Here is a 56,691-nt window from a genome sequence, read left to right on the forward strand (position 1 = left end):
ACCGTTGATCGCCAGCAGCCCCTGGTTCACCAGGGTCGGGCCGCTGTAGGTGTTGGTGCCGGTGAGCACCAAGGCGCCGATGCCCTGTTTGGTCAGGCCGCCATGCCCGCTGATGTTATTGCTCCATACATCCAGCCCACAGTGCACGTCGTTGCAGACGCGCTGGGTAGGTTTGCCGGCATCGACCACCGCGCCGATGCCCGGCAAGTCCGCAACGAACTGGCCGCTGCCATACGCGCCGTCGATACGGAATTCGGCAGGAATATCCTCTGCGGTAACGAACATTCCCGGGCCGTTGACCGCCTTGCCCAGGTTGATCATGCCCCAGCCATACAACGAGTCGATGCCCGGCGCGCCCAGATCTGTGGCGGTGGTTTTCAGCAGCGTGGAGATCTGCTCGCCATTCATATACGGGAAGCGTTCCATCAACACCGCCGCGCTACCGGCCACATGAGGCGCGGCCATGGACGTGCCGTTGAAGTTGGCGTAGTCGGAGGTGAGGTTGTCCAGGCTGGTGCCGTTGATCACCGAGCTGTAGATCTTGGTGCCCGGTGCCGACACGCAAAAACTCGCCGCGTAACCGCAGCGCGACGAGAAGGTGCTGATCACATACGGATTGGCGCTGCTGGTATCCGGGTTTTGCTGCAATGCGGCCACGGACAGCCAGTTCGGCGCGATGTCCGGCACAAAGTACGCCAGGCCCGAGATCGCGTCCGGGTTGTTGCGGTTGTAATCGTTGCCAGCGGCGAAGATGGTCAGCACCCCGCTGCGCGCGGCATTGATCGCACCGTCATAGGCCCCGCCGCCCAGGGTGCCAAGGATCGGCCGGATATTGTCGAACTGCGCCTGGACTTCGTTGACGGTGAAATTCGGATACGCCGGGTCGCGGCCTCCCTGGGCGTATTGGTCACCGATTCCGATGCCCCAACTGTTGTTGATAATGCGCGCGCCGCTGGCCACCAGAGCGTCCCAGCCGGCTTTGTAGACCGCGCCGTCGTTGCCCAGGATGATCCCGTCTTCCGGCCCAGGATCGCCGTTTTCGGCACTGATGATTTGCGCATTGAACGCCACGCCGTGCATCGGCCCGCCATCGCGGTTGCCGGCGGCAATACCGCCGACGTGGGTGCCGTGGTTGCCCAGTTTGCCGTTGGAGCCCAGGGACGGTGTGCCGTCATAGCGAAACGCGTCGCCGGCTTTGACCGGAATATACGGGTCGGTGTATTGGCGAATGCCCTCGGTGACAATCGTCACCACTTTGCCGGGGCTGGCGAACTCCGGGTGCTGGGCGTACACCGGCTGATCGAAGATCCCCAGTTTGACGCCCTTGCCGGTGTAGCCGGCGGCATAAGCGCTGTCGGCGTTGACGGCGCCCAGGCCCCAGTCGGCCTTGAATTCGTTGCTGCGCCAACTCGCCGCGTCGCCCAGCTTGCCGGTTTCCACATAAGGCGCGGCCTGGGCCGTCCCCAGGCTGGCCAGTACGGCGGTGATGACCCCTGATTTGCGTATATTCACGGTGACCTTCCTTAGTTTTCTTATTGCAGGTGTGTAGATCGCTTCAGAACTGCCAGTTCAAACTCAGGCCCACCCCCTGGGTGTTTTCACGCCCAGCCAGTTGGCCGTGGTAATCCAGGTTGACCCGCGTCGATGCACTCAGCGCCAGGCTGGCCTGCACACCTACCAGTGCGGCATCGCGCAACAGCGGCGAACTGCGCACGGCGAACGAAGGCCCGCCGGCGACAAACCCCAGGTGCTCTTCGGATTCGACGGCGGTAAGGCTGTGCTGCCAGCCCAGCGAACCGGAGAGTTCCAGCTGCTGGTGGTCATTGAGCGCGACGGTTTTCAACACGCGTGCGCCCAAGGTACTGAGTACCGCGTCGCGACGGTCGCTGCCGCGTTGCAGGGCGGCGGCGTCGCCTTTTTCGTGCAAGCCATCGCTGTCCAGGTGCACATAGGCCAGGTTGGCGAACGGTTCCAGCGCCAGCGGTTGCAGTTGAATGCGATACGCCGCTTCGGTGAACAACTGGGCCGTGCGCGCCTCCAGCTTGGCTTTCTGTTTGCCGCTGACGTCGCCGTATTGCAGGTCGCGCTTCACATCGCCGCGATGCCAGCTGTAGGCAGCGCCGCCGGTCGTGCGCCAGTTGCCCCACTCCCGCCCGATATAGGCGCCAAAGTGGTAGCTGTCGATGGAAGCCGATGAGTGCGTGCCGCTACCCAGGCTCAGGGAACTGTCGCTGTAGCCGGCGACCAAGCCGACACGGGTCTGCTTGTCCAGTGCGCCGTCCACACCGGCCAGCACGCCGCCAAGGGAGGTGGTGGCACCCGCCGTTTCGCTGCGCGCATCGGTCTTGCCCCAGGCACCCAGCGCCTTCAGCCACAGGTTGCGCTCGCCGCTGGTGGGTACATGGCGCAGCCGTTCGCCCACCGCATCACGCAATTGCAGGCTGTCGTTGATCAGCATCGCGCCGATCGCCGGGTAGATCTCCCCCGACAACTGCTGTAGCCCCTGTTGCGCGGCGACCAGAGACTCGCTGCGCACCATGCTTTCGTACACCGGGTTTCCCGCGCCCAGTTGCTCGGCGGCGGTGGCCACGTTGCGTTGGTTACGCGTGGCGCCGACGCTGGCGAAACGGGCGTCGTTGCGCACCACTTGCAACTGCACACCGCCGGCGGCGTAATCGAGGCTGCCACCGAGGAACAGGTAGTTGGGCAGCACCTGACCGAACTGGCCCTCGATACCGCCAGCGGCCTGGAGGATGCTGTACTGGCGACCGATCAGACTCTGCGCCTGTGCACCGCTGAGCAAGGTCGGACTATTTTCCAGGGCCAGGGTCAGCGTGCCGCCGTCGAGCAGCGCCTTGCCGCCCGCCACGATGCGGTCGCTGCTGCTGGGGGTCAGCTCCACGGCATAGGTGGAGCCTGCGCCCAGCGTCACATCGCCGGCCACTTGCAGGGTCCCCACGGAGTTGCCCGGCGCCACCCGGCCTCCGCGATTAACCGTCAGCGCGCCAATACGCCCCGAGCCGCCGAGGGTACCGCTGTCGTTGACGCTCACGGCCGAGGTCAATGTGCCGTTTACCGCCAGCAGGCCGCCGTTGACGGTGGTCGCGCCGCGATAGGTGCTGTCGCCGTTGAGCACCAGGCTGCCGGCGCCGGATTTGATCAGGCTGCCTTCATAGACACGCGTCGCGGCAGCCTGGTCGCGGGCGTTGCCGACCCCATAGTCGGTCTGGTCCTGCTGGCTGGCATTGGCGCTGACGCCGTTCTGCCAACCTTTATCGATCAGGGTCTGCTGCCAGGCGGCGTGCTCGGCGCGGTCCTCAGCCTGGCGCTGGATCAGCGCCTGGTCGCTGATGCCATTGCTCCACACATCGGCCTGCCCGGCCGCCAGGTTGACGTTCATTGCCCCCAGCAATTGCCCCGGCCCGTGCATCGCCCGACCGAGGTCGGGGACGCCCCAGCCAACCGTGGTGTTGGGCGCCTGGGTGATCGAGCCGTCGAGCTGGGTGGCGGTGGTCAATAGCACCTGCAACGCCTGTTCATTGGTCATGTAGGGGTAGCGTTGCATTACCAGCGCCAAAGCGCCGGTGGCATGGGGCGCCGACATCGATGTGCCGGATTTGACCCCGTAGCCACCGTCGGGAATGGTGCTGTTGATCAGCGCACCCGGCGTGGAAATACACCAGTACTTGGCGATTCCGCACTTGTTGTATTTCTGGTTATTGGCTTTATCCAGCCCTGAGACGGCCAACCAATGCCCCTCCAACTCCGGCTGAAAATACGGCAGCGCCGAGCGCACGCTGGCGTTCGCATAACCACTGTTGCCAGCGCTGAACACATTGATCACGCCGGCCTTGGCTACGTCTGCGGCTGCATCCAGCCAAGTGCTGCGGTTGTAGTGTTGGGCGTAGGCGGCCTGCAGATCGCCGAGGGTCTGGTAGCTGACATCCTTGGGCTGGCTGCCCCAGCTGTTGTTGATCGCGCGCACGCCGGAATCCACCAGAGCGCTGTACACCGCCTTGAAGTACTTGGGGTCAGGGGTCGGGCCGAACAGGAAACTGTCGTTGGCGTTGGTATTGCCAACATAAATCTGGGCGTTGTAGGCCACGCCGTGCATGCCCACGCCATCGCGCGCCGCGCCCAGAGTGCCAGTGACGTGGGTGCCATGGGAGTCGTTGTTGGGGTTCAGCGCGCCAGTGGTGTTAAACGGAGTGCCATCCACGTAAGTGCCGGTGGCGGTGACCGGATGGAATCGGGCTTTGTCAGCTTCCGGGTGGTTGGCATCGAAGCCCGAGTCCAGCGCGCCGATCTTCACCCCACTGCCGTCGATACCGGCGGCGTAGGCTTCGTTGGCGTGCAGGCGGTCCAGGCCCCAGTCGCTCAGGTACTCGGCTGAGCGCCAACTGGCCGGGTTACCGGGCTGGCCGGCCTCCAGGTACTGCGCCTGGGCCGTCATGGACAATAGCAACAGCGAACCGGCGGTGAAGGGTTTGAAACGCAAGGAGTCAGTGCTCATCAAACGGCGTCCTTATTGTTATGGGCGTGGGTTCACCGGGCCGAAGGCCTCGTCGACTTTGGCCAGGTCGGTATCACGCAAGTTGCCCGCGTAGTAATGCAATTTGGTCCAGGCCATGAGGTAGTCGTAGCGCGCCTGGGCCAGGTCGCGGCGGGTGCTGTAGAGCTGCTGCTCGGCGTTCAGCGCGTCGAGGTTGACCCGCTCGCCACCGAGGATGCTTTGCTGGGTCGACACCACCAGGGCTTCGGCCGACGCCAGGGCCTTCTGGTACGCGCGCAGCTTGCTCACCCCTGACAGGCACGCGCTGAACTGGCGCCGCAGTTCGATCAGGGTTTCGCGGGTCTTGCCTTCCAGCTCGTATTCGGCCTGTTCCATGGCGCGGCTGGCCTGGCGCGTGGACGCCGACACGCCGCCGCCGGCATACAGCGGCACGCTGACTTCCACGCCGATGGTGTTGGTGTCGTAGCGCTGGTTGTAGGTGTTGCCGCTGTCGGACTCTTGCTGGCGCGAACTGGCATAGGCCGTGATCTTGGGCAAGTGCCCGGCGCGGTTGCGCTCCACTTCGTAACGCGCCACTTCCAGGGCCTGGCGCTGGGACGCCAACACCGGGTTATTGCTGATCGCCAGCTCATGCCAGGTGTCGTAATTGGCCGGGGTCAGGGTGAAGGCGGCGAACCCTTGATTCAGCGGCGCCAGGTCATGGATGTCGACGCTCGGCACGCCGATCAACGCGCCCAGTTCGCGCAGTGAGGCGTCCTGCTCATCCAGCGCTTGGATCTCCTCGGCGGTGGCCAGCTCATAGCGCGATTCGGCTTCCAGGATATCGGTGCGGGTGCCCTCGCCTTGCTGGAACAGGTGCCGGTTCTGCTGGAATTGCTGCTCAAAGGCTTTTTTCTTGGCCCGCGCGATGTCGATCTGGTCCTGGGCGAACAGCGCCTGGGTGTAATAGGTCAGCACCCGCACCAGCAAGGCCTGGCTTTTGTCGCGAAAGCTTTCATCGGCGAACAGCGCCTGGGCCACACCTTTGCGGTAGTTGGCGTAAGACTCGTAATCGAACAATGGCTGTTGCAGGCTGAAGGTGGAGCCGTAGCTGTTGTAGTTGCGGTCGTCGTGATAATTGCCGCCACGGCCGTCAGGCAAGGTGGCCTGGGAGTTGTTGCGCCCCTTGTTGTAGTTGTACGACAGCCGTGGCAGCAGCCCGGCGCGGCCAATGGTGCGGTTTTCCAGGCCGGCGTCGCGTTCTTTGATGGCGCCGAGGAACACCGGGTCATTGCGCAGGGCCTGCTCGTACACATCGAACGGGCCCATAGCCGCCTGGGCGTTGGCGCAGGTGAGCAGCAAGGCGAAGAACAGGGTTCTCATGCTCATTCCTCGGTCAACGCCGAGCCGGCACGATCCAGCAAGGGCTTGAACAGGTAATTGAGCAATGAGCGCTCGCCGGTGCGCACAAACATCTCCGCGGGCATGCCCGGTTTGATCACCAGACCGTGGAGTTTTTCCAGCGCCGCGTCGCTCACACGCGTGCGCAGCACGTAATAAGGTGCGCCGGTTTTTTCATCGAGCATCTGGTCGGCGGAGATCAGGCTGACCTCCCCCGGCACCCGGGGTGTACGGCTCTGATTGAAGGCGGTGAACAGAATATCGACCGGTAAATGGGTGCCGACCTTATCCACCAGGTGCACCGGCAGATGCCCTTCCACTTCCAGGCGCGTGCCCTGGGGCACGATTTCCAGCAGGGTTTCGCCGGCGCGCACCACGGCGCCTTCGGTATGCACGCCCAGGTTGACCGCGATGCCATCGGCCGGCGCGGTGATTTCGCTGTGTTGCAGGTCGAAACCGGCGGAGGTCAGTTGCTGTTCCAGGGTGAGGCTGCGCAACTGCGCATCGGCCAGTTGGCTACGCACTTCCTTCTGATATTCCTCGCGGTGCTGTTGCAGCTTGAGGCGCGACTCGACAATGCCCTGCTCCACCCGGCCGCTTTCGCCGCTGTTCTGCGCCAGATCCTGTTGCACTTGGGACAGCTGACGCTGGTACTCCATCAAGCGGTTGCGCGGGATGTAGCCGTTGTCGGCCAGGGGTTGCAGGTTGCTCAGTTGTTCGCGCAGGGACTGAGCCTGGGCGGTCAGGTCGCTGCGCGCGCGGCGCATGCCACCCAGTTGCGCCACGGCACCGTCGATATTGGCGCGGATGCCGGCCTGTTCGCGGGCAAACGCCTCGCGACGGCTGCTGAACAGTTGGCGCTGACCTTCCAGCACCAGCGCCAGGGCCGGGTCGGGGTTGGCGCTCAGTTCGGCGGGGAATGTCACGCCGCTCTGGTTATCCCGCTCGCTCTGCCAACGCGCCACACTGGCCCAGGCCATGCGGTATTGGGCTTGCAGCGAGTGCACATCCGCCTGGCTTTGGGTTTGGTCGAGGCGGAACAGCGGCTGGCCTTGTTTGACCACCTCGCCTTCGCGCACCAGGATGCGGCTGACCACACCAGGGCTGAGGGTTTGCACGGCTTTGCGCTTGCCGGACACCACTACCGTACCCTGCACCGGAATGCCCTGATCCAGCGGCGCCAGGCTGGCCCACAGGAAGAAACCGCCCGCGCCGACCACCGTGAGCAGCCAGCCCATACGCACAAAGAAACCGGCGTCGCGTTGTTCAAGAGTGATACTGCTCATGCGCCTGGATTCCTTCCGGCCTGGTACTGACGACTGAAACTCACGCCGGGTTTTTCCTTCGGCGCTTCCTGTTGGCCGGACAATGCGCGCAGCACGTCCTGGCTCGGCCCAAAGGCTTGCAAGCGCCCTTCGTTAAGCACCAGCAATTTGTCGGCCTGGGCCAGCACCGATGAGCGATGGGTGACCAGCACCACGCTGCTGCCCTGGGCCTTCATCTGCACGATGGCACTGGCCAGTGCCGCTTCGCCGACGGTGTCGAGGTTGGAGTTGGGTTCGTCCAGCACGATCAAGCGCGGTGCGCCGTACAAGGCACGGGCCAGGGCCACACGTTGCTTTTGCCCACCGGACAGACCGCCACCGTTGTCCCCCAGTACCGTGTCATAGCCCTGGGGCAAGCGCAGGATCAATTCATGCACACCGGCCTGCTGCGCGGCGTGCACCACTTGCTCGGGGTCGGCCTCGCGAAAGCGCGCGATGTTGTCGGCGATGCTGCCGCTGAACAATTCGATGTCCTGGGGCAAGTAGCCGATATACGGGCCGAGGTCGTCGCGGTCCCAGCGGTGGATATCCGCACCGTCCAGGCGTACCGTGCCGGCCAGGGTCGGCCATACGCCCACCAGCACACGGGCCAGGGTCGATTTGCCGGAGCCCGACGCACCCAGCACCCCCAGCACTTCGCCGGCACCGAGGGTGAAACTGACGTGATGCAAGGTTGCATTGCGCTGACCCGGCGGGCCGGCGCTGACCTGCTCGAAACTCACCTGGCCCTTGGGCGCCGGCAAGGCCATCTGCTCGACCTCAGGGGGGAATTCGCGCAGCAATGCGTCCAGGCGCTGATACGCCAGCTTGGCCGAACTCCATTGCTTCCATACCGCAATCAACTGGTCGATGGGGCTGAGCACCCGGCCCATGAGGATGGAACCGGCAATCATCATGCCGGCGGTCATGTCGCCACGGATTACCAGTAACGCACCCAAGCCCAGCACCAAGGATTGCAGGCACAGACGCAGGGATTTACTCAGGGAGGTGATTACCGAACCGGTGTCGCTGGCGCTGTTTTGCAGGCCCAGGAATTGCGAGTGCACGGCAAACCAGCGTTGGCGTAGCGCGCCGAGCATGCCCATGGCCTGGATGGTTTCGGCGTTGTGCAAATGGCTGGTCGCCAGTTGGGTCGACTGCTGCGAGTAACCGCTGGCCTCACCCAAAGGTTTTTTGGTCAGGTATTCGTTCAGGCACGCCAGGCCGATCAGCAGCAGCGCGCCGGCACTGGCCAGCACGCCCAGCCACACGCTGAACAGGAAAATCACACACAGGTAGATGGGAAACCACGGTGCATCGAAAAACGCGAACAGCGCCGGCCCGGTGATGAACTGGCGGATATGGGTCAAATCCCCCAGGGATTGCCCGGCATGCCCCTGGCCACGTTGCAGGTTGCGTTCGAACGCAGCTTTATACACGCGTAAGTTGAAACGCCGCTCTAACTGGCTGCCGATGCGGATCACGATAAAACTGCGGATGACTTCCAGGGTGCCAATAAACGCGAAGAAGCCGACGACCATCAGCGTCAACATCACCAGAGTGGTTTCATTCTGGGAGGACAGCACCCGGTCATACACTTGCAGCATATAAATCGACGGCACCAGCATCAGCAGATTAATCAACGCGGTAAAACAGCCGATGCTGATCAGAATGCTCTTGTATTCACCCAGCGCTTTGAATAACGGCGCGACGGCATGGGGCTTTGCCATATCTTCTGCTCTTCCTTGAACCAAACGACACGCAATAGTTGCCCCAACCCCTTATATAAGGAGCGGCCAACTAATAAGTACAGGTTATAGCGTTATAACTGCAACTAAGGTTTACGGTGCAGTCTCACTACAGCACCAGTTGCTGTTTTAGCCTGATACTCGCCTTCTTTCTGCCGGTTCAGGTGGGTGATGCCCGTGCCTTCGGCGTTCATCAGCCAGATCCCGTCGGGGGTCGGCGACCAGCTCAAGGGCTTATCGCCCAACCATTGCGCCACACAGTCAACGTCGCCGCTCAAGGCGTTGGCCTGTTCGATCAGGTCCAGGGCGCATACCTGATCCTGTTGCTGCATCTGCCAATGCCCGGCCAGCTGGGCGCTGGAAGGTAAAACAAGACTGCTCGCCATGGCGTGGGCTCCTGCCGATACGCACGTCGCCTGCACCACGCAGGCGACTAAAAATAGGGAAAAACGCTGCATCTTTATGCTCCATCCTGGAGGCGCGGCGCTGGAACGCCGCGCCCGTGCATCACGCCACGATGTCGCTGACCGCTGCCTGGCCAACGGTGGTGACGAGGAAATCCGCCACGCCGTGCCCGGAGAAGTCGACCGCCAGAGTACCCAGGTTGGTGCCTGAGGCGTAGCTCAACACGGCGTCGCCGGCATGCCCAGTGAACGCATTGACGAAGGTCAGGCCCGCGCCTTTGGTGATGCCGCTGAGGTCGATCTTGTCCGCACCGGAGGTGAAGTCAAAGATTTTGTCCGCCGCACCGGGCTTGGAATCGGAACTGGCACCGAACACAAAGGTGTCGCTGCCCGCACCGCCCCACAGCTGATCCGCCCCGCCACCACCGTAGATCAGGTCGTTGCCGGCCCCGCCTTTGATGGTATTGGCCGCGTTATTGCCGATGATCAGGTCGTTACCCGCGCCACCGAACGCGTTTTCCACGGTCACGCCCTTGGCGATGGACACGTTGCCCACCAGGCCACCCACGTCGGAGAACGAGGTTTCATTGAGGTTGATTTTCTGGTTCTGGGTAAAACCGGAGAAGTCCAGGGTGTCGTTGCCGCCACCGTCCCATACCGAGAACACCAGTTTGTCGGCGTTGGAGGTGGCGCTGAGGAAATCACGCCCGGTGTTGGAGTTGAACCCGTAGGTGGTGTCGCCGGCACGGGTGCTGTAGTTGGCGCCGTAGAGCTTCTGGATCGCGGCGATGTCGTCGATCAGCGGGCCGGAGGCGTAGGCTTCCACGCCGCCTTTGCTGAAGTTCTGGTTGGTGTTGCTTTCGCTCCAGTAACTCATGACGCTGTAGCCACGCGTGTCCTGTCCATAGGACGCGTCGTTGTAGGTCGGGTTGCCATTCCCGGCGTTGTAGTCGCCAGGGTGAGCCAGGCCCAGGGTGTGGCCGATTTCGTGGGTCAGGGTCTGCCGGCCATAGTTGTTCAGGTCCGGGGTTTTGTTCGGCGTGTAGCTGCTGTTGGTCAGGTACCACGAGGTGCCGTCGTAACCTGCGCCGGTGCCGGGCAGGTAGGCGAAGGCCGCCGCGCCGTCCTGGCCACCGCTGTAGTTGCCGAAGGTCATGTGGGCATCACCGCCGCTGGCTTTCTCGGTGAAGGTGACATTGGCCACATCCGCCCAGGATTGCATGGCCAGTACGGCCTGTGCTTTCTGCTGCGCGTTGAACTGGCTGAACCCCGAGATGCCATGTTTGTTCATGGTGCTCGAAGAGGCCGAGGTCAGGAAGGTGTAGGTCAGATCGATCTTGCCGTTACCGTCGAAGTCCCGATACGCGGCACCGTCGCGCAGCAGCTGGGTGGCTGCCTGATCGACGGTGTAGGACGGTTTGCCATTGACCGTGAGGTTGCCGCCACGGTCATACAGATGGCTGAAGCTATCGATTTGCGAGTAAGCGGTGCTGGCTTGCGCCAGTGACACGATAGCTTTGTCTTTTACTTTTGACATAAACGTACTTCCTTGTTTGCAAGTGCATCAGTCTTTGGTCGATAGGAACCCCGCTGGCGAGATCGTCCTATCACTCGCCTCTTTTGAAGGCGTAAGAAAACTGACACAACTTGAAATCTTCCGTCTACATCTATTTGCCGGCTGAATAAGTGCAACGCAAACAACACTTGGAAGTCTCAGGCCGTATTCATTGGGCGTGGTGGTTGTCGTCCGACAAAAAACACAGCGCTCCTATTTAAATATTAAATAACCTTAACGCTGCTCAATTTGAACAGCGTCACACAAGAGGCGGGCGATTATATTGTCACGGTGTCATTGGCAACATTAAACCGCCACTACTTAAATGAATTAACCCTCTTGTCCCCCAATACCGGGACATAAGCAAAAGGGTACTTGTGGTGAGCGGGATTTCCCGCTCCACAGTGGCTCAGCGCCCGGTGCGAATGGTGTTCCACACCCGCGTACGAACACGGTCGATATTCAGCGGCATCGCTTCAAGGGCGAACAACTTGCCCATCATGTCCGAGCTTGGGTATACCTTGGTATCGGCCTTGATGGCCGGGTCCACCAGGCTATCCGCTGCCTGATTGCCGTTGGCGTAGTGCACGTAGTTGGTGATGCTGGCCATCACCTCCGGGCGTAGCAGGTAGTTCATAAATGCGTAGCCGGCGGTTTCGTTGGGGGCGTCGGCGGGCATGGCGACCATGTCGAACCAGATCGCGGCGCCTTCCTTGGGGATGTTGTAGCCGATATTCACCCCGTTCTTGGCTTCTTTGGCGCGGCTTTCGGCCTGCAGGATGTCGCCGGAGAAACCGACGGCCACGCAGATATCGCCATTGGCCAGGTCGGCGGTGTATTTCGAGGAGTGAAAGTAAGCCACGTAAGGGCGCACTTTCATCAGGAGGGCTTCGGCCTTTTTGTAGTCCTCAGGCTTTTTACTGTGGTGCGGCAAGCCCAGGTAGTTGAGCGCCGCCGGCAGCAGTTCCGGGCCGTTGTCGAGGATCGCCACGCCGCATTTCTGCAATTTGGCCATGTTTTCGGCTTTGAAGATCAAGTCCCAGGAATCCACCGGGGCATTGTCTCCCAACACGGCTTTGACCTTGTCGATGTTGTAACCGATACCGGTACTGCCCCACAGGTACGGGAAGCCATGGGCATTGCCGGGGTCGTTGTTTTCCAGGGCCTTGAGCAGCACCGGGTTGAGGTTTTTCCAGTTGGGCAACTGGCTCTTATCGAGTTTTTTCAGCGCACCGCCCTGGATCTGCCGGGCCATAAAGTGGTTGGAGGGAAACACCACGTCATACCCGGATTTACCGGTCATCAACTTGCCATCCAGGGTTTCGTTGCTGTCGTAGACGTCGTAGGTAAAACCGATGCCGGTCTCTTTCTGGAAGTTTTTGGTGGTGTCCGGCGCGATGTAGTCCGACCAGTTGTAGATTTTCACCGTTTCGGCGGCCTGGCTGACGCAGGCCACCCACATCAAGGGCAACAGGGCAATGGCTTTCATGGTTCGATTTCCTGGCGGTTTTAGGGCTGTTGTTATGGCAGGCGATCAAGGATCAAAGCGTTACAGCATCAAGACGTAGGTCTTGCGCACCGTTTCCTGGATGTCCCAGATTCCGGTGCTGTTGGCCGGCAACATCAGTGCATCGCCGGCTTGGATGTGCAGGGTTTCACCGTTGTCGGGGGTGAAGGTGCAGCGGCCCTGTATAAAGTGGCAAAACTCCTGGGCGCGGATCTGGCGCCGCCAGCGGCCTGGGGTGCATTGCCAGATGCCTGTCTCGACGCCGTCGTTGCGCTCGACGCTCAAGGTGGACGCCACCGCGATCGGCTCGCCCAAGGGCACGGCGACCGGGGACGAATCCGGCAAATGCGCATTCAGCGCGTCTCTGAACTGAGTGATGCTCATGGGGGCTCCCGTGTGTATGAAACGACTTAGCGCATAAAACCTTCCATGAACCCCGCCACGCCCATGGCGAGCTTGCGCCGCCAGGGCGCGGTGTTGGGGTTGGCCAACACCTGGTCTTCATGGACAAAACTGCGGATGATCGCGTTGTAACCCAGCCAGCGACACGGCTCGGGCTCCCAGGCCTTGAGGGCGTCCAGACCACCGTCGCGGATCACCCAGGGTTGGTGAGTCAGTGGCGTGTCACGGCCCAGAATCAGGTCGGCCAAGGTGCGCCCGCCCAGGTTGGTGGCACCGACGCCCTCCCCGCCGTAGCCGCCGGACAACGCGACACCGGTGCGCTGATCGCACAGCATGTGCGGTCGGAAATGTCGCGACATGCCCAGGTTGCCGCCCCAGGAATGGGTAATCCGTACGGTCTTGAGCTGTGGGAAGAGTTCGCCAAACAGGTAGCGACGCAGTTGCACTTCGCTGTCGGTCAAATCGAAGTCATGGCGCAGCTTCCCGGCGAACTGGTAGCCGCCCCGTGCACCGAACACCAAGCGGTTGTCGGCCGAGCGCTGGCCGTAGGTGACTTGGCGGCTGCTCTCACCGAACGCTTGGCCTTGGCTGAGGCCGATCTCATCCCAAGTGCTGTTCGGCAGCGGCTCGGTGGCGACGATCAAACTTTGCACCGGCAGTTGGTAACGGCCCAGGGGTGGCAAGGTGTTGGCATAGCCCTCCACAGCCGGCACCACCCAGGTGGCGCGTACGCTGGCCTTATCAGTGCGCAGGCTGCCGGACTGCCAATGGGTGACGGGGCTGTTTTCATAGAGGGTGACCCCCATGCCTTCGACCACCCGCGCCAGGCCGCGCACTAGCTTGGCCGGTTGGATGGTCGCCACATGGGGGGCGTAGATCGCGCCATAGGGTTTGGCGATGCGAAGTTGCTCGGCCAGTTGCTGCGGGCTCAGCCAGCGATAATTGGCTTCGGTCAGGCCCTGGGCGTAGAGTTTGTCCAGATAGCGGCGCAGGCTGGTTTCCTGCTCGGGGTAACGCGCGGCGCAATACAGCGCGCCGCCCTTGCGGTAGTCGCAGTCGATGCCTTCGCGGGCCAGTACCTGGGCCACCTCGTCGGGGATGCCGTGCAGCAAATCAAAGGAAGCACGGCGCTGCTCAGCAGACAGCCCGGCCAGCAGACGGTCTTCGCCCAACAGGTTGCCCATCAACCAGCCACCATTGCGGCCCGATGCGCCGAAGCCGGCGGTTTGCGCCTCGATAATTGCGATGTTCAGCTGCGGCGCCTGGCGCTTGAGGTAATAGGCCGTCCACAACCCGGTGTAACCGGCGCCGATAATGGCCACGTCGACATCCAGGTCGTGCGTCAGGGATGGCCGCGCCACCAGCGGCTCGCCCACCTGATCCATCCATAAACTGATATTGCGCCATGCCGACATGCCCTTCCCTCTACCGCGGTTCGATAGACGGGATCCTAGAGGGCGGTGTCAGGGGCTGTCTTGCGCGCGTGCACGCAGAGAAATTTGTTTGACGTAGGCCTTGGGCGACTGGCCGGTGTGCTGCCGAAAGGCATTGTAGAACGCTGAGAGAGAATTGAAGCCCGCGGCAAAGGCCAGTTCGTCGACCTTGATCGGCGCCTGGGCGGTGTTCAGCGCGGCCAGCAAATGCTGGAGGCGTGCCTGGTTGACGTAGCGGTAGAAGCTCTGCCCCAGCACCTGATTGAGCAAGTAGGAAATCTGGTTGCGGCTGTAGCCACATTCCTTTGCCACCCGCTGCAAGTCCAGTTCCGGGTCGAGATAGGGTTGCTTGCTGTCGAAATACTGCTGCAAGTCGTTGGCCATATGCCCCAGTTGTTGGGGCGACAGGCCCAGGCGGCTGACCGTGGGCCGCAGGGCTTGGGCCGGTTGCTCATGCACCAGCGAGGCGTATTCATTGACGCGCCAGATCAGCCCATCACGCACGGTAATCGCCTCGCTGGTGCGGAAGGACACCAGCCCCTGACCCCCACGCAGCGTGATGCGGTACTGGATAAACGCCGTGTCGCCATCGGCACGGATGCGGTCGGTGTGCTCGATCGCCTCGTCCGCCGCACGCGGCATGCTCGCCTGTAGGTATTCGCGTAGCTCTGCGTAACCGATCACACGGTTCTGGAAAAAGTCGTGGTATTGGATATCCGGATGGTAGTAGGCCATTACTCCGTCCAGGTCGCGATGACGCCAGCAAAGGTGATGACGCAGCACCAGTTCGCCCGTGGCGTGGGTGAGCTGGCTGTCGGCGTCGGGGGCGATGTCGGGCATAAAGGGCTCTGGGGGTGGATAAAGCGTGGAGATTGCCGAAATTCCGCCCTGCCTTCAATGTGCAGGCACTGCAGGCGAATAATGGCCTTTAGCCAACTTTTGGACAGGGCATGATCCATGTCAAGGGAAAGGTAAACAACCGCCGAACGGGGCGAAAAAAGTCACATTGGCGTTGCGAACGAATGCTATTTTTAAGTCCTACACGCCTCGACCAGTGACGGTCCTGGCCCCCTGCCGCGAGCTAAAGGAAGCGCTCAATGAACAAGGTGGGCAACATGAACAAAGTGACGTTCCCCAACGCCTGCCAGCTGATGCGCTGGCATTTTCATCCGATGGGTTTTGAAGGCAGCATGGATGCGCCGGGCAGCATGGTCGCCCGCCTGTTCGACCGCGCCAGCGGCGAAACCCTGATCGCCATCGCCGGTATCCCCTGCGCCACGGTGATGAACGCCGCCGATGTCGAGCGGATTATCGAGGCGGTGGAGGATGAGTTGGAATCCTTTGTGCCGCCGCTCTCGTTGCAAGCCTGAACCGATTCACAGCACCGGGAGGGCATGCACCCTCCCGCAGGGCCACTGCATCAGGCCTTCAGTGACGGTGATCGTCGAAAAACGCCTTTTTGCCATCCACCCGCTCCGAGGCCCTGGGCATATTCGCCGCCTGGCCTTCGGGCTTCTCCACGTACCAATAGCAATGGCTGACCGCCCGCGTGATGCCGACGTACGCCAAGCGCAGCACCTCGTCCTTCTGCGCCGTGTCATAGGGTTCGTTGTCGCCATCCTTACCCAAGCCTGCCATGCGATACACCTGGTTTTTATACGGCGAGCGGGTGACGTGCTGACAATCCCCCAACAGGAAAACCGTGTCCGCTTGTAGGCCCTTGGCACTGTGAAAGGTCAGTTGCTTGAGCCGACGCGAGTTAGCGGGCAAGCTAGAATCCAGATTAACTACAGACTGAATATGCTCTTTAATCAATAACTTATCGCTAGTTTTTCGATACAGCATCAACACTGTTTCGCCACGCTGATAATGCTCCAGCAAGCGTCGCCCCAATGCTGCATCGTCACGCTCAAGCACATTGACCGGCACCAGAGCCTTGGGCGCACCGCTGGCCTTGGCCTTCTTACCTGGGATCGACGGCGCGGCACGCACGATGTGCTCTGCCGCGTCGATGATGTGCTGGTGGCTGCGGTAATTCTCGCTCAGCATCACCCGGGTGGTGCTCGGTGACGGGAATTCCTGGTCGAAGGCCATAAAGTACTTGGGCGAACTGCCCCGCCAGCCGTAGATCGATTGCCAGTCATCACCCACACACAGCAAGGAGGAGTATTGCGCGCCGCGCCCCACGTGCATGGCCGGGCCGCGACTGCGAATCTCCCGCAGGCTAGCGCGAATCCATCCAACGATCTGCGGTGAGACGTCTTGAAATTCGTCGATCATCAAGTGGGACAACGGTCTTAACAGCGGGTCGCTGAGCAGCTTGAGGTTTTCCGGGGTGTTTTCGCCGAACAGCGAGAACATGCGGTTGTAGGTCATTATCGGTGGCTTCTGGTCGAGCAAATGGTCTTCCAACGCCTTCCAGAAAATACTCAACGCTTCGAAGAACAAGCGGTCCGGGTCATCTTTGGCGAAGCTCATGCGACCTACGGCGCTGGGCACGTCCAGTCCGAGGTTCTCGATAAAGCCTGCGGCCGTGACAAAACAGTCCAGCAGCGGCGCCGATGTCAGCTCACCCTTGACCTTGTAATCAAACCCTGGCCCGGCACTGGCATCGTCGGCCAGGCAACTGAGCATGCGTTTGGACGATTCATAACTATCTAGCCATATCAATGGTTTACGACAGAAAGCTTGAAACAGGGTGCGCTTTACCGCCCACTCTGCGCGCACTGACAGCTTGGCATTGGGGCGGCTGACCTGGGGGTTTTCCCGTGGGTCGAAGCCCAGTACTACCCACGCGTCCAATTCGGCAATGTAGCCATGGCAGTGGAAATGCGCGTCATTGATTTCAACAGTTTGGCGATTCGGCTCAATGCCCTTGATCGGCCAGGCCCCGGCGCGAAACCACAGGTCCTCAATGAAATCGCACAATTCTTCGTCACGCTGGGCGGCCAGCTCAGTCACTGCCATGCGCTTCTGCACGTCCGGATGGTCGCGCTCCAGTTCTTTGAGTTGTAACCCGTGGCGCGCCAGCGGCGCGATCAACTCGCGAAAACGCGGATGCTGGCGATGTAGACGCTGGTAGCAGGCGTTCAGGTGCTGGCGCTGGGCATCGTTGATACGCAGATCGAACGGGTTGCTGTCGGCATCGTCGAAGCCCGCATTGAGGTTTTCGAACGCCTGCAAACGCTCGAAGCCCGGCAGGCTGCGCACCATCGGCAGGATGCGCGAGTGGAAGGTGCGCACCACCGCCTGTGCCTCTTTGGGATCAAGGGGTTGGCCCCACAGGCTCATAATTTCCATAAGCTTGCGAATGAAATCCTGGCGTGACTCGCGGGTAAACGTCACCACGGTCATCGAGCTGAGCTCGAAGCCTAGGTAATGGGTCAGCAGCAGGATACGCAACACCAAAGACGTGGATTTGCCCGCGCCGGCCCCGGCGATCACCGAGGTTGAGGGGGTCTCGCTGAAAATCATCTTCCACTGCGCCGTACTTGGTTGAGCGTGGGGCGGTAAGAGACGGGCGACGTCGGCCTTGATACGCTTCTTGATGTCGGCGGTCAGCGGCAGACGCCAGTCATCGAACAGGCTGTCGTCTATCCCGGGAGCTGTGTGCTCGTCCGGGCGGAAATCGCGGATCAGCAATACTTGTCGCCCCTCCTCGATGCCATCGGCCTTGCCCTCGCGATAACCGTATTCCACGCCTGCTTCATGCCCACTGCGAAAACCATCGGCTTGCCCGTGCAGCCAGGAAAACCGGTGCTGGGCGCGCAGACGGGTCAGGCCATGACCAAACAGGCGCGCCGCCAGGCGTTTGAACAAGGGCATCTGAGCCAGGGGTAGCAGTTCTGGGGGCAGATCAGGCTTTTGTTGCGACACGCGGACTCCTGCAATGGGCTGGGCTGTGAGCAGTGCCCCATGGTCGCCGGAATCGCCGCGCAGTACCAGCCAATTGCTGTGCCATCAGGCAGTTAGGCGATGAAGTGAAAGTTGAAACGCGGCAATCCAATCGAATCAGTCGATAAGAATGGAGCGTTTTTTACGCTTTTTCTCGATCAAGCGCTGCTGGATGATAGGCACCATCCATAGGAGACGATCATGCTTGAACTGCGACCTTTCAGCGCCCTGGGCGGCGCCCACCACGGTTGGCTCGACGCCCATCACCACTTTTCCTTCGCCGACTACTACGACCCCAAGCGCATGCACTGGGGCAACCTGCGGGTATGGAACGACGACATTATTGCCCCGGGCACGGGCTTCCCCCAGCACTCGCATCGCGATATGGAAATCATCACTTATGTCCGCGAAGGCGCCATCAGCCACGCCGATAACCTGGGCAATAAAGGCCGCACCGAGGCTGGCGATGTGCAGGTCATGAGCGCTGGCACGGGGATCGCCCACAGTGAATACAACCTGGAAGCCACACCGACCAAGATTTTCCAGATCTGGATTATCCCCAATGAAGCAGGCCTGCCCCCATCCTGGGGCGCCAAGCCGTTTCCACAGGGTGAGCGCGAAGGCTTCGTCACCTTGGCCAGTGGCAAGGCCGGCGATAGCGAGAGCCTGCGCATTCGTGCGGATGCGCGCCTAGTGGCGGCGAACCTGAAAGCCGGTGAAGTTGCTGAGTACCGCCTGGAGGGCGGGCGCCGAGCGTATCTGGTGCCAGCCACCGGGGTGATTGAGGTCAATGGTGTACGGGCCCAAGCGCGTGATGGCGTAGCGATTGAGGATGAACAGCTGCTACGGGTTACGGCCATTGAGGACAGTGAGATCGTGCTGGTCGATCTCGCTTGACCTGACGCCTCACAGCCAAATCGGCGGCGACGCCTGCCCCGATGGCGGTATTTCAGTCCCTGGACCAGTGGACTGAAATACCGCCATCGGGGGCAAGCCCCCTCCTACAAAGCGTTTCAGTGTTATTCGGCGATGGCGCCGTCTACCAACACCTGCGCCTCTTGCACCAAGCGCTTGAGGTGTTCTTCACCCACAAAGCTCTCGGCATAGATCTTGTAGATGTCCTCGGTGCCCGATGGGCGTGCGGCGAACCAGCCGTTTTCGGTCATCACTTTCAGGCCGCCAATGGCCTGGTTGTTGCCCGGCGCATGGCTGAGGATCTGCTGGATGCGCTCGCCGGCCAGTTCGGTGGAGGTCACCTGTTCCGGCGACAGTTTGCCCAGTAGGGCTTTTTGCGCTGGGGTGGCCTTGGCGTCGACACGAATGGCGAACGGTTCGCCCAGGGCATCGGTCAGGCCACGGTACAGCTGGCTGGGGTCCTGGCCTTTGCGCGAGGTCATTTCCGCCGCCAGCAACGCCGGGATCAGACCGTCTTTGTCGGTGCTCCACACCGTGCCGTCTTTGCGCAGGAACGATGCACCGGCGCTTTCTTCACCGCCGAAGCCCAGGGAGCCTTCGAACAGGCCGTCGGCAAACCACTTGAAGCCCACCGGCACTTCGTACAAACGCCGGCCGATGCGCGCGGCCACGCGATCGATCAGGCCACTGCTAACCACGGTCTTGCCCACGGCCGCATCGGCGCGCCAGTCAGGACGGTTCTGGAACAGGTAATCGATGGACACGGCCAGGTAGTTGTTCGGCGCCAAGAGGCCGCCGGACGGGGTGACGATGCCGTGGCGATCGTGGTCCGGATCGCACGCGAAGGCCACGTCGAAACGCTCCTTGAGGCCGATCAAGCCTTGCATGGCGTAGCTGGAGGACGGGTCCATGCGGATCTGGCCATCCCAGTCGACGCTCATGAAGCGGAAGGTGGCGTCGACTTCGGTGTTCACCACCTCCAGGTTCAGACGGTAGTGCTCGGCAATCGCCGACCAATAGCGCACCCCTGCTCCGCCCAACGGATCGACGCCCAGGCGCAGGTCGGCGCTGCGGATGGCGTCCATATCGATCACGTTGATCAGGTCGGCCACGTAGCTATTGAGGTAGTCATGGCGATGGGTGGTGTCGGCTTTGAGCGCCTGGGCGTGAGTGATGCGTTTGACTCCAGCGAGCCGGTTGGCCAATAGCTCATTGGCCTTGGCTTCGATCCACTTGGTGACGTGGGTGTCCGCCGGACCACCGTTAGGCGGGTTGTACTTGTAGCCGCCACTTTGCGGCGGGTTATGGGACGGCGTGATCACAATGCCGTCAGCCAAGCCGCTGGTCCGCCCGCGGTTATAGCAAATGATCGCGTGGGAAATGGCCGGGGTCGGTGTGTATTCGTCGCCTTCGGCCAGCATGACGTGGACGCCGTTGGCGGCCAGTACTTCCAGTGCGCTGGCACCCGCGGGCGTGGACAACGCATGGGTATCCAGGCCGACGAACAGCGGGCCGTTGATGCCCTGGGCTTCGCGGTACAGGCAGATGGCCTGGCTGATGGCCAGAACATGCCATTCGTTGAAGCTCAGCTCGAACGAATTGCCACGGTGCCCGGAGGTCCCAAACGCCACGCGCTGGGTGGAGATCGCTGCATCAGGCTGGCCGGTGTAGTAAGCCGTGACCAGTCGCGGGATATCCACCAGCAATTGGGCCGGCGCCGGTTTGCCCGCAAAAGGACTGATAGTCATGCATAAACCTCGGAAAGGAAGAATTCGGAAAAAATGCCAGTTTACTGAGAGTTGGACTACTGCGCGACGGTATCGATCCTACACACTCAACAGAATTTTCAACCCGTTTGCGCCTGGCGCAATGCGTCACTCAATGCCGCCAGCGCACTCTCCAGGCTCGGCTGTCCGTGAAAGGTATGGTTCAGGCGCAGATTTTGATGATGCAACCCGCTGACACTGAACAGCTCCCCCGGGGCGATCACCACCTGCCGCGCCAACAGATATTGGAATACCTTGCGCATGTCCACCGCGCGGGTCGAACCCAGCCAAAACGTGGCCCCGGCCGCAGGCACGCGGTACGTCACTTGTTCCCCCAGGTGCAGCGTCAGACGCTGCCCCATGTGCGCGGCTTGCTCGCGCAATTGCTGACGCAAAGCACACAGGTGCTGGTCGATGCGAGTGCTCTGATATAGACGGGCGATGGCGCGCTGCCGGATCGACGATAAACGGAAAGATCGCAACAGGAACTGGCGCTGTAACTCTCGGCTCATGCGTCGACTCAATAAGTAGCCGTAGGGCGCTTCCGATCCAAGGATTTTCTCGAACGACGAAAACACGATCAGCCGTTCCGGGTTGACCAGGTCGCGCAATGGCGTATGCGGCACCTCCAGGCTCAACTCGCCGAGACTGTCGTTTTCCAGCAGCCAGCATCCGTAGTGGTCCAAGCGTCGCGCCACGGCCAGGCGATCCTCGGCCGACATCGCCACGCCTGAAGGCAGGCTGACCGCCGACGAGAGTAATACCAGGTGCACCGGCTCATCACGCAACAGTCGCTCCAGGTTTTCGCTGTCCAAGCGCGCTTGCGCGGTCCAGGGCAGCTCGATAACGCGCACACCGGCGTCCTGCAGCAGCCGCAGAATCAGCCAATCACAGGGCGACTCGACGATCACCGTGGTGCCTTTGAGCCCCAGCACTTCGATCAGAATATCCAGCACGCCACGCAAGTCGGCACCGATGTATACGTCGTCGGCATGCCAGCACCGTGTGGGTGACGAGGTATAACGCGCGGCCAGCGCCGCCCGCAGCTCCCACACCCCGCACGGTTGGGACCAGGGTTGCAGCTGGCCGGGATACTGGCGCACCAGTTCGCGCTCCAGGCGCAGCAAAGTGGCATTCAACGAAGCCTCTAGCGCAGGCTCATCGCCGCTGAGCACTAGCATTCCAGGGCGCCGGGCAGCGGCATAGAGCCGGTCGAGCAAGTCTCCACCCAGCCAGGCTGTCGGATTGGCCGACATCGGCCACGCGTAATAACCGGACTTGGCTACCGAATACACTCGCCCCTCCTTCTCCAGCAACGAGTAGGCGTATTGGATCGTTGAGATCGACACGTTCAGGCGAGCGGCCAACTGGCGCAGCGACGGTAACTTGACTCGGGTGTCCGTGCTGACTTCGTTGATCAGGTTGATCATGTAGCGATACACCGCCTGATACGCGAAATCCGCCTGGCGCTCGCCGCGAAGGGTCATCGCCCGGACAATTGAAAGGCCGGTGTCGCGCCATGAGACACGGCACGGGCACTGCGCAGCTGACCATTGGCGCAGGTCAAGGGGCGTTTGCGATACAGATGTTGCAACAATGGCAGGGGTAAACCGCTGGTGTCGGTGAACCATTGTTGCAGCATTTCGGCCGATGGTTTGCCCTGCAACGCTTTGTGCAGTTCAGGCAGTGCTACCAGCATGCCGGGATGACATTGGCGCAAATAACCTTCCAGCCGCTGACCGTGATGAATGAACGGTGAAAACAACAGACAGATCAATTGAGTTTCATCCAGGCCGAAGAATTGCTGAGCGAAGGTACTGGCCAATAAACGACCTTCACGGGAACTGGCCTCGGCGAACAGCTCCTCAGGCATGTGCAGGCGTCGCATGTACTGGGCCGACTGTTGGATGAAGCCGTCGACGCCATCTTCATAATCGAGATCGCGCAGACATTCGGCCTGCAGGCCGCGCAGGTGGGCCATCAGCAACGGGTTGGAATAGCTTGGATGGCTGAAGTGAAAACCCAGCGGGTCGGGCGTATAGGCCATGAAATCGGACAACAGCGTCGCGGATTGCAGGTCGACGTCCTTGAGCAGATCGTCAATGCCGATGTAAGCCAGATGGCGGTGTCCCGAAGGGCTAGGGTTCTCATGGGCCACGTAGTGTTCGCCATAAACATCGCGGTAGTAACCGGTGCTCCACTCGTCCATGCGTGCGAACAATTCGGTGAGCGACCGCGCCCGCCCCTTGGCGGGGGGGACGCCAGCGCCTTCGGCGGTTCTTTTCAGCCAGGCGAGAAACTGGCTTTGCTTGCGTGGGGAGTCACCGCTGACCAACGCGTGAACGCCGCCGTTCCAAGTCGTGACGCGCTGGTAGAAATCGCCGAGGGCCAGGTAGGTTTCATTGCACAATGTCGCGCGACAATCACCGGAGCTCAGATGGCCCACCATCAACATATTGCGCTGGCTGTTCGCACGCCCGAGCGCAGATGCGGGGCGCAGGTGATTGAAGGGATGCACCTCTTGGTTTTCCACCATGAGCAATTCGACACGCGGATCATCATGGAGAAACAGGCGGCTGTAACCCTGATTGAGCGTTTCGAGCTGCCCCTCGGTCATACCGGCATGACGCAGCGTCGCCACGCGCAAATCGAAAGTCCGGGGTGCGCGGCCGGCGATGGTCAACTGCGCGGCGCGCAACAGCGCCAGGGTGTAACTGCTGACCTCGCCTGCGCCGTGAGCCACCAGCACTTTGTAATCCCCGACCTGCTCCATGCCTCCTGCGGCCACCACAATACGTTGGACCAACAACTGGAGTGCCGTCCTGCCCGAACGAGTAAAGTGCCCGATCAAACGTTGCAGAACTTGCTGATAAACATGATTCATAGCCTGTTCGTGAATAGTGCTCATAGTTGTACTACCTGAGTTGAAATATCAGTTTCAAGCTACTGCTAAGAGTGTCTGCTTGATCCATTGCGCGTGTAGGAAATTCGCGCTTCGCACCGTGCGCCAATAAATAGACACTAGCACCGAGTCACGGGATGGCTGGGATTACCCACTGCACAACACGGCCAATGAAACACACGCAAGCCAATGATATAGATGGGTAAAACGCTTCTATCGACCACCCCTAGGAAGCCTCTGACAATGTCCTACACACTTCTAACCAATTATTTAAAGAAGCATCCGACAAATACACTCAAACAACTTTCCAGGTCCTGGCGCTGTGACTTTCCCTCAAAGCGTCTTACACCAAAAGTCCAGTTGATTGACGCACCCATAGTTCGGGTGACCATCGGTAGCCGCATCATGAATTCAATCATTGCTCAATCCTTGAGATGAATGTGAAGTCGCAATTATCAGTGCTGGATTAATGATTAATAGATACAGAAGTTGGTCGAAAACCAGTGCAGATGAACAGCCGAGGAGGTATCGAAGGGGCATACACGACGACGCCGCACTGGGTTTCAGTGCGGCGTCAGGGGACCAGGGCAGGATTCAGGGGCTGAAGGGCGTGATCGGCACCTCATGGGGGGCGAGGCTTAAGCCCTGTCAAATGGCGCATTTGCCCCATGCGCCATTGGATCGAACCAGCTGATTACGAATCTTCCTACGCGCTAAACAGCTTCAACCTGCAACGCTACACGTTCCCGGCACGGGCATTCGTCCATGTAGCGGTGCGCTTCCACGAACTGATTGAACGGAAACACCGTGGTTTTCAGCGGCACCAGCACGCGGTCGGCGGTCAGCTGGTTGATGTCACGCAAGGCCCGTTGCAAAGCGACCTGATCCTGGACAATGCCCAGTTCCGGCTTGCCGGTGAAATTGCCGATGCAGTGCACAAAGAACTGAATGTTTTTCTGGAATGCCGCACACGCAGGGAACGGCGTCTGGTTGCCGCCTTGCAGCCCGTACAGAACCAGACTGCCGCGCGGCGCCAGCACATCGCCTAGCAACGACATCTGCGGGCCACCTAAACCATCGAACACCACGTCGACGCCGCGATTGTCGGTGAACTTGTTGATCTGCATAAGCAGGTCCTGCTCCTCGGTGGCGATCACCTTCTCGGCCCCGAGGGACAGTAGGTACTCACGCTCGGCGCTGTCCTTGGTCGCAGCGATCACTCGCACACCCAGCGCCTTGCCCAGTTGCACAAAGGACGGACCGGCACAGTGGCTAGCATCCGTGACTAACGCAAACTGCCCGGGTTTGACCCGTGCCAGATCCACGTAAGCAAAATAGGCAATCAACAGCGGCGTGTAATGCACGCTCGCTTCGATGGGGGTCAAGACGTCCGGGTAGCGCGTCAGGGCCGAACGAGGCAGGACGATCTGCTCGCCATACACCGGATAGTCATTGGGGCTCTCGGCCGGAAAACTGGCCACTTTATCGCCCACGGCCAAATCCTCCACGCCATCGCCCAAAGCGACGACCACCCCTGCCATCTCATGGCCCAGGCCAGAGGGAAGACGTGCATGGGAAGACGCCAGGTTCTGGCGCCACAAAATGTCATACCAACTGATGCCAATCGCTTCGACACGCACCTGCACTTCGCCCGGTGCGGGCAGCGCGGCTGCATGCTCTTCGCATTTGAGCACCTCGGCCGGACCAAACTTGTGAAAACGGATCGTGCGGGACATCGCAAACCTCGCCAAATTAACCTCTAATGCCATGAACTTTATCTGGGCTTTCCTGGCAAGACCATCGGTCACCATTAATAGTCGACATGCCTGTCATTGATTCCGCGTCTGATGAATAGACCCTAAGTATCGTAGGAAAACTCAATTAGCCGGTGCAGAGTACCAGTCTTTCCCCGTAAGATTCATGCCGGTCATGCTTCAGAGGGAACCCAAGGGCTCCCTGTGACTGCTCTCGTCAAGTTTGCTGACTCTTCCAGGACACAAGATGAACCGTAACGACCTGCGTCGTGTCGACCTGAACCTCTTGATCGTATTCGAAACCTTGATGCACGAGCGCAGTGTGACCCGCGCCGCCGAGAAATTGTTCCTCGGCCAGCCGGCCATCAGCGCCGCGTTGTCGCGCCTGCGCGGTTTGTTCGACGACCCGTTGTTCGTACGCACCGGCCGCAGCATGGAACCTTCGGCCCGCGCAGTAGAAATCTTCGCCCTGCTCTCCCCGGCCCTGGACTCGATTTCCACCGCGGTCAGCCGCGCCGCCGAATTCGACCCGGCGACCAGCAATGCGGTATTCCGCATCGGCCTGTCCGACGACGTTGAATTCGCCCTGCTACCCCAGTTACTCAAGCGCCTGCGCGCCGAAGCCCCCGGCATCGTGCTGGTGGTGCGCCGCGTCAATTACATCCTGATGCCGAGCCTGCTGGCCTCCGGCGAAATCTCCATCGGCGTCAGCTACACCGCCGACCTGCCGGCCAACGCCAAGCGCAAAGTGCTGCGCCGCAGCCTACCCAAACTCCTGCGTGCCGACAGCGTGCCCGGTTCCTTGAGCCTGGACGACTTCTGCGCCCGCCCCCATGCCCTGGTGTCGTTCGCTGGCGACCTGAGCGGTTTTATCGATGAAGAGCTGGAAAAACTCGGGCGCAAGCGCCACGTCGTACTCGCCGTGCCGCAATTCAACGGCCTGGGCACCTTGCTGGCCGGCACCGACATCCTCGCCACCGTGCCGGACTACGCGGCCGAAGCATTGACCTCGGCCGGCGGCTTGCGCGCAGAAGACCCGCCGCTGCCGGTGCGCAGTTTTGAACTGCACATGGCGTGGCGCGGTTCACAGGATAACGATCCGGGGGAGCGCTGGTTGCGGTCGCGTATTCAGATGTTCTTCGGCGACCCCGAGAGTTTGTAATAGAGTTCTACTAGATTCTATAAAGGCTTATAAAACATCAGCTTACAGCATCTGTAATCCATGGACGTCCGTCCAATTCCAAGGGGTTCTGACGCTTTTGAGGGGCATAATTGGGGGCATATTTTCATTTTTTAAATAATGATGCCCCCACTTATACACGCCCGAGAAGGCGCTCTGTTCAAGCGTAAACTGACCGACGCTTTCGTACGCGCACCAACTTTTATAGCATGTCTTCGTTGCTCTTCACTGACTGCCTTAAGTTTTTCTACAAGGCTTTTCACAACCTTTTCTAAACGCATAATTATTATTTAGCCTCTGGCAGTGATTTTAATGGCGCGGACACATCCTGTGCGCTCTTTAAACTACTACTGCCAGAATGTCAGACAGACACCATATTCATCGAGAAGGCCGTCAGCAATCTCAAACTGAAATACCTTCTCTGGAAAGGCATCGGATAACGCGCGTTTCCAATATCTAGTGATCTGTTCAGCAAATAAATGACAAAGACGATAATCTTCTTCAGACAGGCCCACTTTAAATACGGGTCGCCCCGGTGCATCCTCCCACTTTGAAAAGAACTGATTTATTGAAAAAATATTTCTGTATCGTTCAACGTCTCTACGCGATGTACTTAGTTCCAATACACTAGATTCGGTCTCAACCAGCCCGTTCAAATAAAATTTTTGCGGATCGTATTGCTGAGCGTTAGGCAGCCAGAAAACATGACCACTGACCTCAATAAAATCAGGAGAGAGCAAACCCAGAACAGAAATTGCCTATTCTAATGAAACCAAGTGCCCTACATATGAAAAAAAATTTCCGGAGCCTATATCTGAAACAAACAAACTCAACGACTCTTTAGAAATATTACCCTGATAAACTTTCATCATTTCAACCCCAAGCTATCAAGAACCGACTAAGGGACATTTCCCTCAAAAACTTTTGTATCACTTCCCTTCTTGGGGAAATATGTTTCATTCGGAGCTTGGTTCCATTCGACCACCTTAATCCGAGAGCTAGACACGTCATATAGTGCACGCCCCTCAGGACCGTAGACAACAACATGCCGATTTCCAAGATTCGCTTAAGAATCGGGAGTTTGCCCTTGCAACGGATACTGAACACCACCACGCGTTCCCGTGACGGTCACATTCGTTCCCCTGAGCCCCTTGATATAATCTAAACCAATAGTATTACCGGCAGAGTCCGTAATGAACCTGGTGTATTTGGAGCATTAGTAGTTGCTTTTGCACCGCTTCAACCCGGCAATAGGACGTTGCCTCTTATTAAATCACAGACTAGAAAGCTTCCACAGTATCGCGTAAGGCAGCTCATCATCCACAATATCATGCAAGCGAAAATAATAAACAGCCAATGAACTTTCTAAGCCCTTATGAACAAATGCACCATCAGACATAACACGATAAGAGGCGTATTCCATAAACTTGTCAGAACCAAGAGAGCTAAGAGCATTTTTAATCTGACTATAGGTCGCCCCCGTCCCAACCGGAAGCAATTCAGGCGGCGGCCGGCATACGGCCATGTCATCATTTTCAACATCCCTGTAGTAGGCTCTTCTAAATGCAGGCTCACTGCAGGCCCAATAGAGGGACAGCAAACGAAATTTTTCCTCTCCCTCATCAGAAAAAGCGTCAGCTAAAAAATACTGATCGTCTGAAATTTTGTATGCACCGTCGTCCATAGCGATAACGCATTGCTCCCGTACATCAACGGCGTCCCCAACCTTTGACTTGCACAGCGATGACCATTCCTTCATCTTAAACACCTCAATCCTATTGTGGCCATTTGAATATTCGGCCTTCGACCCTGTCAGCCTTAAGCGCACTCTCTGCGGCTGCTTTGGCCGATCCCTCCGGCATATTTTTAACAGAGTTTATGATCTCTTATTGCCAGGTCTGTAACTTTGAATCTGGCAAGGACGTCGGATAGCTTGCGCCAGGAGCACGATACTTGGCGTCCCAGACGATCACAGATCGCGATGATGGATCATACGTAATGTAATCTGCACCAGGGAGTGACGCTTTCCCAGGTCCGGAAATTGGTGTTTGCCCCGACTCAAGACGGAGAAACATTCCACGCCGCTGCAATACGTGAACTGCGTGAGGAGACCGGTATTCAGGTCAACACAGTTGTAGGGCCTGTGGCAGATCGGAGGTTTTCAATGCTCCTGCCCAGCGGCGAGACGGTATTCGCAGTTGAGCAGTATTTCATTGTGCACGCGGAAAGCCAGATCCTTTCTAGCTCCGAATGGACCTTATACGAGACTCAGGTCATGGCAGATCATCACCGGTGGTCCGCCCCCAAGCTGAGATCTACTGGAGAAACGGTATGGCCAGAGGCGTTAGTTGAGATGCTCGTGGATGCAGGTGTCTTCGAACCGGATGCGTAACCGTCACCGCGAGTCCATATGCGTTTTTACACACTCTGGGCCAGAAGCAGACGCTCGAAGGTATCCACGTAAATTCGGGTGAATCAGCTTTTGTTGACTGACGCGCGATCTTAATAAGGCCGCATGCAACACGCCCTGGCGTTCGCCAAGGCTTCTGCATTTCCGCGAGTAAGGTCAGGTCACTACCTTGGGGCTGGGATACTCGTCCCGTCCCGCACCTGCATCAGCGCAAACCCCAACAGATTCAAACCTTTCCACAGATTTGGATTGTTGGCATCCGCGCTGTCCTGTGCGAGCCCTATACCCCAGACGTTATCAACGGGGTTGGCTTCGACAATAACGCGCGAACCGGTTTGTAGAAGATATTCGTTTAACTGCGGATTCTGAGAGAACTTGGCCTGGTTCGCTCGAACAACAATGTCGTATCGGTGTTGCAGCCAAACCTTATCATTAAATCCGCGAACCTTTCGACCAAGTGCTTTGGCAGCATTAGGAGTAGGAGCGCGGAGCACCTGCGCACGATTTTCCTGATCGTCGAACAAGGCCGCTTTCTCGGCCATCATGAAGTGTTCGGCCGTCGGGTAATATTGCCCCTCGATAATGAACCCGGCCTCGAACCATTGGCTGAAGCACGAAGCCGTGACGACAGTTTTGCTGCGCTGGTGCCCCCAGAAAAACGTAAACCTCAGATGCTCTCCAGAGTTGAAACGGGAGCACAGTCTTTTCAGATGTTCAGAGTCGTTCAAAAATATATCCTCGCTGACGAAGATCAAAGTTACAGCTACTGTGCTGACCAAGGCAATCAGGAGGTTTGGTAGGTCTTCGGCTCAAAAATTCAGTCTCGGTGTTTCGGATGTAAACTAAACGGTAACGTCCGGTAGACACGTCTTGACGGAATCATCTTAGGCCGATGGCGCGAGCAAGGCGCCCTTGTTGACAGTTGCGGTGGAGCATTTACGGGCTTTTGGTGTCCGGGAGAGGACCTTTGGCCCAGTGGTCAGATGCTTGGCCGCGCAGGTAAGGTTGAACCTCGCGGGCCGTATCTGCGAACCGAGTAGCACTGTTGCCTTTATTGTCATATCTGAACCAGTGATCACCTCCCATAACCGCCCCTAAACGAATACGCTTATTCGGATGCAGGTGTGCCGCGACCACCTTTGCCGGCGGGATCTGTTCACCCCAAGACATAGTCACTCCCTCTGCGGGGCTAACAGCTACCTCAATGACGAATCCCCCTCCATGCCTATCAAATTGAAACGTGATCAGATCAATTTGTTGTCCTGTATTGCGGCGAAAATGGGGAGGCGATCCCTTGAACCCCATGCTACGAAGGATCGGGATGACATGTTCCTTTAATGCGGCATCGATTTTTTCGCGTTCCATTGCATTACTCTACTTGGCAAAAGAAGAAGATGTTCAGTAATACGTTTAGCAATTAGATGGACGTCCACTTATGCGGCAGAAGCTCAGTAATCTCGCTCGCCCGCTGCGTAGGCAGGCGTGTAAGAACATCCTTCAAGTAAGCATACGGATCATGCCCATTGAGCCGCGCAGACTGGATCAAACTCATGATCGCTGCGGCACGTTTACCACTGCGTAGCGAACCTGCGAACAACCAATTCGAGCGCCCAAGAGCCCACGGCCGAATTTGATTCTCGCACCAATTGTATCGATGGGCACAGCACCGTCATCGAGATAGCGCCTTAGCGCTATCCAGCGTTTGAGGCTATACGACGCGCTTGGATCAGTTGTGGCGGGTGAGATGTTAGTGTTGGTTGGGTGCTGCTTCCAACATTATCACCGCCGGTATCGTGCAGACAGCCGTCGATACCCAGCGCCATTTGATCGTTGCTCATGAGGTGACCAATATCGGTTCCGACCGCGATCAGCTCAATGGCTAAGCAGGCACGCGAGGCCATCGCATCGGTTACTTGGTCGGTGGTGGCTGACCGAGGCTATTTTAAAGGTGAGGAAATCCTGGCCGGGCACACGAGGCTTCATGAAGGAAGCGCCTCAACGAGCGCCGCAAGCAGCAAGCAGACGCTCGCCACGAGGGTAAGCCGTAATCGCATCGGCATGTACCAAGCGGGCAAGCTTATAACCCGCAAGAGCTTCTTGTCCTGCCGAAGGTGGACGACTAAGCCTATGACCAACAGCAAGCAGCCCAAGGGCATTGGCAGTAACGTGGCGATCCAAGCGATAAGTGCAGGTATAACACTCCAGATGAACCGGTCGCTGCGCTGCTTGGCACTCATATCTCGCACGGTCATGGCGAAGCCCCAGTGCAAGGCTCCGACGAAGCTCAGGATGACTGCTCCATAGTTAACAAGCGCAATCGCAAACAGCGTCCGATAGTCGAGAGAGAACGGAATCAGCAGTGCCAGAACAATAAACGGCAACAGACCGCCATAACCCAGCAGGGTGACGTGCTTTGGCGCAGGGGTTGAAGGGAACCCATTCATTTGTATTCCTTGCAGTGAGCGACACTCAAGACTGTAGGCCCAAAAGCCCTGTCTGGGCGAGATATTGATGGCGAGGTGGGTTACATGACTGCAGCCCTGACCTGTTTCAAACTTAGTGAATCTGTTACGCAAGCGTGTACGCCTTCGCATAGCTTGCCGCCACCAAACTTGATATCGAAATCGAAAGCACGGGGCGATTTACTCACGAAAGCAAACATGACCGTCCATAGCAGAGCGGAAAATAGTGCCCATTGTCAGCCTGTTGCTTTCAGCATATCTTGCACAAAGGTTATACAAGAGTGTCCACCATGTACAAGAAAATGAATTGGCCACTGACGCTGTACTTTGACGGTGAATGCCCTCTATGTGCGCGCGAAATCAAGCTCCTGCGCGGGCATGCCGTAAAGGATCATCTGCTTTTCGTGGACATCAGCAACAGTGAATTCGACGCAAATGCACTCGGGTTCACGTTCGAGCAGATGCAGTCCTCGCTGCACGCCCGCTTCGCTGATGGACGCTGGATAACCGGCCTGGATGCCACCCTGTGGAGCTGGCGAGCCGCCGGCTTGGGCTTTTGGGCAACGCCACTGACTTGGAATGTACTCCGCCCGCTGCTTGAATTCGGCTATCGCCTTTTTTGCCGTATACGCCCCCATTTGGCGTGGTTACCTCACCCAGATAGCGGCAGCCGCTGTGTCGATAACCGTTGCGTAGTGCCGGCGTCAAAACCCGCATCAGACGAGCAGTCCACTTTGAAAAATAAGCAGACCTAGACAGCTTCGCCTTGTCATGTCGCAGACGCATAAGCTGGGTCATAGCTGATCCGGCGAAGCCTGTGGCATCTGCGTCAGATAGTGCGCAGTAGATACTCTCCTACCACCAAGGTTTGCCGACTCATAAAGCGCAGCGTCGCTGATGGGATTCAAGATGAACCCATCATCAGTCGAACATTATTGTGAAATTCTCCTCGGCGTAGATGGGAACCCTGAGCGTGAAGGACTGCTGGATACCCCCATAGCGCGAAGCCAAAGCGATGCAGTACCTGTGCAATGGCTACACACTGAGTCTGGAGGAATTGATCAATGGCGCATTGTTCGAATCGCAAAATGATGAAATGGTCATCGTGCGCGACATCGAACAGTGTTCATTGTGTGAGCATCACATGCAGCCCTTCATCGGCAAGGCTCATGGAGCGTACATCCCCACTCGAAGGGTACTGGGCCTGTCGAAGATAGCCCGAGTGGTAGATGGCGTGCGAGTTATCATTGACTTCACCTCGCTGCAAGCAATCGGAAGGCAGTGTGAGTGAGAGCTATGCCGAAGATTCGAAGAGCACCGCAGCCGCTTCCCTCAGAAAAATTTCAATAGTTTTTGGCCCTATCCCTTCGAATTCAGACAAGCGTTTTTCGAACGCGCGACGATCGGCGCTAGCCGCAACAATGTTGCTGACCTTGCCATCGTATTCAGTATTCACTTTGTTAGCTAATGCGAGTAACCGCGACGACGTAGTCTCGTCGTAACGCACGTAGTGAGCCTCTCCAAGCATCGTGACCAACTGGCGGTGAGTGCAGCTCGCCAGTTTGTGCGGCGTATCCCGATGGTGTTTCTCGACGATCACCCGGTACGCGTTAGCCGCAATCTGCCCCTGGATTCTTTTGCCCATCAGGAAACTGGCAAGCAGCCATTTGAACAACCCGGCTTCGTTCGCACCTCGAAGGTCGATTTGTAAGTCATGTGCGCTGATGATTTTGCTCACTGGTTCACCCTTTAAGCGACGATCTCTATATAGACCACCTTACTCTCAGATACAGGCGAGCCTGGTCTGAAGCAACCAATGCTGAGTCATCAGTTTTTCGTAAGCGCCTGAACAACCCACCTTGTGAAGTGCGCGCTGAGGAGTAAGCGTCTGACCAACACATCTTGCTCAATGTTCAGCGCCTGTCTGGAAGTAGGAAATCTACCTCGTAGATTCCCCGTGCCGCACGGATGGCCACAGGGTGTGTGACTGGCCTTACGTCACTCAACTCCCATGCGAGCCAGCCATCCTCAAAATAGCTTGCACAGGCCGCTTGCATGTCAGCGAGGATGAAGGGGCGCACGGTTTTCACGCGCACAATTGCGACGGCAGTACCGTTATTGTCTTCGTCCCCGTCGTTATGGAGAAAACGCCCGTTTTCCACAATCAGGAGATCCTCAGAAGGATCTAAGTCTGGATGCCAACGACGGACTTCGAGGATTTTCTCGCCAGAAGCGATTCGGCGTAATAGATCGCGGTCGAGAAAAAAATCAGCGTCGCCAGGCACGCCCCGGTGCTGCCGAACAACAGTCGTGAAAACAACGCCACCGACAAACCGCTGCGAATCGCAAAGCGGCTGAGAATGCTGTTGACCAGTCCATAACAGATCACCGACAGGACCATGCCGATCAGCGCATTGCGCGCACCGAACGACAATGCCAATGAAGCACCCACTACGATGTAAAACATCGCACTGCACACCGCCCACCACGCCATGGTCAGAGACAGTCGCCCCATGCGCGCTTCGGTGGGAACAGGATAATGCGCCGGGTCTTGCCCGGTTTGACTCGATTGCGATAAAGCAGCCATATGCGTGAACTCCAAAACCAGTCAATGGTTGAAGCGCGGGCAGCCATCACCGCACCGAAGTGCGGCGTTGGCGTACCGTTTGGCATGGCCCGCGCTAGACGGCGGGCAGAATCAGGAAGGGAACAGCTTGCTCAGGCAGCTGAGTTTTTTCTTATAGGAACGTCGCGCTTCCAGCGCCTCTTCGAGGGTTACCGCAACAAAGCGGGCCTTCTGGTTGGGTTGCATCTGGCCGATCAAATCGAGGTCGGCGCTGATCACCGTGCCAATCATCGCGTAGCCGCCACCGGACACCGCATCTCGGTGCAGCACGATGGGTTCGAGCCCGGCGGGCACTTGGATCGAGCCGATCGGGTAGCAACTGTCGACGATATTCGACGGATCGGAACCGGCGCCGAACGGCTGCTCTCGGGGCTGAAAGCTCAGCGCGCTGCCGCCCTTGAAGCGATAGCCGATGCGATCGGCTTCCGAACCGACCGTCCACGGCTCGGCGAAAAAGCTTTTCGCCGCCGATTCGGTCAAGCGGTGGTAGTACAAACCGGGCACCACTCGCAGGGTGATTTCGCCACCCAATGATTGCCGTAACGTCATGGGCAAACTGGCCCCGGCGCGGCTCTTGCCACTGGCGATGCCCACCGGCAACTCGTCGCCTGCAATCAGGCGTCGCCCCTGAAAACCGCCGAGCGCGCCGAGCGCATAGGTGGAACGACTGTTGAGCACCACCGGCACATCAATGCCGCCGGCCACCGCCACATAAGCGCGGGCACCAGCCTTGGGAAAATCAAAGCGCAACACTTGCCCGGCCTTCACGGTGAACGCGGTGTCGTGGTGCATTTCCACGCCATCGACCCGAGGCGTCATGTGCGCGCCGCTGACCGCCACCAATGCATCCTGCTGAAACTCCAACTCAGGCCCGAGCAGCGTGCATTCCAACGCCGCCAAACCTGCCGGGTTGCCGACCAATTGATTGGCCGTGCTCAAGGCATATTGATCGAGCGCGCCGGACGGCGGAATGCCCAAGTGGTAATAGCCTTCGCGGCCCAGGTCTTGTACCGAAGTGGCGAGGCCGGGTTTGAGGACCTTAATCATGCCAACACCTCCTGCAACGACTTGGGATAGCCAATGGGATCGGCGAGGAACGCGTCCAGCGAAAACTCCACCGGCCGAATCCGCAGATCAAAGCAACCGGCGTCCACTTCGGCTACCGCGTGGTCGTAAGCCTCACGGTCCATCGGTTTGAACTGCACGATGTCGCCTGGACGGAAAAACACCATGTGTTCTTTCAGGTACGCGAGGTTCTGTTGCGGGTCGTAGATCGGCGCGGGGGTCACGCCAAACATCTGATAACCGCCGGCGCCGCGCACCGAGTAAATGCAACCAAAGCAACCGCCATGGCCCAAGGTCAATTTCGGCGTATCGGTGCGTGGACGCAGGTACTTGGGCACCTGCAACTGACGCTCGCGCTCAACCATCTGGAACATGAACGGCAACCCCGCAACGAAGCCGACCATCGAGACAAACCACGGCGCGCCACTGTGGGCCGCGATGAACGCATCGACGTCGGCCAAACCATTGATGCGTGCAGCGTATTCCAGGTCTGTGGAGCTCGGGTCTTGGTGGCGGTCGCGAAAACGCATCAGGGTCTCGTGAGTCCAGGGATCGTTGTAGAGCACCGGAATTTCGATAATCCGCGTCTGTAAGGTGCGCTCGGCGACAGCTCCGGCCTCGGCGGTTTTTACCGCTTCAAGCAAGGTGTGCGGAGCGATGCGATCCGGGTCGAAACGAATCTGGAACGACGCGTTGGCCAGGCAGATATCGAGCACGCCATCCAGCGCCAGCCGCTCCACGGCGCGGGTGACTGCCAGTCCTTTGAAAAACGCGTCCAGGGACATGCTGTCGCTGACTTCGGCAAATAAATGCTCATCGGCGCCAAAGCTGTAGCGGATGGGCGTACTCATGCTTCACCTCCGCTGCGGCGCTCGGCCAGCCAGGTTTCCAGGGTGCCAGTGTGAAAGTCTGCGCTGTGCAGCCACGGTTGTTCCAGCAATTCACCGTGCAACGCCAAGGTGTTGGCCATACCGGTGAGCGTGGTGTCCGCCACGGCACCACGTGCGCGAGCCAAAGCCTCGGTACGATCGTGACCATGAACAATCAACTTGGCCAGCAGCGAGTCGTAGTATGGCGGCACGCGGTAACCTGGGTAGAGATGGGTATCGACACGAATACCCTCCCCTTGCGGCCAGATCAGCGATTCGACCAGGCCGGGGCTGGGGAAAAAATCCCGCGCAGGGTCTTCAGCATTCAGGCGCATTTGCAGGGCGGCGCCGTTGAGTCGAATGTCGCTTTGCTTGAAGCCCAGCGGCTCGCCGCCAGCGATGCGCAACATGGCCTGGACCAGGTCGATGCCCGTGATCAGTTCGCTGACCGGGTGCTCCACCTGAATCCGCGTGTTCATCTCGATAAAGAAAAACTCACCGGTAGTATCGTCATACAGGTATTCCAGGGTGCCGGCGCCCTTGTAACCCAGGGATTCAGTCAGGCGTACCGCGCTGGCGCACAGCGTTTCCCGTTGCTGCTGGCTGAGGACTGGCGATGGCGCTTCTTCGAAGATTTTCTGCCGGCGCCGTTGCAGCGAACACTCGCGCTCAAACAAATGCACGGCGTGCTGACCGTCGCCCAGCACTTGCACTTCAATATGCCGGGCCCGGCTGATAAACCGCTCCAGGTACACCGCGCCATTGCCAAACGCCGCTTGGGCTTCGCGCTGGGAACGGGGGAATTCTTCGCTCAGCTGCTCGGCGTTTTCCGCCAGCCGAATACCGCGCCCGCCGCCACCGGCCGAAGCTTTGATCAACAGCGGGAAGCCAACGGATTCGGCAGCCTTGAGCGCCGATTCAACGTCGAACAATTCATCCGGCGAACCCGGCACCACCGGCACGCCAGCGGCTTGCGCCGTGCGCCGCGCCTCGGCTTTATCGCCCATGCGCCGGATCGTCTCCGCGCTCGGGCCGACAAAAATGGCGCCGGCAGCCACCACTGCTTCGGCGAAATCGGCGTTCTCCGACAGAAAGCCGTAACCGGGATGCACCGCGTTGGCGCCCGTGGCGTTCAAGGCGCCGAGCAAGGCCTCGACATTCAGGTAACTTTTGTCGGCGCGGGCCGGGCCGAGAATATGCACCTCATCGGCCATGCGCGCAGCCTGGGAGTCGACGTCCGCCTCGCTGCACGCAGCAACGGTAGGAATGCCCAGTTCCTTAGCCGCGCGGATGATCCGCACGGCGATCTCGCCACGGTTGGCAATCAGCAATTTATGAATGGCGTGAGTCATGATCCTGCCCTCACTCGCCGTCGAGTGTTGCGACGACTTGACCCGGTTCCACCGGATCACCGTCTTCTACCAAAAAGGCATTGAGGCGACCGGCCGTCCCGGCGGTCAGTTCGGAGAACTGCTTCATGACCTCGATCAGGCCGATCACCGTGTCGGCGCTGACCTGCGCGCCGACCTCGACGAAGTTCGCCGATTCCGGGGTAGCTTTGCGGTAGAAGGTCCCCGGCAACGGGGTGATTACAGTGTGTTCGGCCATGTCTGTTCCTCTTGGAATAGTTGTAGAAAGGCAGGCAAAAAGGAAATCGGTGAGTCAACCCTGGCGTCTGTGTGCCAGGTGTTTTCATTCGGTCTCAGCGCGGTGCTCGGACCTTTATGCCCGCGCCATCAAGTGCACGACGCGTGGCTTCGACCAACGCCAGGGCACCCGGCGTGTCGCTGTGTAAACAGATGGAATCGAACTCAATCGTCAGGTCCTCGCCCTCGACGGTGCGCACCACGCCTTGTTGGCAAGCACGCAGCACTCGCTCGGCGACGAAGGCCGGGTCATAAGCTCGCACGTTGCGGGTGAAGACGATGGAGCCGCTGAGGTCGTATTCGCGGTCGGCGTAGAACTCGCGGATCACCGGTTGCCCCAGTTCCGTGGCAACCCGCCAGATCACCGACTCGGGCATGCAATACAGCAGCAACTCCGGTTCCAGACGTTGGAGGTTCTCCACCAGCAAACGGGCAGCCTCTTCGTCCCGGGCCAGATGCATGTACAGCGCGCCGTGGGGTTTGATGTGTTGCAGGGCCACGCCTTGAGCCCGGGCGAGTTCACGCAAGGCGCCCAACTGATAGAGCATGTCGTCGACCAGTTCTTGAGCCGGTGCATTGATGTGCCGACGGCCAAACCCCACCAAGTCGCGAAACCCCGGATGCGCGCCGATGGCCACGCCCAGGCGCTTGGCCTGCTCGACGGTGCGGCGCATGGTGCCGGGATCACCGGCATGAAAACCGGTGGCAATGTTGGCCGAACTGATAAAGCCCATCAGCTCATTGTCGACACCATCGCCGATGGTCCAGGGGCCAAAGCCTTCACCCATGTCCGAGTTGAAATCTACTGCCTGCATGACGCTTGCTCCCGACGCTTGTGACTTCATACAGGCCAAGTTAAATTCCTGCCTACCCCTTGGGAAGATCTATTATCAGATAGGCCATCTTCTGAAAAACAGATACCTCATCGTCCGGAGTGCTGATGTCCCTGACCCTGCGCCAAGTACGCTATTTCGTCGCTACCGCCGAGATCGGGCAAATCTCTCAAGCCGCAATTCATCTGAATATTTCCCAATCCGCAGTGACCACGGCGATCAAGGAACTGGAAAGCATCCTGGGGACGCTGTTGTTCCAGCGCTCGGCCCAGGGCATGAGCCTGACCGACGCCGGGCGGCACTTTTTGAACCGGGCCTACGTGATTTTGCGCAGCGTCGATGATGCATTGAACAGCCCGTTGCCGGATATTCGCGCCAGTGGCGTGTTGCGCTTAGCGGCAAGCTACACGGTGATCGGCTATTTCCTGCCGCACCATTTGCAGCGCCTGGAACACTGGCATCCGGACGTGGCCATTGAAGTCCATGAACAGGAACGGCAAGCGATTGAACAAGGCTTGTTGGAAAGTCGTTTTGATATGGCCGTGGTGCTCACCGCCAACCTCACGCACCCGGACATCGTTTCAGAGATTCTCTTCAACTCCGAACGGCGGTTATGGCTGCCCAGCCACCATCCGCTGTGCGAGCGCTCGGCGGTCAGTCTCGCCGACGTTGCGAAAGAACCCTACATCCTGCTGACCGTCGACGAAGCCGAACAAAGCGCCATGCGCTACTGGGAACATGCGCATCAGCAGCCAAACGTGCGGGTGCGTACCAGCTCAGTCGAAGCGGTGCGCAGCATGGTCGCCAATGGCAGCGGCGTGGCAATCCTCTCAGACTTGGTGCACCGCCCCTGGTCACTGGAAGGAAAACGCATCGAAACCCTGACAGTCACCGACAAGGTGACGCCGATGAGTGTGGGATTGGCGTGGCATCGCGAGCGCGAATTCAGCCCGGCAATGCAGGCTTTTCGTAACTATTTCCACGATGCATTTTTAGCACCGCAACAGCTGTCTGCGCGCCGCTGAAACGGCAAACTCACCCTGAGCATGGCCCGAGCGCCTTGCGGCGTCGGGCCAAGGTTCACTCAATCAGAACGGTTTGGTAGGCAGGTACTTACCGTCCAGCGTGATGACGGCACGCGAACCGCCGTCTGGATCTTCCACTTTTTTGACATCCAGTTTGAAGTTGATCGCGCTGATAATGCCGTCGCCAAACTTCTCGTGGACCAGCGCCTTAAGCGTGGTGCCATACACCTGAATCATCTCGTAGAAGCGGTAGATGGTTGGATCGGTCGGCACGCCGTTACCGATGCTGCCGCGTACCGGGATGGTTTGCAGCAGCAGCACGGCATCCGCATCGAGGCCCAGGGTGTCGGCGACGACTTGGGCGGCGTTAGCCGGCAGCGGGTGCTGGCCAAGCAAGGCGGCGGTGACGAAGGCTTCGTGCAGGCCGGTGCCTTCGGCGATCTGGGCGAACGATAGGTCTTTACGAGCTTTGGCCAAGAGGATGACGTCGGTCAGGGCAAGGCGAGTGGTTTGGCTGATTTGCGACTGGATCATGGGGATTTCTCCGTGGGTAAAAAAGGGGCATAGGCTTACCTGCGATACAGGTACCTGGGAACTTCAGTTGGAGCGAGGTGTTGCCGGGATGTCGGCGCTCACTGGGTAGTCGGCCAAGGCCACGAACGTGCCGGTACGGCTGTCGAAAGCCTGGATGCAGCCGCTTTCGATGTCGTAGACCCAGCCATGCAGCGTCACGCGTTTTTCTTCAAGGGCCAGGCGCACAGACGGGTGCGTCTGGAGATTGGCCAATTGTGCGATCACGTTTTCGCGCACCATGGACGCGACTTTGGCGGGCTGATCGACGTGCTGGCGGGCTTCGTTGACCACTCGGCCGGAATCGGCGTAGCGCAACCAGCCGGCCACCGCAGGCATATGGTCCAGGCAGGTGCAGGTGGCGATGGCCGTCATGGCGCCGCAATCGGAGTGGCCGCAGATCACGATGTCGCTGACTTGCAAGGCGGCGACGGCGTATTCCACCGAGGCCGACACGCCGCCCGGCTCAGGGCCATAGGACGGCACGATATTGCCGGCATTACGGATCACAAACAGGTCGCCCGGCTCACGCTGGGTGACCAGCTCCGGCACCAGGCGGCTGTCGGAGCAGGAGATGAACAACGCACGGGGGTTTTGCTGATTGGCCAGGTCTTTGAACAGACCGGCCCGCTTGGGAAAGGCATTGCGCTGAAACTTCAGAAAACTGTCGATGATGTCTTGCATGGGGTAACTCCTTTGGCTCGCATTGCGATGAACCAAGGTTACGGCGCCCTTAAAATAAGGTAAAAGTCTTATATATGATCAACTACATCAGATAATCTTATGGAAACAAACAAGCTCGCGCGCCACCTTCAATACTTTCTCGCCGTCGCGGAACATCAAGGTTTCACTAAGGCGGCAGCGGCCCTGCATGTCTCGCAACCGGCGCTGTCACAGCAAGTTCGACAACTGGAAGAAAGTCTGGGCGCTCAGTTATTTGATCGTTCAGGGCGCAAAACCCGCCTCACCGACGCCGGTGAGGTCTACTTGCGTCATGCATTGCGGGCGGCGCAGGAGCTACAGCAAGGCAAACGAGCCATCCACGATGTGGGCGATTTGAGCCGGGGCACTTTGCGCATCGCCGTCACACCCACCTTCACCACGTACCTCGTTGGGCCGTTGGTGGACGCCTTTCACAGTCGCTATCCCAACATCACGTTGACCGTGCGTGAAGTTGCCCAGGAACAAATGGAGAACCAACTGCTGGCTGACGAGCTGGATGTAGGCATCGCCTTTGACGAGGTACACGCGCCCGACATCGACGCTTACCCCTTGCTGGTGGAAACCCTGGCGCTCGTGGTGGGCAGCCAACACCCGTTGGCAGGCCGGTCGTCCATCGGGCTGGAAGCGCTGAACAGCGAATCACTGATTGTGCTGAGCAAAGAGTTCGCCACCCGCGACCAGATCGACCGCTATTGCAACCAGCACGGTATCCGCCCGCGTGTAGTCATGGAGGCCAATGTGATCGGCGCCTTGATTGAGGTGGTGCGCCGGACTGCCTTATCGACACTCTTGCCGGCTGCGATTGCACGGGCCCATCCCGAGTTGGCGGCGATTGAGCTGGCCCCGCAGCGCTTGCAGCGCACGGCGGTGTTGATGCAGCGCAAAGGGGTGTATCCCTCGGCGGCGGCGCGGGCGTTTATCGACGTGGCCAAAGCCGTGGCCGTAGCCCTGAATAATCATGAACGGGCAAACGCAGCCGATTGAGGGCGCGTGGGCTGGCCTGCGAGCGCGCTGCGGGCTCCTCACTCCTCGTCCATGGCCATACCCGTACCTTGCAATCACCCCCATAACACGATGACTCGCCTTGTCACTTATGCTCATCCGCCTTGCCTTCTTGCATCTGCACAGAAGATTTGGTCGTACTGCTATTGCCTTTAGTGGCGTTGTCCGAGCTGTCGAAGCAGCCATGCAGCAGGAACAGGCTGCACACACTCAAACACAGATATAACTTCTTCATGATCGTTTACCGGATTAATAAAGCGACGTGTGATGGCGGGCGCTTCGCATGCGCCAGCCCCTTTTGGTCTGGCCGGCCGCTCGCAGTTTATGTTCAACAAATGTGCTCTGGGCCTGATGAACGGTTGACCTCGCGCGTTGTATGACTCGGCCTAAGAAACTTTCCCGGAGTACGGGTTATCCATAGGAATGCACTCGACTCAACGGAAAGGACTCAAACATGGCGGGCATTCAAACAATCCCTACACTCAAAATGGCCTGTGCAAGCGCAATGGCCCTGCTGCTCGGCGCCTGCGCGGCTGGCAATTCGGCATCCAACGTGGTCGCACCTGGCGATGCCTCTTCGACCACCACGCGCTCCCTGGACGCTGGCGCAGCGCTGTTGCAATCGCGTCCCCCGATTGAGGCGTTGAACGCCTACCTCGACGGTTTCCATTTCTACAACGGTCAGATGGACGTGCAAATGGAGGCGCATCATTACTGCGCGATCCTCAACGAAGAGGTGATCCAGTGTGTGATCTACGATGGCAACCGCAAGGACGCTAAGTTGATGGGCGTGGAATACATCATCAGTGAGCGCTTGTTCACCGGCCTGCCCAAGGCCGAGCAGGCGCTGTGGCACAGCCATATGCATGAGGTGAAGTCCGGCCAACTGGTGGCGCCTGGCATTCCTGAGGTGGCCGAGCATGCACTGATGGAAAAGCTCGTTCACACCTATGGCAAGACCTGGCATACCTGGCATACGGACCTGCATAAAGACCTGCCCTTGGGTGTTCCCCAGCTGATGATGGGCTTCACCGCCGACGGCCAGGCCGACCCACAGAAAGTCGCCGAGCGCGACCGTCGGTTCGGCATCGACAGTGAGCAAAAGCGCAGAACCCGCGCCGACATACCGACGCCTACTGTGGCACCGGGCGCGGATGCGTGGCGCGAGGGGCAGGTATTTCAGATAGCTGACCCTACCCACACGCCCCATCAGCACTGACGTCACCGGTTGAGGAGCCTGGCCATGCACCCTCTCAAGATCGCTACATTCAATGTCAATGGCATCAGCGCGCGGCTGCCAAACCTGTTGCGGTGGCTGGAGCGGGAACGTCCGGACATCGTCTGCCTGCAGGAGTTGAAAGCGCAGGACAACGCCTTTCCTGCCGAGGCGCTGGAGCACGTCGGATACGGCTCCGTGCACCATGGGCAAGCTGCATGGAACGGGGTGGCTATCCTGGCGCGCGACGCCGAGCCGCTGCTGATTCATCGAGGTTTGCCAGGGGCCGATAACGATCCCCAGGCCCGCTACCTGGAAGCGGCGGTGCTGGGCGTGGTCGTCGGCTGCCTGTACTTGCCCAACGGCAACCCTCAGCCTGGGCCGAAATTCGACTACAAACTGCACTGGTTCGAACAGTTGATCCAACACGCCCAAACCTTACAAAGCAGCGAGCACCCGGTGGTGCTGGCCGGGGATTACAACGTGGTGCCCACCGATCTGGATATCTACAACACTCGCTCATGGCTCAAAGATGCGCTCCTTCAGCCGGAAACCCGCGCGTGCTACCAGAAGCTGCTGGATCAAGGTTGGGTCGACTCGTTACGGCACCTGTATCCCGATGAGCGCGTATACACGTTCTGGGATTACTTCCGTCAGCATTGGCAGACGAATTCCGGCTTGCGCATCGATCATCTCTTGCTCAACCCAGTGCTGGCCTCGCGCCTTAAAAACGCAGGCGTCGATGCCTGGGTGCGCAACGAAGAACATGCCAGTGACCATGCGCCTGTGTGGATTGAAATCAGTGCCAAGCCGCGGACGCACAAACGTACCCGCCGCACCAGCACAAGGTGACCTATATCTCTTTAGCTCGGTGATGCAACGGGCGTCGCCAGACGGTTGCAGCCATACAACATAACCCCAAGCAGCATCAGCGCACCGCCCCGCAGCCAGGTGTCGAGGCTTTGCTGGCTGAGCAGAACCAGGCACGACATGATCGCTAGCACCGGCACCCAGATCGGCACGCGGAAGTGATCCCTGTCGACACGGTCCCGACGTAGCACCAGCACGGCCAGATTAGTGCTGAGGAACACAAACAACAGCAGCAGCACCACCGTTTCGGCCAGGGCCGCGAGCGTGCCGGTGGCGGTCAGCGCCATGGCCACGCCGCTGGTGGCCAAGATCGCCACCAGCGGCGTACGGCGTTTGGGCAGAACCCGCGACAATGGCGCCGGCAGCAACCCCATGCGAGCCATTCCGTACGCCAGGCGGCTGGCCATGATCATCGTCAGCAGTGCGCCGTTGGCAACCGCCACCAGGGCAATGAAGGCGAATAGTTGGGGCGGAATGTTCAGGCCCGAAGCCCGCACCACTTCCAGCAGCGGCGCTGAGGTAGCCATCAGTCGGTCCGTCGGCAGCACCACGGAGGCAGCGACTCCGACCGCCATGTACACGATACCGGCGGTGATCAATGCGGCGAACAGCGCGCGCGGATACACGGTGCGCACGTTACGGATTTCTTCCGCCAGGTTGGCCGAGGTCTCAAAGCCGACAAACGAATAGAACGCCAACAATGCCGCCCCCAATACCGCGAGCATTGGGTTCACGCCAGGCTTGAATTCTACGGCGCGCCCCAGGTTCGCCTCACCGGCCTGGAAACACCAGGCCGCCGCTATCACCACCAGCAACAACCCAGACAACTCAATACAGGTCATGACCATATTGGCGCCCAGGGACTCTTTGATACCACGCGCATTGAGCAATGCGATCACCGCCAGGAACACCAAGGCCGCCAAGGTCGGTGGCACCTCAAAAAACGCCGCCAGATAGTCGCCGGTAAACGCCAGGGACAGCCCCGCCGCACTGGTGACCGCGGCCGCGAGCATACTGAAGCCCACCAGAAACGAAACCAGCGGCGACTTGAACGCCTTCTCGGCAAACACCGACGCGGCGCCGGCGTGGGGGTATTTGGTTACCAGTTCCGCGTACGAGCCGGCGGTGAGCATGGCGAAGAACAACGCCACCAGCAGCGGCACCCAGATCGCCCCGCCCACTTGGCCGGCAATGGTGCCAGCCAACGCATAGACACCGGCGCCCAGCACATCGCCAAGGATGAACAAAAACAGCATCGGTCCGGTGACGGCGCGGCGCAGTGACGGCTTGGAAGGCGAAGCGTTGCTGAGGCTGGAATCAGTCATGGGCGGCTCTACGGGCGGGTTGCACTGTGGATTCAGCCGGCGTGAGCCGGCAATAGCAAAGTTGTTTAAACATGGAAACGCGTTACGCTGCCATAGTTCATTTATTTGCTAATTCCAACGCCGTAAGAGCCATGAAAAAGAGTGATCTGCCAGTCAAAACCTGCGTGACATGTGGCCTGCCTTTCACCTGGAGAAAGAAGTGGGCGCGTTGCTGGGACGAGGTACGTTATTGCTCGGAGCGCTGCCGACGCAACAAACCCTGAGCATGGCCTTGGTCAACGCTGGACGATCAACTGCAGGGCTTACGGCCGCATAGCCAATTCCGGTAAGGCTTGTGCTGCGGGTCCTGCACCGTGAAAAGCAGCGGCGCCTTGATTTCCAGCTCCCCCGAGCTGTCCGTCAAGGGCGCGGATTCGCCCATGGTCACCCGCGCGGCGGCCCTCATGACCCACTGATCCACATTGGCATCCCCCGAGGGCTCGACCATTGTCACCTGAGGGGCGCCACTGTCTGACTTGAAGCGGTAGGACAGCGTGACGCGCTTGGCCTCGCCTGTGGCGTCAACGGCCTCGAACACTTCACCCACTGCCATCCGCCGCTTTTGTAAATTGACGAAGCTGCTCAGCCACATCTGCTGATAACGTTTGGCCTGAACCTCAGTGAGCGGCTGGCCGGCTTTACGCAAACGGTTCATCGCCAGCCAGGCCTCATCGCCACAGCGTTCGGAGGCCTCCAGATATAAGGCCAGGGCGCCAGGCAGGTCCTGCGGCCCTCCTTTGCCCTCCTCCATCAAACGCCCCAACGGCAGCGCAGCGTTCTTACCGGAAAGACGGTAGAACGTACGCGCCCTGGCGTAATCCACTGGCTCACCTTCGCCGCGCTCGGCCATCTGCCCGAGCAGCACATTGACAGCCGGGTCTAACTTGGCGGCTTCGACAAACAAGGCGTGGGCCTCGCGAAAGTCTTGATCGACCCCATAGCCACCCTCCTGATACAGCTTGCCCAAGATCGCCATGCACGTAGCATTGCCATACTCGGCATAGCGCTCGATATAGCGCAGATTGTCGCGCTCAAACGGTTTCTGGCCGGCAATCCACATGCAGCGAAAGCCAGTCATCGATGAGTCGTAATCGGCGGGTCGGGTCAGGCTTTTACAGCCCATGATGGTGCTCAACAGCACCAGAAGCGTCAGGGTCTTTAACATAGCGTCCATGCATCCGGTTGAACGGGAAAACGGCATTATGCCAGTAATGACTGGATTGGCTTTAACCCTAGAAGCCGCGAGTCAGGGTTGCTTGCGCCTGGATCGGTAATGGAGTATCAGCCCCACAGCCACCACCACGCCGACGACGCCTAGTGCAATGGGCAGTCGATAAGGTTTCAAGTCGCCCAGGACGCGTTGCAAAAACTCCCCAGCCCAATACCCTGCACTGGCAAACAGCGTGGCCCAGACCAGCGCGCCCACCGCATTGATGCAGGCAAACTTGAGCGGTGAAATCCTGCTCGCGCCAATCACCATCGGCCCCAACAAACGCATGCCATAGAGAAAGCGCACCGAAAAAATCGACACCGTGGGGTACCGATGGATCAACGTTGTGATCTTGTCGATGGCCGCTTGTTTTTTATGTAAGCGCGGCAACAAACGGTCGCCGAAATAGCGCCCCGCCCAGAACAGCAATTGGTCCCCCAACATGCCGGCGAGACTGGCGTAGGCGATCACGGGAAGCAACTTGAGCACCTGCTGATGCGCCGCCACGCCTCCCAGTATCAGAATGGTTTCGCCTTCCAGTAGGCAGCCGACAAAAACGGCCAAGTAACCATAGGTGGCCAGCAGGTGATTAAGGTCGAGGTGTTCAAACATGCGCGCGCATTTGCTCCATAACGGCTAGATATCTCGGGGCCAGTGCTGACAGGTGGCGACAGCACATGGACACAGCCGTGAGCGAGACGGTTCCTTCAACAGGTGATGAGCAGCCGCTTATGGGACATTCGCGCCAGCGCCGCCCCCTGCTTTATTTACCCCCGGTCACATCGAGAAAGGTGCCGGTTACGAACGACGCCTCCGCGCCCGCCAGCCATAGAATCGCCCGTGCCACCTCTTCCGGCTGGCCACCCCGCCCCATGGGGATTGAGTCCTTGACGCGATCGACCCGCCCAGGCTCACCGCCACTGGCGTGCATCTCGGTGTAGATATGCCCGGGGCGAATACCGTTGACGCGTATGCCTTCCCGCGCCACCTCTTTAGCCAACCCGATGGTGAACGTTTCGAGGGCGCCCTTGGAGGCCGCGTAGTCCACGTATTCATTGGGGCTGCCAAGTCGGGCCGATGCCGAAGAGACATTAATGACCACCCCACCAGGGCCATTATGCCGATAGGACATGCGCCGTACCGCCTGTTGGGCACAGAGTATCGGCCCGATGGCGTTGACAGCGAAGATGCGCTGCATCCGCTCGAAGTCGAGAGCCTCCACCCGTGATTGCAGCGCCAGTACCCCGGCGTTATTGACCAGGACGTCGATGCGCCCGAACTCACGGTCGATGGCTTCGAATAGATCGGCCACCTGGCGCGGATCCGCACTGTCGGCGCGCGTGGCCAAGGCCTTGCGTCCCAATAACTGCACATCCGCAACCACCGTCTGCGCTGCGGACTCGTTGCTGACGTAGCTGATGGTCACGTCATACCCTCGTTGGGCCGCCAGCCGGGCGGTGGCGGCACCCACCCCGCGACTGCCGCCGGTTATCAGGATCAAAGGGGCCTGCGAAACAGTGGTCATGGTGAATCCCTCTCTAGGTGATTGGCCGAGTCAGCCGATGATGATGGCGCCGCAGGCGATCACCACGCACGCCAGAATGCGGCGCGCAGTCAGCGCCTCGCCGAGGAACCCGTAGCCAATCAATGCTGCGAACAACACGCTGGTTTCGCGCAATGCGGATACTGCGCCCAAGGGCGCTTCGTTCATGGCGTAGATGACCATGGCATAGGCAAGCAAAGAGACTAGCCCGCCGAGCACCGCCGTCAGGGTGCCGGGCCGCGCGCGGAACAGGCTGCGGGTATCGCGCAGAGCGATGTAAACCATGGGCATCAGCACACCCCAGAGAGCGCTCATCCATACGGTGTAGGCCAGCGGCGCGCCGGAGAGCCTGGCGCCGATGCCATCGACAACACTGTAGGCGGCGATAAAGCAGCCTGTGCCCAGGGCATAGGGCAGGCTGGGGACCGAAAGCCGGCGCCCTTTGAACGCCAGCGAAATAATCCCACCCGAGACCAACGCAATACCGAGCAACTGGCCAGGAGCGATGGTTTCCCCGGCAAAAACGGCGGCCCCGAGGGCGATCAGCACCGGCGAAGAACCACGGGAAATCGGATAGATCTGCCCCAGGTCGCCGACCCGGTAACTGCGCACCAGGAACAAGTTGTAGCCCACATGCAGTAGCCCCGACAGCAGCGCATAGCGCCAACTTTCCACCGCAGGCGGCACCATTAAGACGGCAGCGACCGCGCAGGTGATGGCGATGGCCATGCACATCACCGTCATTGACCACAGCCGATCGGCACCGCTGCGCAGCAGTGCATTCCAGCTGGCATGCAAGAGCGCGGCGAAAAGGACGAGGCAGACCAGATGAATAGGCATGCCTCATTCTATTTACGCCGATGTCGGGACTACAGCGAAGTCTCCTCATCGAGGCATGAATGGACACTCATCATGGGCGCCTTCACGTCCCGCACTTTCAGCGCCTCACTCAGTAACCATTGGCGAAAGCTGACGATGTGCGGCAACGTTTCGACGCCTTTGGGGCACACGAAGTAATAAGCCAGCGGTGATGGAAAATGCACGTCGAATAGCCGCACCAGACGGCCGTCGCTGATTTCCTTCTCGACATGCCCGCTGCGCACCAATGCCACGCCTTGGCCAAGCAATGCCGCCTCGACCGTCATGTTGGTATCGCCGAATCTGACACTTTCCCTAAGCGGCAGATACACCAGCCCCAGCGCCTCGAACCACGCCTCCCATTTGGGCGCCAGTTCTGCGCCATCACGGGCCAACAGCGGAAAATGCAACAACTCGCCGGGGCCCAGCGGTGTCCCGACGCGGCGCAGCAATTCGGGACTGGCCACGGGAAATACCTGTTCCCCGAACAAGAACTCCGAATACAGGCCAGGGTAACTGCCCTTGCCCAGCCTGATCGCGACGTCTGCCTGGGCGTTGGAGAAATGAATAATGGCATCCGTGGTGTCCAACGACACCAGCAGCTCGGGGTGCAGGCGAGAGAGGTTCGGCAGGCGTGGCAGCAGCCATTTCAGCGCAAAGGAATAGGTGGTGCTGACGCTGAACCGAACCCTGCCCTTCTGCTCGCGCAGGTCGCTGAGCGTCGCCTCCAGGCTCAAAAAAAACTCGCGCACGATAGGCGCCAGGGTAGCGCCCGCCGCGGTCAGGCGTAGCGCCTTGCCACGCTCGAACAACTGCACGCCCCACAGCGCCTCAAGATGCTTGAGCTGGTGACTGACGGCGCTTTGAGTCACATGCAGTTCCTGCGCGGCGGCAGTAAAGGTCGGGTGGCGGGTAGCGACTTCAAAAGCGCGGAGTGTCGCGGTGGGTGGCAGGTCTCTCATCAGGGCGTATCCAGCGAGTCATCAGAGGGCATTGCATGAACGTTAGCTCATCATAAAGCCAAGCTCATTGAATAATCTCGCCATTGAAGCCGCCCAAATACCTCACTCTAGGCTACAGTTCATAATAGTGGCATTTAGACATAACCGTCCGTCACCTGCTGGTCATAAACCAGACGGAAGGCACACTGCCGAGTCTAAAGTTGCGGCACATAGGGCAGATAACCCCTATGTTGTTTATATCCGCAGTACTGTTCAAGGATCGAACTATGACCCCGCCTCCTTCCAGCCGCACTTCCCTCACCGGTCATCCGCGTTTTCGTTGGTTCGCTTTCATTCCCGTGGTGCCTGCGGTGATCTGGATCCTCATCCAGTCAACCTCCCCGGCCAACCTCGTCGCGTGTGCAGCGTTGGCGCTGATCGGTCTTGGGGCCTGCGCCTGGAGCGCGAAATCTCAGCGCGATGCCCTATGGCGCGCGACATCGAGCACGTTGGCCAATCAGGCCGATGCCGACGCAGCGCACAATAGCCAGGCGGCGCGGGCGCAACTCGATGAGGTGTTGCTGGGCGCCATGCCGATCTGGGCCAAACAGGTAGAAAGCTCACGCCAGCAGACCGAGGAAGCCATTGTCAGCCTGGCGAATCGTTTCACTGGGATCGCCGCACGCTTGCAGGAAACTGTCCAGGCTTCACAGCACGCAGCCGGTGAATTGGATGGGCAAGCCGCCGACGGCGCGCTCAAGGTGCTGGCACGCAGTGACAGCGAATTGAGCCAGGTGATCGACTCACTTAAGGCCACCCAATCCAGCCGCGACCAGACCCTGGCGCAAGTACGCGGCCTTACCGCCTACACCGGCGAATTACGCACCATGGCCGCCGACGTCGCCGCGATTGCCGCGCAGACCAACCTGCTGGCGCTGAATGCCGCGATCGAAGCGGCCCGTGCCGGTGAAGCCGGGCGCGGTTTTGCGGTGGTGGCCGATGCGGTGCGCAGCCTGTCGAGCAAGTCCAGCGAGACCGGCCAGCAAATGTCGGCCAAGGTCGACATTATCAACAACGCCATTACTCAACTGGTGCAGGCCGCCTCCACCAGCGCCGATCAGGACAGCAACTCCGTCGGCGCGTCCGAGCAAAGCATCCAACTGGTGCTTGAGCGCTTCCAGAACATCACCGGGCGCCTGGCCGAGTCCGCCGACCTGCTCAAGCAGGAAAGCTACGGCATCCGCGACGAAATGACCGACGTGCTGGTCAACCTGCAGTTCCAGGACCGGGTCAGCCAGATTCTCAGCCATGTGCGCGACAACATGAACGCCTTGCACGATCACTTGCGTCAGGCCAGACAAGCGCCGGACCAGGCCGTGAGCATCGACGCCCGACAATGGCTGGCCAGTATGGAGTCCACCTACGCCACCGACGAGCAGCGGCGCACGCACCATGGCAACGACGCCGCGCAGCAGAATTCCCAAGACATCACTTTCTTTTAGGAGCCCATCATGGCGAAAAGTGTATTAGTGGTCGACGACTCCAGTAGCGTGCGGCAAGTGGTCGGTATTGCCTTGAAAAGCGCCGGTTACGACGTGATCGAGGCCAGCGATGGCAAGGACGCCCTGGGCAAACTCAACGGGCAGAAAGTGCACCTGATCATCAGCGACGTGAATATGCCCAATATGGACGGCATCACCTTTGTCAAAGAGGTGAAGAAGCTGGCCAACTACAAGTTCACGCCGATCATCATGCTGACCACCGAGTCCCAGGAATCGAAAAAAGCCGAAGGCCAGGCCGCGGGCGCCAAGGCCTGGGTGGTCAAGCCGTTCCAGCCGGCGCAGATGCTCGCGGCGGTGTCCAAGCTGATTCTGCCGTGATCCGGGGAGGCTGGCATGTCCATCACCCACGAAACCACTGACGACACGGCCCGCGTGGGCATTGAAGGCGAGCTGACGATCTACACCGTCGCCGAGCTGGCCGCCGCGCTGCTGCCGCAGGTTGGCGCCGCGGCCCGCCTTGAGCTAGACCTGTCACAGGTCACTGAGATGGATGGCGCCGGCCTGCAACTGCTCGCGGTGATCGAGCGCGAAGCCGGCATCAACGGCACGGCCCTGAGCCTGACTGGCCAGAGCCAGGCCGTCACGCAAACACTGCAACTCTGTCGCGGCGCCGCGTTGTAGGCGGCGCCACCGTTCATTGATCGACAAGGAAAGTCCAGGTGAGCATCAATCTCGATCAGGCACAGCAGACCTTCATCGTGGAGGCCCGCGAACTGTTGCAGGCCATGGAGCAATCCCTGCTGCAACTGGAGAACGAACCCGACGATCAAGACGCCATCGGTGCGATATTCCGCGCCGCGCATACCATCAAAGGCTCAGCCGGGCTGTTCGGCCTGGCGCCGATCGTGGGGTTCACGCATATCGTCGAAGATGTGCTGGATCGCCTGCGCGACGGCGATATCGCGGTGGATGCCGACTTGATCGCCCTGCTGCTCAAGTGCGGCGACCACATGCTCGAACTGATTGACGTGGTTGCCAGTCGTGGTGAAGCCCTTACACCCGCCGCCTTGCAGCGCGGTGAGGCTTTGCGCGAGGCGCTGGGTGTCTACCACCCGCTTCACGCCACCACCGCCGACGCCGTAACCGCTAAGGCGGCCGACGGCGAGTCAGCCGAAGTGCTGTGGCATATTTCTCTGCGCTTCGGCGCGGACGTGTACCGCAATGGCATGGACCCGCTGTCGTTCCTGCGCTACCTCCAAACCCTGGGGCAAATGGTGCAGGTCGACACCCTCACCGACAGCATCCCGGCGCTGGAAAGCTTTGACCCGGAAAGCTGCTACCTGGGCTTCGAGATCGACCTGCGTTCCACTGCCAGCCACGCCACCCTCAACGAAGTGTTCGACTTTGTGCGCGACGAGTGTGAAGTGCAAATCACGGCCGTCGATGAAGCGCCCATCAACCTGGCGAGCACCGGCACCGAGCTGGTTACCCAGGCCGAACCCAATCACCGGAGCACCGCGCCCCAGCGCGTGGCGACGGCCAGCGAGGCCAAACCCCGAGATGGCAACTATGTACGGGTCAATGCCGACAAGCTCGATGAGTTGATCAACCTGGTCGGTGAGTTAGTGATCGCCAGCGCCGGCGCGAGCCTGTTGGCGCGCTCCTGCAACCACGACCCACTGCATGAAGCCACGTCAACGGTGTCGGGGCTGGTGGAAGAAATCCTCGATGGCGCCCTGCATCTGCGCATGATCCCCATCGGCGACACCTTCAACCGTTTCCGCCGCGTGGTGCGCGACGTCAGCCAGGAGTTGGGCAAGGACATCGACCTGCTGATCAGCGGTGCGGAAACCGAGCTGGACAAGACCGTGGTGGAGAAGATCGGCGATCCGCTGATGCATCTGCTGCGCAACGCCATGGACCACGGTATCGAAAGCGCCGAGGCGCGGCGTGCGGCGGGCAAGTCGAGCAAGGGCCATCTGAGCCTCAATGCCTATCACGACTCCGGCAGCATCGTCATCGAAATCGCCGACGACGGCGCCGGGCTCAACCGCGAACGCATTCTGGAAAAAGCCCAGGAACGCGGGTTGGTGGCCAGCGGTGCGGTGCTGTCCGATCAGGAAATTTACAACCTGATTTTCGAAGCGGGCTTCTCCACGGCCGAGGCGGTGACCAACCTGTCCGGGCGCGGCGTTGGCATGGACGTGGTCAAGCGCAACATCACGCTGCTGCGCGGCACTGTAGATCTGGACAGCCGCCCCGGCCAGGGCACGGTGGTGCGCATTCGGCTGCCGCTGACCCTGGCAATCATCAATGGCTTCCTGGTCGGCATCGACCAGGCCACTTATGTGATTCCCCTGGACATGGTTCAGGAATGCATCGAACTGGACGAACCACAGCGCGACTCCAGCCGCGAACAAGGCTATCTGGACCTGCGCGGCGAGGTGCTGCCATTGGTACACCTGCGCGACCACTTCAACCACGAAGGCCCCGCCGCCCGGCGCCAGAACGTGGTGGTGGTGCGTTATGCCGAGCACAAGGCCGGGCTAGTGGTGGACGACCTGCTCGGTGAGTTCCAGACCGTGATCAAACCCTTGGGCAAGCTGTTTGGCGCACTGCGCGGCATCAGCGGCTCGACCATTCTGGGCAGCGGGGCCGTGGCCTTGATCCTGGATGTGCCGGCCCTGCTCAACCAACTCGTACAAATGGAAGCTCGCACAGCCCAGGCGCCACAGTCGCCACTGGTCGTCGCTCGCTGACGTATTTGCAATTCCATGGAGGTTCCGCGATGAAATGGTTTTACGATCTAAAAATTTCCACCAAGCTGATCAGCTCGTTCCTGGTGGTCCTGGCGCTCACAGCGGCCATGGGTGCCTTCGCTATCCTCCAATTGGGGGGCGTCAACCAGGCCGCGCAGGACATCCGCGGCAATTGGATGCCGTCAATGCGCGCGGCGGCCGGTATGCGCTTCTTTGCGGCCAACTACCGCTTGAAAGAGAACCGTCATATCTCCACCGAGGTCGCCGAGGAAAAGGCCCTGGCCGAACGCGAAGCCGCCGAGGCGCGCCAGCAGTTCGAGACGCGCATGGGCACCTATGAACAACTGCTATCGAATGACGAAGACCGGCAGTTGCTGGACAGCGTGAAAACCGGATGGGCTGCGTACCTGGCCACCAGTAAACAGTTGCTTGAGCTGTCCCGGGAGAACCAGGAAACCCAAGCGCGCGGGCTGCTCAGGGGCGAATCCAAGACGCACTTCGATGAAGTGACCGCGCGCCTGCAAAAAATGGTCGAGCTCAATGATGCTGGCGCCACTGCTGCCGGTGACAAGGGTTCTGCGCTGTATGAAAGCTCGCGTCTGTCGATCATCGCGGCCTTGGTCGCCGCCCTTTTGATCGGCTTGGGCCTGGCAATGTTTATCGCACGGATCATTTCTCGCCCCCTAAGGCAGGCCGCCAACGCCGCCGAGCAATTGGCCGAAGGTAACCTCAGTGCACAGATCGAACCGGGCGCCAAAGATGAAACCGGTATGGTGCTCAACGCCATGCGCAATATGGTCGGCAAACTGGCGCATATCATCGGCGAAGTGCGCAATGCCGCAGACAACCTGGCCAGCGCCTCCGAGCAAGTCAGCGCCACGGCGCAATCGATGAGCCAGGCCACCAGCGAACAAGCGGCCAGCGTCGAGGAAACCAGTGCCTCTATCGAACAAATGAGCGCCAGCATCAACCAGAACACTGAGAACGCCAAGGTCACCGATGGCATGGCCAGCAAGGCCGCCAAGGAAGCCACCGACGGCGGTGAGTCAGTGCAGCAGACCGTGGTGGCGATGAAGAAGATCGCGCAGCGCATCAGCATCATCGATGACATTGCCTACCAGACCAATTTGCTCGCGCTCAATGCCGCCATCGAGGCCGCGCGGGCCGGCGAGCACGGCAAAGGTTTCGCCGTGGTCGCCGCCGAGGTGCGCAAGCTGGCCGAACGCAGCCAGGTTGCCGCTCAGGAAATCGGCGAACTGTCTTCCAGCAGCGTCGACATGGCCGAGAAAGCCGGCAAGTTGCTTGATGAGATGGTGCCGTCGATCAACAAAACGTCCGACCTGGTGCAGGAAATCAGCGCGGCGTCCGAAGAGCAGGCCGCCGGTGTGGCGCAGATCAACACGGCGATGACCCAGCTTAACCAGGTCACCCAGCAGAACGCCTCCAGCAGCGAAGAACTGGCCGCCACCGCCGAAGAGATGAGCAGCCAGGCCGAACAATTGCAGCAGGCCATGAGTTTCTTCGTGCTCGACACGACGTCCAGGGCCGCCACCCAAAGCAGTGTCGACAGCGCCGGCAGCAAGCCGACTCGCCAGCCGCCGCGCGCCGCGCAACCGCCAGCGCGCAAGGCCTTTGCCTACAACATGGCCACTGCCCCGGACGAATCGGAATTCACCCGTTTCTGATCGTACGCATCAATCCGGGCTCACAGGGAGTAATGAGATGGGCGCAGTGATGACTACCCGCCAGGCCGCCGTAGCGGTCGACGAGGATGCGCAATACCTGACCTTTATGCTCGGCGGCGAGATGTTCGCCATCGGCATTCTGGGAATCAAGGAAATAATCGAATACGGCAGCCTGACCGTGATGCCGATGATGCCCGCGTTCGTGCGCGGGGTGATCAACCTGCGCGGCGCGGTGGTGCCGGTGGTGGACCTGTCGGCGCGTTTTGGCCGGGCCAATTCGCAGATCACCCGCCGTTCATGCGTGATCATTATCGAAGCCAGCACCGAGGACGGCCTGCCCCAGGATATCGGGTTGCTGGTGGACACCGTGTCCGCCGTGCAGGAAATCCCGGCCACCCAGATTGAGCCGCCGCCCAGCTTCGGCGCGCGGATTCGTGCAGACTTCATCAGCGGCATGGCCAAGGTCGAGGGCAAGTTTGTGATTGTGCTGGAGGTGGACAAGGTGCTGTCCATCGATGAAATGTCCAGCCTTGCCGAAGCCGGCCAGGCGCCGGCCCTCGACTTCGACCCGCGGTGAGGTGCGATCATGCCTGATACCACCCCGCTGGATGACCGCGAGTTCGGCCAGTTTCAGTCCTGGCTGCATCGCGCGGCGGGTATCAACCTGTCACCGGCCAAAAAGGCCCTGGTGGCCGGCCGGCTGTTCAAGCGGCTCAAGCACTATGAACTCAAGAGCTACGGCGAGTACTTCAAACTAATCATGAGCGACCAGCGCAAAGGCGAGCTGCAAGTGGCGCTGGACCTGCTGACCACCAACGAGACCTACTTTTTCCGCGAGCCCAAGCACTTTGATTT

Annotated in this window: 53 protein-coding genes and 5 pseudogenes (2 of these 58 only partly in view); 19 read left to right on the top strand and 39 right to left on the bottom strand. The window is 59.7% G+C overall.

The features are described from left to right. The 11 genes from ACFZPT_RS06420 to ACFZPT_RS06470 all read right to left on the bottom strand — a co-directional run. Nucleotides 1–1,512 carry the beginning of an autotransporter serine protease gene (locus ACFZPT_RS06420; protein ID WP_034113667.1) on the bottom strand. The gene continues 1,533 nt to the left of window position 1, outside the view, so 1,512 of the gene's 3,045 nt are visible here — the first part of the coding sequence; it begins with the start codon at nt 1,510–1,512; its stop codon lies beyond the left edge, outside the window. Between the two features lie 43 nt (nt 1,513–1,555). Next, entirely contained in the window at nt 1,556–4,513 is a 2,958-nt protein-coding gene (locus ACFZPT_RS06425) for an autotransporter serine protease (protein WP_034113665.1), read from the bottom strand. Nucleotides 4,514–4,531: 18 nt separating this feature from the next. Then, the gene (locus tag ACFZPT_RS06430) at nt 4,532–5,875 is read right to left on the bottom strand and encodes a TolC family outer membrane protein (protein WP_379555052.1); all 1,344 of its coding nucleotides are present in this window, start codon (nt 5,873–5,875) and stop codon (nt 4,532–4,534) included. Nucleotides 5,876–5,877: 2 nt separating this feature from the next. Next, nucleotides 5,878–7,179 (bottom strand): HlyD family type I secretion periplasmic adaptor subunit, encoded by a 1,302-nt coding sequence (locus ACFZPT_RS06435; RefSeq protein ID WP_034113661.1) that lies wholly within the window; start codon nt 7,177–7,179, stop codon nt 5,878–5,880. After that, nucleotides 7,176–8,927, bottom strand: coding sequence for a type I secretion system permease/ATPase (locus tag ACFZPT_RS06440; RefSeq protein ID WP_034113659.1), 1,752 nt, complete (start codon nt 8,925–8,927; stop codon nt 7,176–7,178). Before ACFZPT_RS06440 ends, ACFZPT_RS06435 begins: the two co-directional genes overlap by 4 nt. A 104-nt stretch (nt 8,928–9,031) precedes the next feature. Continuing rightward, nucleotides 9,032–9,403: an AprI/Inh family metalloprotease inhibitor gene (locus ACFZPT_RS06445; RefSeq protein ID WP_034113656.1), complete on the bottom strand. Its 372-nt coding sequence runs from the start codon at nt 9,401–9,403 to the stop codon at nt 9,032–9,034. A 49-nt stretch (nt 9,404–9,452) separates the two neighbouring features. Then, entirely contained in the window at nt 9,453–10,886 is a 1,434-nt protein-coding gene (locus tag ACFZPT_RS06450; protein ID WP_034097789.1) for a serralysin family metalloprotease, read from the bottom strand. Between the two features lie 427 nt (nt 10,887–11,313). Next, a complete protein-coding gene (locus tag ACFZPT_RS06455; protein ID WP_047882388.1) occupies nt 11,314–12,393 on the bottom strand; it encodes a polyamine ABC transporter substrate-binding protein in 1,080 nt (359 codons plus the stop codon). A 60-nt stretch (nt 12,394–12,453) separates the two neighbouring features. After that, complete coding sequence (locus ACFZPT_RS06460; RefSeq protein WP_034097785.1) at nt 12,454–12,795, bottom strand: cupin domain-containing protein; 342 nt, start codon at nt 12,793–12,795, stop codon at nt 12,454–12,456. A 26-nt stretch (nt 12,796–12,821) separates the two neighbouring features. Next, the gene (locus ACFZPT_RS06465) at nt 12,822–14,228 is read right to left on the bottom strand and encodes an FAD-binding oxidoreductase (protein WP_034113652.1); all 1,407 of its coding nucleotides are present in this window, start codon (nt 14,226–14,228) and stop codon (nt 12,822–12,824) included. Between the two features lie 48 nt (nt 14,229–14,276). After that, entirely contained in the window at nt 14,277–15,086 is an 810-nt protein-coding gene (locus ACFZPT_RS06470) for an AraC family transcriptional regulator (protein WP_034097782.1), read from the bottom strand. 257 nt (nt 15,087–15,343) lie between these two features. Here ACFZPT_RS06470 and ACFZPT_RS06475 point away from each other — a divergent pair, with 257 nt between their 5' ends. Continuing rightward, nucleotides 15,344–15,616 carry a DUF1652 domain-containing protein gene (locus tag ACFZPT_RS06475; RefSeq protein ID WP_034097780.1) on the top strand — a complete coding sequence of 91 codons (273 nt, stop codon included), beginning with the start codon at nt 15,344–15,346 and terminating at the stop codon, nt 15,614–15,616. A gap of 58 nt (nt 15,617–15,674) precedes the next feature. On the opposite strand, the gene ACFZPT_RS06480 is transcribed toward ACFZPT_RS06475, so the two are convergent. Further along, the gene (locus ACFZPT_RS06480; RefSeq protein ID WP_034113650.1) at nt 15,675–18,122 is read right to left on the bottom strand and encodes a UvrD-helicase domain-containing protein; all 2,448 of its coding nucleotides are present in this window, start codon (nt 18,120–18,122) and stop codon (nt 15,675–15,677) included. 219 nt (nt 18,123–18,341) lie between these two features. On the opposite strand from ACFZPT_RS06480, the gene ACFZPT_RS06485 reads away from it, so the two are divergent. Next, nucleotides 18,342–19,037: a pirin family protein gene (locus ACFZPT_RS06485; RefSeq protein WP_034113648.1), complete on the top strand. Its 696-nt coding sequence runs from the start codon at nt 18,342–18,344 to the stop codon at nt 19,035–19,037. 122 nt (nt 19,038–19,159) lie between these two features. On the opposite strand, the gene pgm is transcribed toward ACFZPT_RS06485, so the two are convergent. The 4 genes from pgm to ACFZPT_RS06505 all read right to left on the bottom strand — a co-directional run bounded on the left by pgm (nt 19,160) and on the right by ACFZPT_RS06505 (nt 25,459). After that, complete coding sequence (pgm, locus tag ACFZPT_RS06490; RefSeq protein WP_034113645.1) at nt 19,160–20,803, bottom strand: phosphoglucomutase (alpha-D-glucose-1,6-bisphosphate-dependent); 1,644 nt, start codon at nt 20,801–20,803, stop codon at nt 19,160–19,162. Between the two features lie 98 nt (nt 20,804–20,901). Further along, entirely contained in the window at nt 20,902–22,308 is a 1,407-nt protein-coding gene (locus ACFZPT_RS06495; protein WP_034113644.1) for a PLP-dependent aminotransferase family protein, read from the bottom strand. Next, a complete protein-coding gene (locus ACFZPT_RS06500) occupies nt 22,305–23,729 on the bottom strand; it encodes a hypothetical protein (RefSeq protein ID WP_034097771.1) in 1,425 nt (474 codons plus the stop codon). Before ACFZPT_RS06500 ends, ACFZPT_RS06495 begins: the two co-directional genes overlap by 4 nt. Before the next feature lie 707 nt (nt 23,730–24,436). Continuing rightward, complete coding sequence (locus ACFZPT_RS06505; protein ID WP_034097770.1) at nt 24,437–25,459, bottom strand: zinc-dependent alcohol dehydrogenase family protein; 1,023 nt, start codon at nt 25,457–25,459, stop codon at nt 24,437–24,439. 265 nt (nt 25,460–25,724) lie between these two features. On the opposite strand from ACFZPT_RS06505, the gene ACFZPT_RS06510 reads away from it, so the two are divergent. Then, a complete protein-coding gene (locus ACFZPT_RS06510; protein WP_034113643.1) occupies nt 25,725–26,639 on the top strand; it encodes a LysR substrate-binding domain-containing protein in 915 nt (304 codons plus the stop codon). 365 nt (nt 26,640–27,004) lie between these two features. Here the strand turns inward: ACFZPT_RS06510 and ACFZPT_RS06515 are convergent, their stop codons facing one another. Together ACFZPT_RS06515 and ACFZPT_RS06520 are read right to left on the bottom strand one after the other, a co-directional pair. Then, nucleotides 27,005–27,397, bottom strand: a complete 393-nt coding sequence (locus tag ACFZPT_RS06515; RefSeq protein WP_236238696.1) for a hypothetical protein — start codon at nt 27,395–27,397, stop codon at nt 27,005–27,007. Nucleotides 27,398–27,930: 533 nt separating this feature from the next. Next, complete coding sequence (locus tag ACFZPT_RS06520; RefSeq protein ID WP_034113642.1) at nt 27,931–28,416, bottom strand: hypothetical protein; 486 nt, start codon at nt 28,414–28,416, stop codon at nt 27,931–27,933. A gap of 300 nt (nt 28,417–28,716) precedes the next feature. Between ACFZPT_RS06520 and ACFZPT_RS06525 the strand changes: the two are divergent. Continuing rightward, nucleotides 28,717–29,049: pseudogene (locus ACFZPT_RS06525) on the top strand (NUDIX domain-containing protein); the annotation flags it as partial. Nucleotides 29,050–29,231: 182 nt separating this feature from the next. Here ACFZPT_RS06525 and ACFZPT_RS06530 read toward each other — a convergent pair. The 3 genes and pseudogenes from ACFZPT_RS06530 to ACFZPT_RS06540 all read right to left on the bottom strand — a co-directional run. Then, nucleotides 29,232–29,795, bottom strand: a complete 564-nt coding sequence (locus ACFZPT_RS06530) for an NADAR family protein (protein WP_034114299.1) — start codon at nt 29,793–29,795, stop codon at nt 29,232–29,234. A gap of 208 nt (nt 29,796–30,003) precedes the next feature. Further along, nucleotides 30,004–30,432 (bottom strand): DUF4304 domain-containing protein, encoded by a 429-nt coding sequence (locus tag ACFZPT_RS06535; protein ID WP_080758734.1) that lies wholly within the window; start codon nt 30,430–30,432, stop codon nt 30,004–30,006. A 52-nt stretch (nt 30,433–30,484) separates the two neighbouring features. Beyond that, nucleotides 30,485–30,783: pseudogene (locus ACFZPT_RS06540) on the bottom strand (transposase domain-containing protein); the annotation flags it as partial. A 77-nt stretch (nt 30,784–30,860) separates the two neighbouring features. Between ACFZPT_RS06540 and ACFZPT_RS06545 the strand changes: the two are divergent. After that, nucleotides 30,861–31,038 (top strand): annotated as a pseudogene (locus ACFZPT_RS06545) (IS5/IS1182 family transposase); the annotation flags it as partial. An 8-nt stretch (nt 31,039–31,046) separates the two neighbouring features. On the opposite strand, the gene ACFZPT_RS06550 reads toward ACFZPT_RS06545, so the two are convergent. Then, nucleotides 31,047–31,511, bottom strand: a complete 465-nt coding sequence (locus ACFZPT_RS06550; RefSeq protein ID WP_034113641.1) for a DUF3429 domain-containing protein — start codon at nt 31,509–31,511, stop codon at nt 31,047–31,049. Between the two features lie 308 nt (nt 31,512–31,819). On the opposite strand from ACFZPT_RS06550, the gene ACFZPT_RS06555 reads away from it, so the two are divergent. Beyond that, a complete protein-coding gene (locus tag ACFZPT_RS06555) occupies nt 31,820–32,284 on the top strand; it encodes a thiol-disulfide oxidoreductase DCC family protein (RefSeq protein WP_034113639.1) in 465 nt (154 codons plus the stop codon). Nucleotides 32,285–32,438: 154 nt separating this feature from the next. Then, nucleotides 32,439–32,760: pseudogene (locus ACFZPT_RS06560) on the top strand (GTP cyclohydrolase I); the annotation flags it as partial. A 63-nt stretch (nt 32,761–32,823) separates the two neighbouring features. Here ACFZPT_RS06560 and ACFZPT_RS06565 read toward each other — a convergent pair. The 8 genes and pseudogenes from ACFZPT_RS06565 to ACFZPT_RS06600 all read right to left on the bottom strand — a co-directional run bounded on the left by ACFZPT_RS06565 (nt 32,824) and on the right by ACFZPT_RS06600 (nt 38,550). Continuing rightward, nucleotides 32,824–33,267, bottom strand: a complete 444-nt coding sequence (locus ACFZPT_RS06565) for a DNA methylase (RefSeq protein ID WP_034113637.1) — start codon at nt 33,265–33,267, stop codon at nt 32,824–32,826. A 175-nt stretch (nt 33,268–33,442) separates the two neighbouring features. Further along, on the bottom strand, nt 33,443–33,814 hold the full coding sequence (locus ACFZPT_RS06570; RefSeq protein WP_080758754.1) for an ASCH domain-containing protein: 372 nt from the start codon (nt 33,812–33,814) through the stop codon (nt 33,443–33,445). Beyond that, a pseudogene (locus ACFZPT_RS06575) lies at nt 33,769–34,116 on the bottom strand (allantoin permease); the annotation flags it as partial. The gene ACFZPT_RS06570 and the pseudogene ACFZPT_RS06575, both read right to left, overlap by 46 nt. 111 nt (nt 34,117–34,227) lie before the next feature. Next, nucleotides 34,228–35,202, bottom strand: a complete 975-nt coding sequence (locus ACFZPT_RS06580) for a biotin-dependent carboxyltransferase family protein (RefSeq protein ID WP_034113623.1) — start codon at nt 35,200–35,202, stop codon at nt 34,228–34,230. After that, nucleotides 35,199–36,071 carry an allophanate hydrolase subunit 1 gene (locus tag ACFZPT_RS06585; RefSeq protein WP_034113619.1) on the bottom strand — a complete coding sequence of 291 codons (873 nt, stop codon included), beginning with the start codon at nt 36,069–36,071 and terminating at the stop codon, nt 35,199–35,201. Before ACFZPT_RS06585 ends, ACFZPT_RS06580 begins: the two co-directional genes overlap by 4 nt. Continuing rightward, nucleotides 36,068–37,441, bottom strand: a complete 1,374-nt coding sequence (locus tag ACFZPT_RS06590; protein WP_034113617.1) for an acetyl-CoA carboxylase biotin carboxylase subunit — start codon at nt 37,439–37,441, stop codon at nt 36,068–36,070. The genes ACFZPT_RS06585 and ACFZPT_RS06590 overlap by 4 nt, the downstream gene beginning before the upstream one ends. Before the next feature lie 10 nt (nt 37,442–37,451). Then, nucleotides 37,452–37,697 carry an acetyl-CoA carboxylase gene (locus tag ACFZPT_RS06595; RefSeq protein WP_034113616.1) on the bottom strand — a complete coding sequence of 82 codons (246 nt, stop codon included), beginning with the start codon at nt 37,695–37,697 and terminating at the stop codon, nt 37,452–37,454. Between the two features lie 94 nt (nt 37,698–37,791). After that, the gene (locus ACFZPT_RS06600; RefSeq protein WP_034113615.1) at nt 37,792–38,550 is read right to left on the bottom strand and encodes a 5-oxoprolinase subunit PxpA; all 759 of its coding nucleotides are present in this window, start codon (nt 38,548–38,550) and stop codon (nt 37,792–37,794) included. 125 nt (nt 38,551–38,675) lie between these two features. Between ACFZPT_RS06600 and ACFZPT_RS06605 the strand changes: the two genes are divergently transcribed. Next, nucleotides 38,676–39,593: a LysR family transcriptional regulator gene (locus ACFZPT_RS06605; RefSeq protein WP_034113613.1), complete on the top strand. Its 918-nt coding sequence runs from the start codon at nt 38,676–38,678 to the stop codon at nt 39,591–39,593. A 63-nt stretch (nt 39,594–39,656) separates the two neighbouring features. Here ACFZPT_RS06605 and cynS read toward each other — a convergent pair whose 3' ends face one another. After that, complete coding sequence (cynS, locus tag ACFZPT_RS06610) at nt 39,657–40,127, bottom strand: cyanase (RefSeq protein WP_034097671.1); 471 nt, start codon at nt 40,125–40,127, stop codon at nt 39,657–39,659. A 63-nt stretch (nt 40,128–40,190) separates the two neighbouring features. Next, nucleotides 40,191–40,847 carry a carbonic anhydrase gene (locus ACFZPT_RS06615; RefSeq protein WP_379555050.1) on the bottom strand — a complete coding sequence of 219 codons (657 nt, stop codon included), beginning with the start codon at nt 40,845–40,847 and terminating at the stop codon, nt 40,191–40,193. Nucleotides 40,848–40,946: 99 nt separating this feature from the next. Between ACFZPT_RS06615 and cynR the strand changes: the two genes are divergently transcribed. Next, nucleotides 40,947–41,870, top strand: coding sequence for a transcriptional regulator CynR (gene cynR, locus ACFZPT_RS06620; RefSeq protein WP_034113611.1), 924 nt, complete (start codon nt 40,947–40,949; stop codon nt 41,868–41,870). Between the two features lie 103 nt (nt 41,871–41,973). Here cynR and ACFZPT_RS06625 read toward each other — a convergent pair whose 3' ends face one another. Then, the gene (locus ACFZPT_RS06625; RefSeq protein ID WP_167389889.1) at nt 41,974–42,123 is read right to left on the bottom strand and encodes a hypothetical protein; all 150 of its coding nucleotides are present in this window, start codon (nt 42,121–42,123) and stop codon (nt 41,974–41,976) included. Nucleotides 42,124–42,375: 252 nt separating this feature from the next. Here ACFZPT_RS06625 and ACFZPT_RS06630 point away from each other — a divergent pair, with 252 nt between their 5' ends. Next, the gene (locus tag ACFZPT_RS06630; protein WP_371918465.1) at nt 42,376–43,107 is read left to right on the top strand and encodes an OBAP family protein; all 732 of its coding nucleotides are present in this window, start codon (nt 42,376–42,378) and stop codon (nt 43,105–43,107) included. Between the two features lie 24 nt (nt 43,108–43,131). Beyond that, on the top strand, nt 43,132–43,956 hold the full coding sequence (xth, locus tag ACFZPT_RS06635) for an exodeoxyribonuclease III (RefSeq protein WP_034097665.1): 825 nt from the start codon (nt 43,132–43,134) through the stop codon (nt 43,954–43,956). Between the two features lie 11 nt (nt 43,957–43,967). Here xth and ACFZPT_RS06640 read toward each other — a convergent pair whose 3' ends face one another. Continuing rightward, the gene (locus ACFZPT_RS06640) at nt 43,968–45,299 is read right to left on the bottom strand and encodes an APC family permease (protein ID WP_034113609.1); all 1,332 of its coding nucleotides are present in this window, start codon (nt 45,297–45,299) and stop codon (nt 43,968–43,970) included. Nucleotides 45,300–45,430: 131 nt separating this feature from the next. On the opposite strand from ACFZPT_RS06640, the gene ACFZPT_RS06645 reads away from it, so the two are divergent. Continuing rightward, complete coding sequence (locus ACFZPT_RS06645; RefSeq protein WP_080758733.1) at nt 45,431–45,562, top strand: DUF2256 domain-containing protein; 132 nt, start codon at nt 45,431–45,433, stop codon at nt 45,560–45,562. Between the two features lie 26 nt (nt 45,563–45,588). On the opposite strand, the gene ACFZPT_RS06650 is transcribed toward ACFZPT_RS06645, so the two are convergent. The 5 genes from ACFZPT_RS06650 to gcvA form a co-directional block, all read right to left on the bottom strand. Further along, a complete protein-coding gene (locus ACFZPT_RS06650; RefSeq protein WP_177329695.1) occupies nt 45,589–46,503 on the bottom strand; it encodes a tetratricopeptide repeat protein in 915 nt (304 codons plus the stop codon). Between the two features lie 81 nt (nt 46,504–46,584). Continuing rightward, nucleotides 46,585–47,160, bottom strand: a complete 576-nt coding sequence (locus tag ACFZPT_RS06655; RefSeq protein WP_034113605.1) for a DedA family protein — start codon at nt 47,158–47,160, stop codon at nt 46,585–46,587. A 151-nt stretch (nt 47,161–47,311) separates the two neighbouring features. Continuing rightward, on the bottom strand, nt 47,312–48,073 hold the full coding sequence (locus tag ACFZPT_RS06660; protein ID WP_034113603.1) for an SDR family oxidoreductase: 762 nt from the start codon (nt 48,071–48,073) through the stop codon (nt 47,312–47,314). Between the two features lie 30 nt (nt 48,074–48,103). After that, nucleotides 48,104–48,931: a DMT family transporter gene (locus ACFZPT_RS06665; protein ID WP_034113600.1), complete on the bottom strand. Its 828-nt coding sequence runs from the start codon at nt 48,929–48,931 to the stop codon at nt 48,104–48,106. Nucleotides 48,932–48,960: 29 nt separating this feature from the next. Beyond that, nucleotides 48,961–49,911: a transcriptional regulator GcvA gene (gene gcvA / locus ACFZPT_RS06670; RefSeq protein ID WP_052229562.1), complete on the bottom strand. Its 951-nt coding sequence runs from the start codon at nt 49,909–49,911 to the stop codon at nt 48,961–48,963. A 569-nt stretch (nt 49,912–50,480) separates the two neighbouring features. Here gcvA and ACFZPT_RS06675 point away from each other — a divergent pair. The 7 genes in view from ACFZPT_RS06675 to ACFZPT_RS06705 are tightly spaced (at most 38 nt apart) and all read left to right on the top strand, a layout consistent with a single transcriptional unit that may run on beyond the window. Further along, the gene (locus tag ACFZPT_RS06675) at nt 50,481–51,392 is read left to right on the top strand and encodes a methyl-accepting chemotaxis protein (RefSeq protein WP_371918466.1); all 912 of its coding nucleotides are present in this window, start codon (nt 50,481–50,483) and stop codon (nt 51,390–51,392) included. A gap of 9 nt (nt 51,393–51,401) precedes the next feature. After that, nucleotides 51,402–51,770 (top strand): response regulator, encoded by a 369-nt coding sequence (locus ACFZPT_RS06680; protein ID WP_034097651.1) that lies wholly within the window; start codon nt 51,402–51,404, stop codon nt 51,768–51,770. Between the two features lie 15 nt (nt 51,771–51,785). Then, the gene (locus ACFZPT_RS06685) at nt 51,786–52,073 is read left to right on the top strand and encodes a lipid asymmetry maintenance protein MlaB (protein ID WP_034097649.1); all 288 of its coding nucleotides are present in this window, start codon (nt 51,786–51,788) and stop codon (nt 52,071–52,073) included. 38 nt (nt 52,074–52,111) lie between these two features. Next, the gene (locus ACFZPT_RS06690; RefSeq protein ID WP_034113599.1) at nt 52,112–54,151 is read left to right on the top strand and encodes a chemotaxis protein CheA; all 2,040 of its coding nucleotides are present in this window, start codon (nt 52,112–52,114) and stop codon (nt 54,149–54,151) included. Between the two features lie 29 nt (nt 54,152–54,180). Beyond that, nucleotides 54,181–55,836, top strand: coding sequence for a methyl-accepting chemotaxis protein (locus ACFZPT_RS06695; protein WP_034097645.1), 1,656 nt, complete (start codon nt 54,181–54,183; stop codon nt 55,834–55,836). A gap of 37 nt (nt 55,837–55,873) precedes the next feature. Further along, a complete protein-coding gene (locus ACFZPT_RS06700; RefSeq protein ID WP_379555049.1) occupies nt 55,874–56,413 on the top strand; it encodes a chemotaxis protein CheW in 540 nt (179 codons plus the stop codon). Nucleotides 56,414–56,422: 9 nt separating this feature from the next. Then, nucleotides 56,423–56,691, top strand: the 5' end (the start) of a protein-coding gene (locus ACFZPT_RS06705) for a protein-glutamate O-methyltransferase CheR (RefSeq protein WP_034113597.1). Its footprint extends 541 nt past the window's final position; only the first 269 of its 810 coding nucleotides appear in the window; it begins with the start codon at nt 56,423–56,425; its stop codon lies beyond the right edge, outside the window.

The organism is Pseudomonas sp. MD330_10 (assembly GCF_042610415.1).
Lineage (GTDB): Bacteria > Pseudomonadota > Gammaproteobacteria > Pseudomonadales > Pseudomonadaceae > Aquipseudomonas > Aquipseudomonas rhodesiae.

Coding starts and splice junctions, on each gene's coding strand:
- ACFZPT_RS06510 (WP_034113643.1), top strand. CDS start 25,725: ATGAACCGTAACGACCTGCGTCGTGTCGACCTGAACCTCTTGATCGTA.
- cynR (WP_034113611.1), top strand. CDS start 40,947: ATGGAAACAAACAAGCTCGCGCGCCACCTTCAATACTTTCTCGCCGTC.
- ACFZPT_RS06605 (WP_034113613.1), top strand. CDS start 38,676: ATGTCCCTGACCCTGCGCCAAGTACGCTATTTCGTCGCTACCGCCGAG.
- ACFZPT_RS06550 (WP_034113641.1), bottom strand. CDS start 31,511: ATGAATGGGTTCCCTTCAACCCCTGCGCCAAAGCACGTCACCCTGCTG.
- ACFZPT_RS06520 (WP_034113642.1), bottom strand. CDS start 28,416: ATGAAGGAATGGTCATCGCTGTGCAAGTCAAAGGTTGGGGACGCCGTT.
- ACFZPT_RS06640 (WP_034113609.1), bottom strand. CDS start 45,299: ATGACTGATTCCAGCCTCAGCAACGCTTCGCCTTCCAAGCCGTCACTG.
- ACFZPT_RS06580 (WP_034113623.1), bottom strand. CDS start 35,202: ATGATTAAGGTCCTCAAACCCGGCCTCGCCACTTCGGTACAAGACCTG.
- ACFZPT_RS06465 (WP_034113652.1), bottom strand. CDS start 14,228: ATGTCGGCATGGCGCAATATCAGTTTATGGATGGATCAGGTGGGCGAG.
- ACFZPT_RS06500 (WP_034097771.1), bottom strand. CDS start 23,729: ATGAGCACTATTCACGAACAGGCTATGAATCATGTTTATCAGCAAGTT.
- ACFZPT_RS06445 (WP_034113656.1), bottom strand. CDS start 9,403: ATGCAGCGTTTTTCCCTATTTTTAGTCGCCTGCGTGGTGCAGGCGACG.
- ACFZPT_RS06625 (WP_167389889.1), bottom strand. CDS start 42,123: ATGAAGAAGTTATATCTGTGTTTGAGTGTGTGCAGCCTGTTCCTGCTG.
- ACFZPT_RS06430 (WP_379555052.1), bottom strand. CDS start 5,875: ATGAGAACCCTGTTCTTCGCCTTGCTGCTCACCTGCGCCAACGCCCAG.
- pgm (WP_034113645.1), bottom strand. CDS start 20,803: ATGACTATCAGTCCTTTTGCGGGCAAACCGGCGCCGGCCCAATTGCTG.
- ACFZPT_RS06485 (WP_034113648.1), top strand. CDS start 18,342: ATGCTTGAACTGCGACCTTTCAGCGCCCTGGGCGGCGCCCACCACGGT.
- ACFZPT_RS06655 (WP_034113605.1), bottom strand. CDS start 47,160: ATGTTTGAACACCTCGACCTTAATCACCTGCTGGCCACCTATGGTTAC.
- ACFZPT_RS06685 (WP_034097649.1), top strand. CDS start 51,786: ATGTCCATCACCCACGAAACCACTGACGACACGGCCCGCGTGGGCATT.
- ACFZPT_RS06645 (WP_080758733.1), top strand. CDS start 45,431: ATGAAAAAGAGTGATCTGCCAGTCAAAACCTGCGTGACATGTGGCCTG.
- ACFZPT_RS06590 (WP_034113617.1), bottom strand. CDS start 37,441: ATGACTCACGCCATTCATAAATTGCTGATTGCCAACCGTGGCGAGATC.
- ACFZPT_RS06665 (WP_034113600.1), bottom strand. CDS start 48,931: ATGCCTATTCATCTGGTCTGCCTCGTCCTTTTCGCCGCGCTCTTGCAT.
- ACFZPT_RS06455 (WP_047882388.1), bottom strand. CDS start 12,393: ATGAAAGCCATTGCCCTGTTGCCCTTGATGTGGGTGGCCTGCGTCAGC.
- ACFZPT_RS06425 (WP_034113665.1), bottom strand. CDS start 4,513: ATGAGCACTGACTCCTTGCGTTTCAAACCCTTCACCGCCGGTTCGCTG.
- cynS (WP_034097671.1), bottom strand. CDS start 40,127: ATGATCCAGTCGCAAATCAGCCAAACCACTCGCCTTGCCCTGACCGAC.
- ACFZPT_RS06585 (WP_034113619.1), bottom strand. CDS start 36,071: ATGAGTACGCCCATCCGCTACAGCTTTGGCGCCGATGAGCATTTATTT.
- ACFZPT_RS06470 (WP_034097782.1), bottom strand. CDS start 15,086: ATGCCCGACATCGCCCCCGACGCCGACAGCCAGCTCACCCACGCCACG.
- ACFZPT_RS06460 (WP_034097785.1), bottom strand. CDS start 12,795: ATGAGCATCACTCAGTTCAGAGACGCGCTGAATGCGCATTTGCCGGAT.
- ACFZPT_RS06475 (WP_034097780.1), top strand. CDS start 15,344: ATGAACAAGGTGGGCAACATGAACAAAGTGACGTTCCCCAACGCCTGC.
- ACFZPT_RS06600 (WP_034113615.1), bottom strand. CDS start 38,550: ATGCAGGCAGTAGATTTCAACTCGGACATGGGTGAAGGCTTTGGCCCC.
- ACFZPT_RS06650 (WP_177329695.1), bottom strand. CDS start 46,503: ATGTTAAAGACCCTGACGCTTCTGGTGCTGTTGAGCACCATCATGGGC.
- ACFZPT_RS06505 (WP_034097770.1), bottom strand. CDS start 25,459: ATGTCCCGCACGATCCGTTTTCACAAGTTTGGTCCGGCCGAGGTGCTC.
- ACFZPT_RS06450 (WP_034097789.1), bottom strand. CDS start 10,886: ATGTCAAAAGTAAAAGACAAAGCTATCGTGTCACTGGCGCAAGCCAGC.
- xth (WP_034097665.1), top strand. CDS start 43,132: ATGCACCCTCTCAAGATCGCTACATTCAATGTCAATGGCATCAGCGCG.
- ACFZPT_RS06680 (WP_034097651.1), top strand. CDS start 51,402: ATGGCGAAAAGTGTATTAGTGGTCGACGACTCCAGTAGCGTGCGGCAA.
- ACFZPT_RS06695 (WP_034097645.1), top strand. CDS start 54,181: ATGAAATGGTTTTACGATCTAAAAATTTCCACCAAGCTGATCAGCTCG.
- ACFZPT_RS06675 (WP_371918466.1), top strand. CDS start 50,481: ATGCCGATCTGGGCCAAACAGGTAGAAAGCTCACGCCAGCAGACCGAG.
- ACFZPT_RS06495 (WP_034113644.1), bottom strand. CDS start 22,308: ATGACCCTTCGCGGCGAGCGCCAGGCGGATTTCGCGTATCAGGCGGTG.
- ACFZPT_RS06630 (WP_371918465.1), top strand. CDS start 42,376: ATGGCCTGTGCAAGCGCAATGGCCCTGCTGCTCGGCGCCTGCGCGGCT.
- gcvA (WP_052229562.1), bottom strand. CDS start 49,911: ATGAGAGACCTGCCACCCACCGCGACACTCCGCGCTTTTGAAGTCGCT.
- ACFZPT_RS06440 (WP_034113659.1), bottom strand. CDS start 8,927: ATGGCAAAGCCCCATGCCGTCGCGCCGTTATTCAAAGCGCTGGGTGAA.
- ACFZPT_RS06595 (WP_034113616.1), bottom strand. CDS start 37,697: ATGGCCGAACACACTGTAATCACCCCGTTGCCGGGGACCTTCTACCGC.
- ACFZPT_RS06660 (WP_034113603.1), bottom strand. CDS start 48,073: ATGACCACTGTTTCGCAGGCCCCTTTGATCCTGATAACCGGCGGCAGT.
- ACFZPT_RS06700 (WP_379555049.1), top strand. CDS start 55,874: ATGGGCGCAGTGATGACTACCCGCCAGGCCGCCGTAGCGGTCGACGAG.
- ACFZPT_RS06615 (WP_379555050.1), bottom strand. CDS start 40,847: ATGCAAGACATCATCGACAGTTTTCTGAAGTTTCAGCGCAATGCCTTT.
- ACFZPT_RS06435 (WP_034113661.1), bottom strand. CDS start 7,179: ATGAGCAGTATCACTCTTGAACAACGCGACGCCGGTTTCTTTGTGCGT.
- ACFZPT_RS06535 (WP_080758734.1), bottom strand. CDS start 30,432: ATGGAACGCGAAAAAATCGATGCCGCATTAAAGGAACATGTCATCCCG.
- ACFZPT_RS06555 (WP_034113639.1), top strand. CDS start 31,820: ATGTACAAGAAAATGAATTGGCCACTGACGCTGTACTTTGACGGTGAA.